The organism is Arthrobacter sp. B6 (assembly GCF_001663775.1).
Classification (GTDB): Bacteria; Actinomycetota; Actinomycetes; order Actinomycetales; family Micrococcaceae; genus Arthrobacter.
The window spans coordinates 475,013-532,683 of sequence record NZ_KV467169.1 but is presented as its reverse complement, the minus strand read 5'-3'; the positions used below and the strand labels follow the sequence as shown (position 1 = coordinate 532,683).

The following is a 57,671-nucleotide window of genomic DNA, read 5'->3' as shown; positions in this document are numbered from 1 at the left end:
TGACGGCCCAGGCTTTTGCCACGTCCGGAGATGCCCTCGTTTTCGGGGAGGAAGCGTATGAAAATGACCGGGTCCTGTCCCGGGTGTGCTTCATCCGGGAATCGCAGAAGTATCCCGACGACTTCACGGCGTTCCACGCCTTCAAGGCGGCAAGGCTGCTGTTCAGGAACTGGGACCAGGCCTTCGCGGAGCGCCTCATTGGCGACTTCGGACTACCGGTCAAGCGGCGGATCAAGAAACTCTCGCGCGGTCAGCTCTCCGCCGTCGGTGTGATCATCGGTCTGGCCTCGCGGGCAGAACTGACGTTTTTCGACGAGCCCTACCTGGGGCTCGATGCAGTTGCCCGCCAGCTGTTCTACGACCGGCTTTTGGAGGACTTCACTGACAGCCCGCGCACGGTTGTGCTGTCCTCGCACCTCATCGACGAAGTCGCCAACCTGCTTGACCACGTCATTGTGATCGACCAGGGGCGGATCCTGATCGACGCCGAGTCTGATGCCCTGCGCGGCTCGGCGGCGACGGTGGTTGGGCCTGCACCCAAAGTGAACGAGTTCGTGACCGGCATGAAGGTCCTGCACCGTGAGGCACTGGGACCGCTGGCGTCAGTCACGGTGGACGAAACCCTCAGCGCAGCACAACGGACCGGAGCCGCCCGGCTTGGACTGGAAGTGGCCCCGGTGTCCCTTCAACAGCTCGTCATCCGGAAGACCCTTATCAATCATCCCTCCCGGCGGGTGCCGGGCGGCGATGCCGAACTGGATTCAATGGAGGCAACACGATGAGCCGGACACTGGCGGTGGCGCGGATGCAGCTCGTCACCAAATGGACGTACCTGGGGAACCCCCTGGTCATCCTCGCGGCTGCCTTCCTGCTGTCGGTCGCCATTTTCGCGCTGATCCCCGCAGATGAGCCCAAGTACGGCGGTGGCAGCCAGGCCCCGCTCTGGTATTTCATGGTGCTGGGCATCCAAAGCATGACGCTGGCGTTCCCGTTTTCGCAGGGGCTGAGCGTCAGCCGCCGCGCCTTTTACCTGGGGACCCTTGGCCTGTTTTCTGTGCTGGCTGTGGCCATGACCGCCATCTATCTCTTGGGCGGCATCGCTGAACGGGCAACCAATGGCTGGGGTGTGAACGGTTTCTTCTTCGCCATCCCCTGGGTCTCGGACGGTCCCTGGTACGGCACGGCCGTGTTTTACTTCACGGTGATGATGTTGATGTTCATTATCGGTTTCTGGTTTGCCACGATTTACAAGCGGTGGGGGACAACCGGGATGCTTATTTCACTGATCGGCTCGGCGGTGCTCCTGCTCGGCTTCGCTGCGCTGGCCACGCTGAGTCTGTGGTGGGGGAGCATTGGCGCCTGGTTGGTCCAGCAGACGCCGCTCACCATGGGTGCCTGGGCCGCGGTGCTCTGCGTGGCGCTCGCCGTCGGATCCTACTTGACGCTCCGTCGGGCAACGCCGTAGCCAGCCGGCCGCCGTCGGACAGGTGATATCCGCGACAGGGCCGCCGCGGTGACGCAGGAAGCGCCGTGTCCGGCGGTAAAGTGTGGGCCGTGGGTTTGGACTTTACGGCGATCGACTTCGAAACTGCCAACGGCTTCCGCGGATCACCGTGCGCGGTGGGCCTGACGAAGGTCCGGGGCGGCAAAGTCGTCGCTGAGGCGTCCTGGCTCATGCGGCCACCGGCGAACCATGACCACTTCGACTACCACAACGTCCGGATCCACGGCATCCGGGCCGAAGACGTTGCAGGACTGCCCCGGTTCGGTGAGCTGTTCCCGGAAATCGGCGCCTTTATCGGCGACGATATCCTGGCGGCGCACAACGCGGCCTTCGACCTTGGCGTTATCAGGTCCGGCCTGGAGGTGTCAGGCCTTGCAGGGCCCGCCTACGACTACGTGTGCACCGTCATGCTGTCCCGCCGCTGCTATTCGCTGGTTTCCAACTCCCTGCCCTTCGCCGCGGAGGAGGCCGGCGTTCCGTTGGTCAACCACCACGACGCAGGAGAGGACGCCCGGGCCTGCGCCGGCATCCTGATCGACATCGCGGCGCGCAACGGTGCCAACAGCATCGCCGAACTGTATCTGTCGTTGGGCCTTGCCCTGCCGCACCAGCAGGCCTTTGATCCGGCACGGGACGCCCTGTCAAAGCAAAGCCTCGCCGCCCTCGCCATCGCCTGCTCCGCTGCCGGCGGCGTCCCCCCTGCCCGTCCGTTCCGGTCGGGCTGGCCCGAGGAAGGTGCCAACCCGCTGCCCAATGCCGACGCCGAACCGGGCCATCCGTTGTACGGCCAGACTGTTGTTTTCACTGGCGAGCTTTCCATGCCGCGGCCCGAAGCCAAGGTCCGCTCCGCGGAACTGGGTGCGCGCCCGGAAAGCAGGGTGACGGCGCGGACCACCGTTCTGGTGGTGGGAGACGGATTTGTAGCCTCGGACCTCCGTTCGGGGAGGCTGACAGGCAAAGCCCGGCGCGTCCTGGAACTGCATGAACGCGGCCGGCCGATCGAAGTGCTCTCCGAAGGGGAATTTCTGCAGATGGTGGGCGGATACGCCGCGGCCGGCGTTCCTGCGGCGCGCCCCGCCTGATTCATCTGGCGCAACAAACCTTCCGCCCCGCCCGGCCTGCTCCTAGCCTTGCACCATGGCCAAATCCACAAGCGTTGAATCCACCGGCGTCGATACCGGCGCCCAGGCCACCCGGACGGGGATCGACTGGCGTGCTGTTTTTGCCTTTCCCAACCCGGTCAACGACTACGCTGCCCGGATCACGGCCGGGCTGGTGGTCCTGCTGGCGGGCGCCACGCTTTTGACCGGTTCAGGGTGGGGACTCGTGCTCATTGCCGCCGGGTTTTGGCTCCGGGTGCTGTTCGGCCCCCGGTTTTCGCCGCTGGCCCTGCTCTCGGTGAAGGTTCTGGCTCCGCGGCTGGGTCGGGTGAAGCTGGTCCCGGGGCCTCCCAAGCGGTTCGCCCAAGGCATGGGCACAGTAGTGTCCACCACGGCCCTGATCCTTTTCGCGTCGGGCGCCGCCCCCGCAGCCTGGATCGTGCTGGCGGTGCTCATCCTGGCTGCATCACTGGAAGCCTTCGCGGGCTTCTGCCTGGGCTGTGTCATTTTCGGGATCCTGCAGCGCCGCGGCCTCATCCCGGAGGACGTCTGCGAGGCCTGCAACAACATTTCCCTTAAGCGGTTGTGACCTCCACCAGCATGTCCGCCATGCCGCGGATGACGTGCGGTGCCTCCAGCTGCTCCAGCCAGTCCGCCGGAAGGCACGCCTCGCCGTAGTACGCGCCGAGGATGTTGCCGGCGATGGAACCTGTGGAGTCGCTGTCCCCGCTGTGATTGACGGCCAGCCCGACGGCGGCACGGAAGTGATCCTCCGGAGCGCCTGGCGCGGCGGCGTCAGGGGCGGTGGCCAGGACTGCGTAAAGCCCGACGGCGAACGCCTCCTCTGCCACCCAGCCGTCACCCAGCTGCTGCACCAGTTCCTCCGGGTCCAGGCGGCCGGTTTCGGCAAGGCTGACGGCAGCCTCCAGCCGGAGCGGCAGTTCAGGAGCAACGCCGTCGAGGGCACGCACTGCCGCCAGCACCGCGGCAGCTGCTGCCGGCAGGCTGTCGCCTGCCACCAGGCGGTGGATCAGCAGGCTGAAGCCTCCGGCACTTTGGCGGGCTGACGGATGGCCGTGCGTCAGGGCGGCGGCGTCGGCACTGAGTTTGTAGACGGCGTCGGGCGTGATGTGCGGTATCAGTCCGAACGGCGCGGACCGCATCACCGTCCCGCAACCCTTGGAGTCCGGGTTCACCGGGCGAAAGGACGTTCCCATCTCGCCGGTGGCCAGTCCACTGATGCAGGCAGAGCCCGGGGCGCGGCGGTGCCGGAGCACCTCGTGGGAATCAATCCAGCGTGGCTGCGGGACCGGCGCGGAGGACGGTGCCGCCTCACCCTGGCTGGCCAGCCAGCGAAGGTACGCGAGCCAAATACACGCGTTGACGTCGGCCCCTATGCCGGAGTTCGCCCATTCCAGCGCCTCGACGAGTCCGTCCACGGTGTACAGGGTCATCTGGGTGTCGTCCGAAAAGTGGCTGCCGCCGTCGACCGCCGTTAGGTCCGTCAGCCCGTCCGGACCAAACCGGCGGCGGATTTCCGTGATGGAGTCGAACTCCACGGTGTATCCCAGCGAGTCGCCCAGCGCCCCACCCAGCAGGCAGCCATGGATGCGGGACTCCAGCGGGGGCACGGCAGAGGCGCCCTGATCATTGCTCATGACAGCAAATTTACCGTGGCGGCCGCCATCGGCTGTACCGGCAGCTCAGGCCGTCCAGCCAACGTCCAGACTCCGCTGGCAGAATGCAGGGGCAGCCTGGTGCCTAACAGCCGGCGCACTTGCCGGCCACTGCGCCACCCCAACGAAAAGGACCGTCCGAACATGACCACGCCTGTGCCCGTTCACCACGCACACAACGCCGAGCCGTCCGGCAGCGGTGCCGTCCCCGTCCGTTACGGGCTGGCGGCCAGACTGTCCGCCGAGGCATTCGGCAGCCTGTTCGTGGTGGTCGCCGGCCTGGGCGTGCCGCTGTTTACCATCCCGCAGTCCAGCCCGCTGCCGGCCGCGCTTGCCGCAGGGCTCGCGGTCACCGCGGCGATGCTGGCGTTCGGCTACGTCTCAGGCGGACACTTCAACCCTGCCGTCACGGTCGGCCATGCTGTGGCCGGACGGATCCGCCTGGGCGATGCCGCCGCCTATATTGGAGCGCAGCTGGCGGGGGCACTGCTCGGCGCGCTGGCCCTCTTTGCGATCCTGCGCACCCTTCCCAGCATCCAGGACAGCCGGACGGCGTTCGACACGGTCACGGCGGGCTTTGGTGAGCATTCCATCATCCAGGCACCGATGGCCGCGGTCTTGCTGCTGGAAGTGCTGGGCGCCGCCATCCTGGTTGCCGTATTCCTGGGCACCACCGCGCGGAACGGCATGAACAAGGCCGCCACTCCTGTCGCCGTGGGTCTCGCCTTCGCGGTTCTGCTGCAGCTGGGCCAGTCCGTAGGCAACACTCCGTTCAACCCTGCCCGCGCCACAGGCTCTGCCATCTTCAGCTCCACCTGGTCCCTGGAGCAGTTGTGGGTCTTCTGGGTGGCGCCGCTGGCGGGCGCAGCAATCGCCGGGCTGGTTTTCCGCAGCTTCGCCGACCCGGGATCCGCAGGTGCGGCGAGCGCCGCCGTGTCCGCAGACGCCGCAGAGGGCGACACGGAGGAATCCGACGAGCTGGACGAAGCCGACGTCCTTGACGGGTCCCAGGACCTGGATAAAGCCGACCTGGGTAAATCCGACCTGGATGCGTCCGCCGGGACGGCGGCCGACCGCGCGGCGGTGCCGGCGTCGAAAAGCGATGAGGCACAGGAGTTCTTCGACGGAAAACGCGGCTAGGGCCTCCCGGACGGTCCCCTCAATGCACTGCGCAGGGGCCCCTGGCAGCGGGGCTGGCTCAAACTGTCAGTGGCAGCCGATAGCGTAGGAATATGCGGTTACTGCACACATCGGACTGGCATTTGGGCCGGTCGTTCCACGGCGTCGGGATGCTGGATGCCCAGCGGTCCTTCGTCGACCAGCTCGTTAACGCTGTCACGGAGAACGCTGTTGACGTTGTCCTGATCGCCGGCGATGTGTACGATCGCGCCCTCCCGGGCGTGGACGTGGTGGGCCTGCTGGACGACGCTTTGGTCCGGCTGACCGCAGCCGGCGCCAAAGTGGTCCTGACAAGCGGCAACCATGACTCCGCCATCCGCCTGGGCTTTGCCTCCCGGCTTCTGGAGCGGGGCGGCGTGCATCTTCGCACCAGGCTGGCCGAACTGGATCAGCCCCTGCTTCTGCCCCTGGAGGGAACCGACGCAGAGGACGGCGCCCTGCTGGCAATTTACGGCATCCCGTGGCTCGAGCCGCGTCTGGTGGCGGAACAGCTGGGCGTGGAGACGGCCAGCCATTTCGAGGTCACCCGGGCCGCAACGGACCTCATCCGGGCGGACCTCCGGCGCCGCACCTGCCACGGCACTGTCCATTCCGTGGTTTTGGCGCACACGTTCGCAAGTGGTGGCGTCAGCTCGGACAGCGAACGGGACCTCAGCATCGGGGGAGTGGGGGCGGTTCCGCTGGACCTGTTCGACGGCTTCAGCTATACCGCGCTGGGCCACCTTCACGGCCGTCAGTCGCTCTCTTCCAACGTTAGGTACTCCGGGTCCCCGCTGGCCTATTCCTTCTCGGAAGCCAGGCACCAAAAAGGCGGCTGGCTCATCGACGTCGGCCCGGCCGGAATTGCCGGCGTGACCGAACTGGCCTGGGAAGCACCGCGGAAGCTCGCAGTGCTCCGCGGCGGGATCACGGAACTGCTCGAATCCACCGACCACGCCTGGGCAGAGAACGCGTACTGCCAGATCACGTTGACGGATGCACAGCGGCCTGCCCAGGCCATGGAACGGCTGCGGTCGCGTTTTCCTGACACCCTGGTGCTGGGTTTTGATCCCCAGGGCGTGGCCGCGAAGCCTGCATCGAGCTACAGCAGCAGGTTGGCCGAGGCAGAAGACGACCTCTCTGTCTGCTGCGGATTCCTGAACCACGTCCGGGGCCGGGAACCCGACGACGCGGAACGGGCCGCGCTCGCAGCTGCCTTGGACAACGTGCGGCTCCAGGAGGCGTCGCTGTGAGGATCCACCGGCTCAGGATCTCCGCTTTTGGACCGTTCGCCTGCACGGAGGAAATCGACTTCGACAGGCTCAGCGCCCACGGGCTGTTCCTCCTCAACGGACCCACCGGCGCCGGCAAGACCAGTGTCCTGGACGCCATCTGCTTCGCGCTGTATGGCTCCGTGCCCGGCGCTCGGCAGGACGGCAAACGCCTTCGCAGCGACCATGCGGACCCAGCCACGGAACCGGCCGTCAGCTGCGAGTTCTCGGCCCAGGGGCGCCACTTCGAAGTCACCCGTTCGCCCGCCTGGGACAAACCCAGCGCACGCGGAAAAAACGGGTTCACCACCCAGCAGGCCAAAACCCTCCTGCGCGAACGGGTGAACGGGGACTGGCTGGAGAAATCCGGACGCAACGACGAAGCCGGCGCCGAAATCACCGGCTTGCTTGGGATGGACCGGGAACAGTTCACAAGGGTCGTCATGCTCCCGCAGGGCGACTTTGCAGCGTTCCTGCGGTCAAAGGCAGCGGACCGCCTGGAGTTGCTGCAGAAGCTCTTCGGTACACAGCGTTTTGAGGCAGTGGAACAGGAGCTGTCACTCCTGGCCCAGGCGGCACGAAATGACGTTTCCCGGCTCAACGGGCAACTTGAGCTGCTTGCGGCCAGGGCCGAAGCCGAGGTATCCGCCGTTGACATCGACGAAACCGGTGCGCCGCCTGCAGACGACGTCCCTGCCCGGCTTGAGTGGCTCCAAACCGCCCTCGCCATCCGCGCCGCCGACCTGGCCGGGGAGGCGGAGGCGGCCGGTTCGCTGAGCCAAGAGCACAGGCAGCTCTTGGACACCGCGGTTGCCCGGAGCGGGCGCCACCGGCTGCTGGCGGCGGCAACAGCACGCAAAGCGGCGGCCGAAGAGGCAGCACCGGTTCTTGAGGCCCACGCTGCACGGCTTGCCCGCCACCGCCAGGCGGAGGTCCTGACCGGACAGCTGCAGGCAGTGGAGAAATCAGAAGCCCGGCTTCGCAGTGCGGCTGCCGCCCGGGAGTCGGCACTCACGCTCCTGCGGATGGCAGTGGACGAGGACCCGGAGCTGGCGACGCTGGATCCGGACGCACCCGATGCCGCGTCAGAACTGAACCGGCTGCGCTCCCTGCTCGCCGTGGTGGAAGCCCGGCTGGCGGACGAAGACCGGCTCCGGGCCCTCACCGCCAGGCGGGCCATGCTGGCCCGGAAAAAGGAAGAACTCCTGGCCGCTGAGGTTGAACTTGGAGGCAGGTTCGAATCCCTGAGGGCGGAGTACACGGACCTGTCCGCCGGCCTGGAGCCCCTGGCCGAACTCGCAGCAGCGTCCATCCTGCACACCAAGGAAGCAGCCGCGGCTGACGAACTGCTGGACGTCGTCCGCCGCCACCGGTCAGCGGTGGCGGCCCAGCAGCTGGCGTCAGAACTCTACGAAGAATGCCGGGAGGACCAGCTGCAGAAGAAGCGCCGCTGGCTGGATCTTCGCGAAGAGCGCCTGGCCAATGCGGCAGCTGAACTGGCCGCGCAGCTGGCCGATGCCCTGCCCTGTCCCGTCTGCGGCAGCCCCGACCACCCGTCCCCGGCCAAGGCGGCCCAGTCTGCTCTCCTGCTGGGCCAGGCCGAAGAAGAAGCCCGGGACGTATTCGAAGCGGCGGAGGCCCGGCTCTCAGCGCTGGGCACGGAGCTGGCAGGGGCGCGGCAGCTGGTGGCCGTCCTTGCAGGACAGGGCGGGGACACACCCGAGGCTGAGGCGCGGGAGGCAGCCGACCTGGCTCGGCAGGCGGCCGAGCGCTCAGCAGGGGCAGCTGACAGGCTCGCCGGGATGCGGTTGCGGCTGACAGGAATCGAAACCCGCATCGCCGAAGCGGAGTCAGCCAGGGCCGGCGCCGGCTCGGAGCTGGCCCAGGTGCAGTCCGCCCTTGCCGAGGTCCTGGAACAGACAACGGCCCTCAACGAGTCATTGTCAGGCCTCAGGTCCGGCCACCGCGACCTCACGCACCGCCTGCGCGCGCTGCAGGATGCGGCTGGCACCCTTGAAAAGACTGTGCAGGCGCAGACGCAGCTGGACCAGGCAGAGATCCGGGCCGCTGAGGCCATGCACCAGTTGGAACTGGCCCTGCCGGAGGCGGGCTTCGACACGGCTGCGGATGCCAGGGCCGAGCTGCTGGACAGTGCCGAGGCTGCCTCCCTGCAGGCCAAAGTCCGTGCCGGTCAGGATGAACAAGCCAGGGTGGAAGAGCTCTTTGCCTCCGAAGAGGTGATGCTGGCTCTTGAGGAACAGGCCTCGGACATGGTCCCCGACGAAGCACAGCTCGCGCTGCTGCGGTCAGCTGCCGTGCAGGCCGAGGAGGAGGCACGTGCGGCGGGCCTGACAGCGGCACTGGCGGAACGTTGCGTGAAATCCCTCGGTGCCATCGTGGCGGAATACCAGGCCCTTGCCGGCGCGGGAACTGCTCCGCGGGAGCGTGCACGGATGCTGACCGCGCTGGCTGATGCCGCCGGCGGACGCGGCGACAACGCCTACCGCATGAGCCTGAACAGCTACGTCCTGGCGGCGCGCTTGGAACAGGTGGCACTGGCGGCCTCTGAGCGCCTTGTTGCCATGAGTGACGGGCGCTACCTGCTGCAGCACACCGATGCCAAAGCAGCGCGCGGCGCCAAATCCGGCCTGGGGCTGGAAGTGGTGGACCAGTGGACGGGCCACCACCGGGACACGTCAACGCTCTCCGGCGGTGAATCGTTCATGGCATCCCTGTCGTTGGCCCTGGGTTTGGCCGATGTGGTCCAGCACGAGTCCGGCGGAATCCAGATTGAGACCCTGTTCGTGGACGAGGGCTTCGGCAGCCTGGATGAGCAGTCGCTGGAGCAGGTGATGGATGCGCTGGAAGGGCTGCGGGACGGGGGCCGGGTGGTGGGCCTGGTGAGCCATGTGGGCGAAATGAAGCAGCGCATCGGAGTCCAGCTCCAGGTAGTCAAAGGCCGCAACGGCTCTGCGCTGCACATTTCCGACACCGTTTCGCCGCTCAGCTGACAGGGGGGGCGGTGTCCGGAGGGCTCCGCAACGTTATACTCGGACAGTTACCGGGTTGCGCGCATCGGGAGGAGGGACGATGCGCATGACTGAACGAGCCCGGAACCGTGAATCCTTCAACCCTCCCATCGACGCCCTCCCTGCAGCACGGACCCCGGCGTGACCGCCCGGAACCTGAGGCTTCCGCAGCCTCCGCCAAAGGCCGCTTTGCGCGGCTTCCGCAGCTCGCCGGACGCAGCTTTGTTCCCTTGGGACTCTTCGCCCGTTTGCCCTTGGCCATGCTCACCGTAGGGACGCTGACCCTGGTGACCTCGGTCAGCGGCTCGTACGCCGTTGGTGGCACTGCAGCCGGCGCCGTCGGAATCGGTTCGGCCCTTGGTGCGCCGGTACTGGGAGCGCTGGCCGACCGCAGGGGCCAGCGCACGGTCCTGCTGGCAGCAGCCGCATTCAACGCCCTCGCGGTGCTGGCGCTGATCGCGGCCGCCTACGCCATGACCCCTGCCGGGGTCTTTCCGGCAGCGCTGCTAGCAGCTGCCTTTGCCGCAGGGGCAAGCTGCCCGCAGGTCGGTCCGCTGGCACGGGTCCGGTGGATGGCGCTGACGTCCCAAAGCTCGCGAAACGGCAGGTCCGCCACCAGCAAGGAGGCGGACAAGCAGGACCTGGATACTGCCCTGTCCTATGAAAGCACCGCGGACGAACTGACCTTTGTGCTGGGTCCGGCCCTCGTGGGAATCCTGGCCAGCCTGCTGGCACCTTGGCTTCCCCTTGCCCTCGCTGCCGCCCTGACAATCACCCTGGTCCCGGCCTTTGCCGTTCACCGGACCCATCGGGCCGTGCCCGTCCGCCGCGGCCTTTCCGCGGTAAACGCCAACACCGATACTGCTAAGACTGCAGCGCGGAAACACAGCATCCCCCTTGCCGCGGCTCTCCCGGTTCTGGCCATGGTCTGCATGGGCACCTTCTTCGGCTCTACGCAGACAGCCCTGAGCTCGTTCTCAGCCGGCTTTGCCACTTCCGAAATTGCAGGACTCCTCTACGCCGTGATGGGTTTGAGCTCGGCCGCCGCGGCATTGTCCGTGGCCTACTGGCCGCAACGCCTCACAGTCTCCGCACGGTGGCTGCTGGGCGCCGGCCTGATGGCCGCCCTGGCGTTCCTGCTTTTTGTTCCGAGGTCGGCGGCGGGCATGGTGCTGGTACTGCTGATCCTGGGAATCCCGGTTGGCCCGGTGATGGTAACGGTCTTCGCGATCGGCGGTCTCCTGGCCCCCGCCGGACGGCTGGGAACTGTGATGACGGCACTGGCCAGCGGCATTGTGGCAGGTACGGCCGTCGGGTCGGCGGTGGCCGGCCAGCTTGCGCAGGTCCATGGTTACTCGGCGGCGTTCATCGTGCCGGTGGCCGCGGCGGTGTCCCTTGTCCTGCTCGGTGCGGCGTCCGCCGTCGTGCTCCGAAGGAAGCGGACCTAAGCGCCGTGCCGCATCAGCGGCCGTCAGGCCAGTTGGCGTTCAATGCGTGCCGCGCTTTCAGCGAGGGCGGCACCCACGGTGGCAGGGTCATGCGATGACCGGATGTAGACGACGGCGAGTGCGGCCGGCCGGCCGCCCGGAACCCGGACCGGTGCAGCCAGGGATGACACGCCCGCAATAACTTCGTCATGGCTGGCCGAGTAACCAGCGCGGCGGGCGTCACCAGCTTCCGGCCGGTAGGGGATCCCCGGTGCCAGCTGTGCCCACTCCGCTTCGCTCAGGGCCGACTGGATGGCGATGCCGGGTGCTCCGGCGCTGATGGGGTGCCGCGTGCCAGGGTGCTGGGCCACCGTCGCGCCCGAATGCCGTGGCTCCACAGTCACGAGGGTGATGCAGTCGAGGTGGTCCCAGACGGCCACAAAGGCCGTCATATCCAGGGTATTGGCCAAGTGGGTGAGTTCGGGAAGGGCGGCAGCCTGGAGGCTCCGCGAGACGCCCCGCGCGAGAACGGCCAGGCCGGGACCTGGCTGTACGCGTCCGGCGTCGTCCCGCACCAGCAGGGAGTGGTCCTCCAAGGTACGCAGAATGCGGTACGCGACTGACCGGTGAACGCCCATGGCGTCGGCAAGCTCGGCGATCGTCAGCGGGTTCTGGGCGGCGGCCAGGATTTCAAGCGCCCGAATGCCCCGTGAGAGGGTCTGCGACGGCGACGCCTGCGCTGCTCCGGCGGGGGCGGCTGTGGGGTTCATGGTGTCCATCCTAGGCCGCCGTGACCGGGCAGCCGGTTCACTCCGGGCCGGCCGTCATCATCGGCACCGTCCTATATACGAATAATTGGTTCAAATATAGAACTCATGCGGGCGGAGTTCCAACACCGGGCTACTCCCGGGAGCGTCCCGGCGGGGCGAGGGCGTTCCTGGCGGCGGAAGGACGGAGCGCCAAATTGGGACGCTCAGCCGAAAAAAACCTGCGGGATGTGTGCTCGCTCACATAATCGTAGTACCCTACTAACTAACTGACCGTTCTGTCGGTAATCATGAAGGCGTTCCACCCGGCAGCAGCCCTGCCTTAAACAATGGAGTTTCAATGACCACACCTTCACTGGTGGATTCACTTGCCGGCCCCAGCTCCCGGAAGGAAGAACGCAAGGTCCTTGCCGGGACCCTCGTGGGCACCACCATCGAGTGGTACGACTTTTTCATCTTCGCCCAGCTGACGGGGACCCTGCTGTCCCCGCTGTTCCTGGCTCCCTTGAACGAATCGAACCCTGGCCTGGCGCAGATCCTGTCCTTCGCCCTGATCGGCATCAGCTTCCTGTTCCGGCCGCTGGGCGCCGTTGTCGCCGGCCACCTCGGTGACCGCCTGGGCCGCAAGGCAATGCTCGTATTCACCCTGGTCATGATGGGCGCTGCAACTGCGCTGATCGGCATGCTCCCCACCTACGGCCAAATCGGTGTCCTTGCCCCGATCCTGCTCATCACGCTGCGCATTATCCAGGGCTTCTCCGCCGGCGGGGAATGGGGCGGTGCAGCACTGATGGCGGTTGAACACGCACCCCTCAACAAGCGTGGACTCTTCGGCGCCTACCCGCAGATCGGTGTTCCGGTGGGCATGATCCTGGCCACCGGGCTCCTGTTCTTCCTCAACAGCAGCATGTCCAGGGAGGACTTCGCCGCGTGGGGCTGGCGGGTTCCGTTCCTGCTGTCCATCGTCCTGATCGTGGTCGGTTACCTGATCCGCCGGGCCGTTGCCGAAAGCCCGGTTTTCAAGGAAATGGCCGCCCGCAAGGAAGAAAGCAAGGCGCCCCTGGGCGAGCTCATCCGGAAGCACAAGAAGGCCGTCCTCTACTCCACGATGATCTTTATCGGCAACAACGCCGCCGGTTACCTGCTGATTGCCTTCTTCATCTCCTACGCCACCAGGACCCTTCAGATGCCCACCCCGCAGGTCCTGCTGGCAACCACTCTGGCCTCCTTTGGGTGGCTGATTTTCACGCTTGTCGGCGGCTGGCTGTCGGACCGGATCGGCCGGGTCAAGACGTTCCTGATCGGCTACGGCATCGTCTTTGCGTGGATGATTCCGATGTTCGCGCTGATCGACACGAAGGACATCATGCTTTACGGCGTTGCCCTGTTTGTCCTGACCATCGGGCTCGGCCTGTCCTACGGGCCGATGTCCGCCATGTACGCCGAAATGTTCCCGGCCAACGTGCGGTACTCCGGTATTTCCATCGGATACGCCTTCGGTGCGATTCTTGGCGGCGCGTTCGCGGCCACCATCGCGGAGGCACTGCTGCAGAGCACTAAGTGGACCGGCTCGATTGGTATCTACATCATGATCCTGTGCGTGATCTCGGCCGTCGGTGTGCTGCTGGCCAAGGAAACCAAGGGCCGGCCGTTGGGGGTCAGCCACCACTAGGGGTACGGGCCCGCAACAGCGGAACCTTTCGACGGCAGGCACGGACCACACAGTCCGTGCCTGCCACTGCCTGGGGCAGGTGTTTCCCCGACGCCTACTGCTCCAGCAGGCTGATGGCGTCCTCGTCCGTCAGTTGCTCGAAATGGCGGTAAAAGCTTCCCACGGCCCGGAACTTGCCGGGCAGGTGCAAACAGAGGACAGCATCGCAGACCGCGGACACGGCAGCCTCCGCTTCCACTGAGCCAACGGGCGCTGCGGCCACCACGTGGGCTGCGCCGCCGGAACGGACCGCTTCGACGGCCGCCCTCATGGTGGCTCCGGTCGCAAGGCCGTCGTCGACGAGCAGCACCGTTTTCCCAGTTAGGTCATGCTTGATGGCAGGATAGCTGTCAACCCGCCGGACGAGCTCAGCGCGTTCCCGCTGCTCCACTTCATCCAGCCACTCCTGGCGGACGCCATGTTCCAGGACGCGCGACATCAGGGGCCTGTTGAGCAGCCGGACCACGCGCCCGTCCGACCATGCCAGGGCGCCGTAGGCTGTCTCGTCGTGGCCGGGGATGCCCAGCTTCCGGACCAGCAGGGCACCAAGGGGCAGGTACAGGGCCTTGGCCGCGGCCGATGCAACCGGGATCCCGCCGCGGGCCAGCCCCAGGACAATGGTGTCGGGACGTTCCCGAAACTGCGTCAGCACCGCCGCCAGACGCTCACCGGCGTCCGTGCGGTCTTCAAAACGCGTGCTCATTGTTCCCTCTCCGGCTGCTTTCCGCCCCGCTTTAAGCCTACCGTCTGCGGCTGCCCTGCCGGGAGGTGGGACTTGTTCTCCGGGGGCCGCGGAGATGGCGCCTTCGAGAGCGGGGACCGGCCTACAGCGCCTCCCATACCCCAATCGGCGCGGCTGAAAGGAGCGTGCATCTGCGGATCCAAGCAGCGCAACACGTGCTGGAGTCATCAAACCCCTGTCAGGGATCAGACCGCCAGGAAGTCGATGGCCCCCTGCTTGAAGGCCCTGCTGGTGATGGCATTGGTGTGGTTGCGGCCGGGAAGCAGCAGCTGCTCGGACATGGAACCGGCCTTCCTGCCCAGCTCGGCCAGCTGCGGCATGGTGGCGGCCCGCTCGTCGTTGTCGCCGGCCACCAGGAGCATGGGCATGTGCGGGACCGCTTCGGCAGGATCGTATGGCTCGTCCTTGATCGCTTCAACGAGCGAGAGCAGCGCGAAGATGTTATTGCTGGGCAGCAGCATGGCCATCTTCAGCAGCCCGGCTGTGGACTCATCCGCGATGGGAGTACCGTCGGCGAGGTATCGCTGGGCTGCCACCAGGTCGAAGGCTGCCAGCGGGTCAGCGACGTTCGGGCCGCCCAGAACCAGTCGGTGCACCATCTCAGGCTGGGTCGCGCCGAATTCCCAGGCGAGCCGGGAACCCAGCGAATAGCCCACTATGTCCAGCCCGCTGGAAGGGTCCCCGTCGTGCAGTGGCCGGACGCCGGCGTCGAACGCGATCTGCAGCAGGTCCGCGCGGATGCGGCTGGGGGAGTAGGAGTCCCGGTCCTCCGGGGCGCCGCTGCGTCCGTGGCCGGGCAGATCAACGGTGATGACGCGCCGGCCCGCCTCCAGCAGTGCCGGCACCCACCCGGTGTCCTCCCAGTTGAGTTTGCTGGAGGACGAGAAACCGTGGAGCAGCAGCACCGGGCGCAGTCCGGCGTCCTCCTTGGGATCGTGCACCTGCACGTACAGCTGTGGGTCGGTGCCCTCAACAGTGTGGGAATGCATCTCGCCGGTGTGCCTGCCGCTCATGGTGTCAGTCCTCATCAAGTACGGCGCTCAGGCGGACCCGGCGCTTCGGTGCCTCGTCCTTCGGGACAGTGCCCACGATTCCGGCGGTGTTTTCCGGCACCTGGAACACGATCAGGGGGCCGCCGCCGTTGATTATGTCGCCTGCCCCACCGAAGGTACGCACCACTTTACCTGCCTGCGGACTGGGCAGTTCAACAGCGGATGCGGTGGTTTAGACCTCCACCAGCGGCTTGTTGCGCTCCGCTCCAATGCGCTTCGGGCAACCAAGTAGCACTAAGTGTCGATATGAGGGCTCATAACGACACTTGGTGCTACCTACTTGGGATGGTTCTCGCGGGAGGTGACCCGGGCGCCGATCCGGCAGGCCGCAGCGAGGCAGGCAACCAGGGCGAAGGTGCTGAGCAGCTGTGTTCGGCTGCTTTCGGCGCTGAAGCCGACAGCGAAGATCAAAGCCAGGAGCACCAGTCCCAGGATGGTCAATCCCGGATAGCCCCTCATCCGCAATGGCAGGGCGATCCCGTCACGGTCTGCCCGGCGGCGCAGGATGAGCTGCGAGACGAGGGCAGTTCCCCACACCACCAGGCAGGTGGAGCCCACCAGCTGGAAAAGGGCAGGGAGGATCCGTTCCGGAAACAGCAGCTCCAGGACGGTCGCGGCAAAGCCGAAGGCCACGGAGATGCCAACAGCCAGCGCGGGCACGCCCGCCCCGCTTAGCCGGGACAGGAAACGGGGCGCTTCGGTGCGTTCGGACAGCGAATAGACCATCCGGGAGGCTCCGTAGAGGTTTGCGTTCAGCGCGGAGAGAAGCGCGACGGCGGCCACCAGGGTGATCGCAGTGCCCGCGCCCGGGATCCGGGCCACGTCGAGCACGCCGGCAAAGGGTGAGGCGAGGCCCTCTGAAGTGGCAGGCAGCACCGCCGCAATGACGAAGACGGAGCCGATGTAGAAGACCAGGATCCGCCACACCACGGTCCTGATGGCCTTGCCCACACTGTGCCCAGGGTCCTCGGTCTCAGCGGCGGCGACGGAAACGATCTCGGTGCCGCCGAAAGCGAAGATCACCACAAACAGTGCGGTTGCTACCCCGCCGAGGCCTGCCGGCGCGAAGTCGCCTGTGATATTGGCAAGTCCCGGCGAGGCAACGTCGGGCAGGAGGCCCAGCAGGAGGGCGGCGCCGACAGCCAGGAAGAGGACGATGGCGGCGACTTTCAGGATGGCGAACCAGAACTCGAACTCGCCAAAGTTTCTTACCCCGGCGAGGTTGATGGCGGTAAACACGACCATGAAGACCAGGGCGAGGGCCCAGACCGGGATCAGGGGCCAGACCGAAAACAGCAGTCCTGCGGCGCCGAGGGCCTCGGCGGCAATGACCACCACCAGTTGCAGCCACCACAGCCACCCTACGGTGGCGCCCGCGGTCTTTCCCAGCGCACGTTCGGCGTACACCGAGAATGCGCCGCTCGTAGGGTTGGCGGCAGCCATTTCCCCCAGTGCCCACATGACGAGGATGATGAGCGTCCCCGCCACCAGGTAGGAAACCAGGACGGCCGGCCCGGCGGCCTGGACTCCGGCGCCGGAGCCCAGGAAGAGGCCGGCGCCAATCGCGCTTCCCAGCCCCATCATGGTGAGCTGCCGGGGTTTCATGCTGTGACCGAGGTGGGTTTCCGGCCGCACCTGCGTGGACTTCATTGTCATGCCTTTGAACCTTCTTGGGGTGTAGGGGTGGTCCTCGTGGGACCACTCGAATTTACCGCCTCGGCCCTCAGTCCCCCCATTCGGCAGCTGTGCAAGCACGGATTCAGCTTGATCCGTCATTCTTGCCGGCAGAAACATTTTGATTAGTGCCGGGCTGGCCGTAGAATTAGTTTTGGTCAAGATGACTTTAACTAATCCGGGAAAGCGGGGTGGGAACGTGTACACCAGTGCAGCCAACGTGGCGGAGCGCCGGACTGCGCCGCCCACGCTCGCCATCTCGACGGTCATTTTCGCCCTGCGCCCCAGTGAAAAGTCCGGCCGCCCCACCCTGTGGATCCCGTTGGTCCGCCGCATCCGTGAACCGTTCAAAGGGCTGTGGGCGCTCCCCGGCGGACCCCTGACCCACTCGGAATCCCTGCAGGACGCGGCGTCACGCAACCTGCAGGAAACCACCGGCCTGGCGCCGAGCTACCTGGAGCAGCTCTACGCTTTTGGCGGCCTGCACCGCTCGCCCAGCCAGCGCGTTGTCTCCATCGTCTACTGGGCCCTGGTTCAACCGACCGAGGCCGCCCTCGCCGATGAATCGGAGAACGTCAGGTGGTTCCGGGCCGACCGGCTCGGCGAGCTGGCCTTCGACCACAACGCGATCGTTGACTACGCCCTTTGGCGCCTGCGGAACAAGCTGGCATACGGCTCCATCGCCTACCACTTCCTGGGCGAATACTTCACCCTGGCGCAGGTCCGGGAGGTCTACGAAGCTGTGCTGGACCGCCAGTTGGACCCTGCCAACTTCCGCCGCCAGATCACCTCCACCCCGGAGATTGAAGAAACCGGCGAGTACCTCCAGGGTGGCAAGCACCGCCCGCCCCGCCTCTACCGCTTCACCGGCCGCCCCGGCCTTGACCCAGATAACAGGAGCACACCATGAGCAGCGTCAACACAGCCATCCAGCTGATCACGCGCGAACAGGCCGAAAGCGCGGCCGGCAACACGGCTGCCGGTAAATCAACGTGCAGCCCGGCGCTCGCCAAGGGCCCTTGGGATTACGACCTCGCCGAAGCCCTCGCCGGTGTGCCCGCCTACGGTCCGGGAGCATCCAGCGCCGATGTTGCCCCCGCCGCCACGCCCCGCCAGGGCCAGCTGCCCGAGGAATACAAACTGGCCAGCGACGCCGAGCTCGACCAACGGATCCGCGCCGCGAAGGCCACGCTGGGGGACCGTGCCGTGATCCTGGGGCACTTCTACCAGCGCGACGAAGTCATCCAGTACGCCGACTTCGTGGGTGACTCCTTCCAGCTGGCCAACGCTGCGCTGACCAAGCCCGACGCCGAGGCCATCATCTTCTGCGGCGTGCACTTCATGGCCGAAACCGCGGACATCCTGTCCCGGCCGGAGCAGGCCGTCATCCTGCCGAACCTGGCCGCAGGCTGCTCCATGGCGGATATGGCGGACACTGACTCCGTTGAAGAGTGCTGGGAACAGCTGGAAGAGGTCTTCGGCACCGAGCCCGACGCCGAGGGCCGGGTTCCGGTCATCCCTGTCACCTACATGAACTCCTCGGCATCCCTGAAGGCGTTCTGTGGGGAGCACGGCGGCATCGTCTGCACATCGTCCAACGCCCGGACGGTCCTGGAATGGGCCTTCGAGCGCGGCCAGCGCGTCCTGTTCTTTCCGGACCAGCACCTCGGACGCAACACCGCCAAGGCCATGGGCGTACCGCTGGAACAGATGCCCATGTGGAATCCGCGCAAGGAACTCGGCGGCAATGACGAACAGGCATTGCTGGATTCCCGCGTCATCCTCTGGCACGGGTTCTGCTCGGTCCACAAGCGCTTCAACGTGGCCCAGATCGAGAAGGCCCGCGCCGACTTCCCCGGCGTCAACGTGATCGTCCACCCCGAGTGCCCCATGGAGGTCGTGGACGCGGCAGACTCCGCCGGGTCCACCGACTTCATCAAAAAGGCCATCGCCGCCGCCACCGAACCCACCACGTTCGCCATCGGTACGGAAATCAACATGGTCAACCGGCTCGCCGCCGAATACCCCCAGCACACCATCTTCTGCCTGGACCCGGTGATTTGCCCCTGCTCCACGATGTACCGGATCCACCCCGGCTACCTCGCCTGGGTGCTGGAAGAGCTCGTGGCAGGCCGGGTGGTCAACCGCATCACGGTCGCGGACGCCGTCCAGGCGAACGCCAGGACAGCGCTCGAGCGCATGCTCGCCGCCAGGCCGTCATGACGGGTATCCCAGCCACGTCCGGACAAGCCTGTGCCGCTGCTGACCGCAGCGCACCCCGGAAGCGGCTGATCGTCGTCGGAAGCGGCATAGCCGGGCTGTATGCCGCGCTCCTGGCTGCTGAGGCGGGCGCCGATGTGGTGGTGCTGACCAAAGGTGCGCTCGCGGACAGCAATACTTTCTACGCCCAGGGCGGGATCTCCGCTGTCCTGGACGAACCTGCGCCGGGTGACACCGTGGCTGCCCACATATCAGACACCCTTACCGCTGGGGCCGGCCACTGCAACGTTGAGGCTGTCCGGGTGCTTTGCACCGAGGCGCGCCACGATATCGCCGGCCTGGTCCGTTTCGGTGTGCGTTTCGACCAGGATCACGACGGCGGTCCCTCCCTTGGCCTGGAAGCCGCCCATTCCGCACCACGCATCCTTCATGCCGGCGGCGATGCCACCGGAGCGGGAGTGGTTCACGCTTTGATCAATGCTGTTCTGTCGCGCCAGGCAGCAGGAAAGATCAGGCTTATCGGGCATGCTTTGGCCACCGGGCTGGTGAAAAGCGGTGACAGGGTATCCGGTGTCAGGTACACCCACGGTGGCCGAAGCCTGAGCGTTTCGGGTGATGCCGTGCTCCTGGCCACGGGCGGCGCAGGCCAGCTGTTCGCCCAGACGACGAATCCGGCCGTGGCCACCGCTGATGGACTGGCCCTTGCTTGGCGGGCCGGCGCCGCCGTGGCCGACCTCGAATTCTTCCAGTTCCATCCCACCTGCCTGGTTTCAGCGCCGCGGGCGGGTTCCGAGGGTGAGCAGCACCCGCTGCTCATCTCGGAGGCTGTCCGCGGAGAGGGCGCCATCCTTGTGGATGCCCGTGGCAGGCGCTTTATGCCCGGATACCATCCGGACGCGGAACTGGCGCCCCGCGACGTGGTGTCCCGCAGCATCGCCCTCCACCTGGCCAAGCTCGGTGACCCCAACGGCCACGTCTACCTCGACGCAACCGTCATCGAGCAGGCAAAAGGCAGCGGCTTCCTTGCACGGAGGTTCCCGACGCTCAGCGCCCGGACCCGCGCGGCCGGCATCGACTGGACCCGAGAGCTTGTCCCCGTGGCCCCTGCAGCCCACTACTGGATGGGCGGCGTCACCACCGACCTCCACGCCCGCACCAGCGTTCCCGGCCTCTACGCCGCCGGAGAAGTGGCATGCACCGGCGTCCAGGGTGCGAACAGGCTCGCCAGCAACTCACTCCTGGAGGGTCTTGTCTTTGGCCGGCGGGCTGTTGAGTCGTTCCTCGCAGCTGACGCGGGTTGGGTGTCGCCTGACGGCACTCCTCCGCGTGCTGTCTCGGCCGCTGGCGGCCTCCCCTTGACGCACGCTTCCGGAGCACCCTCAGGCGACGACGGAAAGTCCCCTCTGGGTGCCGGTCGGGGAAACTCGGCGGCTGCCGCGCCCGAATGGGCCACAGCTGCGTCAGTGCCAATTCCGTTCTCGCGTGGCGCGCTGCGGCGGTTGATGACTGCCAAGGCCGGGGTGCTTCGGAATGGGGTGCTGCTGGCGGAGGCGGGGGACGCGCTTGAGGCGTGGGCCGGCGTCGTCCGTCCTGAGATGGTTCCCGTCGACGGCGATCCGCGGGGGCAAGAGGACGCCAACCTGCTCCTGGCCGCGCAGTTGCTGGTCAATGCGGCCCGGGAACGCATCGACTCCCTGGGCGCCCATTACCGGAGCGACGGCCCCGCCGAAACCGCCGGCATCCAGGAAGAACTTGAAGAGACCTGTCGAACCCGCCCGAAAGCGAGCCTTGTCCATGACTGAATCCTCCGTGTTTGACCTGGCCCTCCCCACGGCAGCCGTGCGGGAGATCCTGGAGCGGGCATTCGCCGAAGACGCTCCCGCCGGCGATATCACCTCGCAGCTGCTGATCCCGGCTGAGGCCAGGGCGACGGCGGTCCTGAACGCCCGCGTCCCCGGCGTCTTCAGTGGCGCCACGGTGTTTCGGGACGCCATGGTGCTCATCGACCCGGACACCGACGTGGAGCTGCTGGTCGCCGACGGGGAGGCGTTCGACGCCGGCACGCACCTCGCACGGGTCAGCGGCCGGGCACGTTCGGTTCTGCTCGCGGAACGCGTCGCCCTTAACCTGGTGCAGCGCATGTCCGCCATTGCAACCAAAACGGCAGAATTCGTCAAGCTCACGGAGGGCACCGCTGCCCGGATCACCGATACGCGGAAGACCACCCCCGGGCTGCGGGTCCTGGAACGCTTTGCTGTCCGTTGCGGAGGAGGTGCGAACCACCGGTACAGCCTGTCGGACGCTGTGCTGGCCAAGGACAACCACCTGGCAGTGATGACCGGCGGTGACCCGGCCAAACTCACCGGCCTCCTGGCGGCCGCCAAAGCACAGCTGGGCCATACCACGCATTTTGAAGTGGAAGTGGACAGCATCGAGCAGATCGAACCCGTCCTGGCAGCCGGGGTGGACACCATCATGCTGGACAACTTCAGCGTGGAGGAACTGCGCGCCGGCGTGGCACTGGTGGGCGGCCGCGCCCGCGTTGAGGCAAGCGGCAACGTCAACTTGCAGACCGCGGCAGGAATTGCCGCCACGGGTGTGGACGTCATTTCCATCGGCGGGCTGACCCACAGCGTGGCAGCGCTGGACCTGGGACTGGATGTTGAGCTAAGCGTCGGATGAGTGCGCCGTGATATTCCTTGATGCCGCTGCCACCACGCCCGTCCGCCGGGAGGTGCTGGACGCGATGTGGCCGTACCTGACCGGCGAATTCGGCAACCCGTCAAGCCATCATTCCTTGGGGGAAGCGGCCGCCGCGGCGCTCGCGGACGCGCGTGCCGCCGTCGCCCGCGTCCTGGGCTGCAGGGCGGGGGAGGTGACCTTCACCTCGGGCGGCACTGAAGCCGACAACCTTGCCGTGAAGGGCATTGCCCTGGCACGCCAGGCTGCAGACCCGAGGCTCAACCGCGTGGTGATGAGCGCCGTCGAGCACCCCGCAGTGGAGGAATCGGCACGCTACCTCGAGCGGTTCCACGGGTTCGCCGTGGATGTGGTTCCGGTTGACGGTACAGGGCTGGTCATGCCGGAGGCGCTCGCCGCCGTGCTCGGCCCGGAAACCGCCCTGGTCAGCGTGATGTACGCGAATAATGAGGTGGGCACGGTCCAGCCCGTTGCGGGGCTGGCGGCCCTGGCACGGGCACAGGGCATCCCGTTCCACACGGACGCTGTCCAGGCGGCCGGCTGGCTGCCTCTGGACGTCAAGGCTCTGGGGGTGGACGCACTCAGCATTTCAGGCCATAAACTTGGCGCCCCGAAGGGCTGCGGCGTGCTTTACGTCCGCGGCCGGACCCGGATCGAGCCGCTGGTCCACGGCGGCGGACAGGAACGCGGACGCCGTTCGGGCACCGAGAATGTTGCCGGAGCCGTAGGGGTTGCCACTGCCCTCACCCTGGCCCAACGGGACCAGCCCGGCGTGGGCGCGCGCATGACCGGGCTGCGGGACCGCTTCGTGGCGGCGGTGCTCGGGGGCGTTCCCGGGGCGGTCCTGACCGGTCATCCGACCGAGCGGCTGCCTTCCGTTGCGTCCTTCTGTTTCCCGGGCACCAGCGGGGAGTCTGTGCTTCTGGAACTGGAACGCCAGGGTGTGGTCTGCTCCAGCGGATCGGCATGCGCAGCGGGTTCCGACGCGCCATCATCGGTCCTGACCGCACTGGGCATCGAGGCCGAAGTGGCGCAGACGGCCGTGCGGTTCAGTTTTGATTCATCCGTCAGTCCCGCGGACCTGGAGGCTGCTGCCCAGGCTGTGCTGGCCGCCGTCGCCAGCGTCCGCACCCTCGGCCGGGCATAACTGCCCCAAGTAGGTAGCAGCAGATGTCGTTTTGACCGCTCAGAACGACATCTGCTGCTACCCACTTGGCGAGGGTGGCACGCAGTTACGGGAGGGGTCAGATGTGGCGGCGTCAAGCCTGACACATCAGGCGGCGGATCCCTCCCAGGACGCTGCCTTCACAGGGTTGGTAAGTTCTCCGATGCCCTCCACCCGGCAGGTGACTGTATCGCCGGGGCCGATGCGCGCACACTCCGCCGGGAATCCGGTGAGGACCAGGTCTCCCGGGTGCAGGGTCATGAACGACGTCAGGTAGACCAGTATTTCGTCCACCTTCCAACCCAGGTCAGCGCTGCTGGCGGCCTCCAGTGCCTTGCCGTTGTGGACGACGCTGATGGCAACGTCGGCGTCATCCAGCGTGGTAACGATCCAGGGTCCCGCAGGGGTGAAGGTGTCCTGGCTCTTCGCGCTGATCCAGAGCTCGTCGGACTTCTGCAAGTCCCGGGAAGTGACATCGTTTCCGATGGTGAATCCCAGCACGGCGCCGCGCGCATTGTCCGGAGTCAGGCCACGCGCCTTGCGGCCTATGACAATGGCGAGTTCCGCTTCGGGGTCAACGTGGCCGGCATCTGTGGCCAGCTCGATGGCGTCGCCCGGTCCGATCACGCTGGTGGCGGCCTTGTGGAATGCCTGCGGAGGGAGGTCGCGGCCGGCCCTCCCCGTGTTGTGGGCCATCCCCAGCACATTGGCGGGAACACTGGGGGCAAGGAACTCGAAGATCTCCTGGTGCACCCGGTCACCGGCCTCCCAGCCGGCGCGCGGAGTGCTGGCCGCGTTTGCCGGGGAGCCGGGGAAGGGAGTGTCCACCACAGTCCACGTTGTCCCGGCGTCACTGGCGAAGTCGACGGCCGTGTTGGCTACAAAGAACTGTTCGCCTGGAGTTGCGGGGGAGGCCGGACGTACACGGGCCAGGCGGTGCGGCGTGGTCATGGGCATTTCCTTTGCAATCCTGCCGGGCGGCAGGGACGTGCTGCTGGACGGTACGGTCAGTACAGTTCGCCGGCAGGGATTTCGACGGCGAGGCGGTTCGAGGGGCCGGGCAGGGGGCATTCCCATGCCTCGTTGTAGGCGCAGGACGGGTTGTACGCAAAGTTGAAGTCAAGGACGAATTCAGCGCCGGGTCCGGTGCCGTGGACCCCGTGGAAGGCGCCCTTGATGGTGTCGATGAGGTAGCGTCCCGCACCGTAGCTGCCGCCGGGCTGACCGGCTGTTGCGTCCCGGAACGGAACGAAGATACCGCCGCCGTACCCCACGAGCTTCCAGACGCCGAGCTGCCCCATCTCCGGAAGGTCGAAGGTCCCCAGGCGGACGAAATTGACCACGCCGTCGGTTGATGTTTCCACCGACATTTCCCGTCCGGCGCCTTCCTTGGTCAGCGGCACATGGAAGCGGTAGATGGGATCGTAGTCAGCCGTCCTGAGTCCGGAGAAGCGCGCTTTGTCCTGGGCGGTCAGCGCGGACGCGGGATGCGTGGCGAACATCCGGTCACGTTCGTGCCGCCAATAGGAATGGGCCTCCGCGGGGCTCTCCACCGAAATTTTTCGGACAGTCTCATACAACGCGAACGTCCGCAGGCGCCAATCTGCAATGTCGATGGCGGAGATGTCCGCCAGGCTGTCTTCCGCCACGCCATGCTCCTCTTCCGCCATAGCCACCAGCCTAGCCCCTCGGAGCGTGCTTACACCGCGACGGCGGCCCCCGGCGCTACGCTGGCTGCATGACACGAAAGACGACAGTGTTTGGGCTACGGACCATGGCGGTGCTGGTGTGCGGTGGGCTGGCCGCCGGGTGCAGCGCACCGGGACAGGCTGAGCCGTCCTGGACCACACAGCCGGAGGCGTCCCCATCAACTGCTGCCCCGACGGCGATGGGTACGCCCTCGACTGCGCCGACGGCTTCCGAAACCCCCGGTTCCCGGGCGCCGGAGGCGGCGGCCACAGCCGCGGCCTGGAAGACCTTCACGGATGCAGGCAAGACGGTGAGCTTCGACCTGCCGGAGGAGTGGATCGCACAGTCCGTGCCGCCTGAGGAGGGGACCTTGGCCGGTGCGCTGAAGGTCGAGGTGAAGAAACCGGACGGTACCGTCATTGCCGTGCTGCGGACGGGACTGCCGCCGTCGGCTTCGGAGTGTGCGGAAGCGGCCCGCCGGCCCTACACCGTGATCAGCAGCGTCCCCGTGGACCTCCCCTCGCTGACAGGGGAAGGAACCATCGCCCCGCACGTTGTGTTCAGGGTAATCCAGGGCTACCGCTACTTCGGCTCTTTCGGCATTACGAACGTCGTGGGCGGCACCGACAGCCAGGCGTGCGAACTGCGCAACGTGGTCCGCGGGCCGGCCGGCAAGGGCGACTACTCCTTCGGGGACATGCCGGTCCTCAAGGCGTTCGCGCCGGACGAAAAGGTCGCTCCGGCCAAAGCGTTTGACACGCTGGACCAGGCGGCGAAGTACGTGGACGAAGGCACCGAATTCGCCAACGTCCAACGGATGCTAATGTCTCTGGAGATCAAAAACTAGTCCTGCTGCCGGACCACCCTGCCGGGCCGGAGCGGAGACTGCCAAGCCGCTTCCTCACACCCCGGAGATCCATGGACCGCTCTGTTTCCGCACGCCTGGTTTTCAGGACTGCAGCCGACACCAAGGTCGCGCTGGCAATTTCAGTTGCCAGGAATTCCGGCTATGCCTCGTTCGAGGAATCCCTGTCCGTCTCAGTTGACGGCGCGCCGGTTCCGCTGACCGAGCTTTCCGACCACCACGGCGGCAGGATCCACTACATGGAGTTCCCGGACCCTTCCGAGGTGACAGTTGAGTATTCGGCCTCGGTGGGCGGGCAGGCCGCCCCCGAGGAAGCACCGCTGGCGGACCTCATCCGGTATGTCCGCCCCAGCCGGTACGCCGAGTCGGACCGGCTCCTGCCCACCGCCTACGCCGAATTCGGTGGACTCCACGGCGAGGAACTGCTGTACGCCGTGCGGAACTGGGTCTACGGCGAACTGAGGTACATCAGCGGATCGTCGCGGGGAACCGACGGAGCGGTGGAGACGCTCCTGCACCGGCGCGGCGTCTGCAGGGACTTCGCCCACCTCGCCATCGCGCTGTTGCGGTCCAAGGACATTCCCGCCCGGCTGACGGCTGTCTACGCGCCGGGATTGAGCCCGATGGACTTCCACGCTGTCCCGGAGGCCCACATTAACGGGGCATGGCATGTCATCGACCCCACGGGGCTTGCCCCGCGGGAGTCGATGCTTCGGATCACGGCCGGCCGCGACTCTGCCGATACGGCTTTCCTCTCCACCGTCGGCGGAAGCCTCACCCTCAACCAGATGCGGGTCACCGCCGTCGTGAACGGCAACCTGCCCGTTGAGGACCCCGCAAAGCTCGTGGTGCTGCGCTAGCGGACCGTCAGGGCAGGTGGCTGGCCGCCCCAAGCCTGGAGTTTTTGTCCAGATACGGTGACTTGAGGGGGCTTAAACCCTCCGTAACTGGACAAAAACTCTGAGGTCAGTGGCGTGCGCCCACAGCATGCCGCAGCTTCTCGGTGAGCCGCCTCAGTTCCTTCTGCTCGGCCGCCGTCAGGGCCGGACCCAGGAGCCCGGAGATATCCCGGACATGCTCCCGGCCGATGTCCTTCTGCAGCTCGGCGCCGGCTTCGGTCAGTTTCAGCAGCACGCCCCGGCCGTCGTCAGGGGCCGGCATCCGCGCCACCAGCCCCCGCTTTTCCAGCCGCTCCACGAGCCTGCTGAGGCTGGACTGGCTGAGCAGGACATTGTCGTTAAGCTCGTTGAGCCGCAGCCAGCCGGACGGGCAGCGGGAAAGCGTGAACAGGACGTCGTACTCGTTCAGCGCCACCTTCCGGAAGGCTGGCCCCGCCTGCAGCTTCCGCATCACCGCCACCTGGGCCCGAAACAGGGATTCCCACGTTTCCGCGGCAAGCCGGACCGGTGATTCTCCGTCGGTTGCCATCATGCCTCCGACGGGCTTGTTTCGGCGCTTTGCGCAGCCAACAGCGTGGCAACCCGGCCGGCATGCGTGGGCGGATCCGGGACGTGCGCGGGCTTCAGGGCCGCGTACTCCTTGCGCAGAACCGGCAGGACGTCCTCGCCGAACAGGTCCAGCTGTTCGAGCACCGTCTTCAGCGGCAGTCCAGCATGGTCGATCAGGAACAGCTGACGCTGGTAGTCGCCGAAGTACTCGCGGAACGTCAGGGTCTTCTCGATGACTTCCTGCGGGCTGCCCACCGTGAGCGGGGTCTGAGAGGTAAAGTCCTCCAACGACGGGCCGTGGCCGTAAACGGGCGCGTTGTCGAAGTACGGCCGGAACTCCTTGACGGCATCCTGGGAGTTCTTCCGCAGGAAGAACTGGCCGCCGAGCCCCACGATCGCCTGGTCCGCCTTGCCGTGGCCGTAGTGCTCGTAGCGTTCGCGGTAGAGCCCGATCAGCTGCTGGTAGTGCTCCTTGGGCCAGAAGATGTTGTTGGCGAAGAATCCGTCACCGTAGTATGCGGCCACCTCGGCGATCTGTGGCGTGCGGATGGAGCCGTGCCACACGAAGGGGGCGACGCCGTCGAGCGGGCGCGGTGTGGACGTGAAGTTCTGCAGCGGGGTCCTGAACTTGCCGGACCAGTTCACCGTGTCCTCGTCCCACAGCTTGCGCAGCAGGCTGTAGTTCTCGATGGCCAGTTCCACGCCGTCCTGGATGTTCTTTCCGAACCAGGGGTACACAGGTGCGGTGTTGCCACGGCCCAGTACCAGGTCCACGCGGCCATCGGACAGGTGCTGGAGCATCGCGAAGTCCTCGGCGATCTTGACCGGATCATTCGTGGTGATCAGCGTCGTGGCGGTGGACAGCGTGATCCGCTCAGTCTGCGCAGCGATGTACGCCAGTGTGGTGGTGGGGGAGGACGAGAAGAAAGGGCGGTTGTGGTGCTCGCCGATGGCGTAGACATCCATGCCGATTTCCTCGACCTTTTTGGCGATCGCCACGGAGGCCTTGATGCGCTCGTTCTCCGTGGGGGTCTGTCCCGTGGTGGGGTCAGTGGTGATGTCGCTGACGCTGAATACGCCGATTTGCATGATGTGCCTTCCGTTCTGGATGTCCGTGGCTTGACACCACTATACCCGATTTAGATGCATATGCATCTATCGACGGGTATAACGCCGCCCGGGCAGGAATATTCCCTGTTGTTTGAGGCGGTTCTAGGCGGGCTCTCCCGGTGCGGCGCGCCGGCCGCTGACCTTGGGAACCATTCCGGTGGTCCAGTCCTGGAATTCGTCGTCGAGATCGCTCGCCGGGCCCAGCTCCGGACGCTCATGCAGTGCCCGGAGCAGCGACTTCTTTTCGCGCCGCCCTTCCACCAGCCGATAGAGGACCGGGACCAGGACCAGCGTCAGGGCGGTTGAGGAGACCAGGCCGCCGATCACCACGACGGCGAGCGGCTGGGAAATGAATCCGCCGCCACCCGTCAGGCCCAGGGCCATCGGCGTCAGCGCGAACACGGTGGCGAGCGCCGTCATAAGGATGGGCCGCAGGCGCTGTCGGGCGCCGTGGGTGATGGCGTTGGCCACCGACATTCCCGGGCTGCCGTCGCTGGGCTTCCGGTACTGATTAATCAGGTCGATCAGCACAATGGCGTTGGTCACCACGATTCCCACCAGCATCAGCATGCCGATCAGCGACGGCAGGCCCAGCGGCACACCGGTCACCAGCAGCAGCCCCACGGCCCCGGTGGCCGCGAACGGGACGGATACCAGGAGGATCAGCGGCTGGATAAGGGACTTGAAGGTGGCCACCATGATCACGTACACGATGGCGATGGCGGCCAGCAGTGCCAGCCCCAGCTGCCGGAAGGACTCTGCCTGCTGGGTGGTGGCGCCGCCCAAGGTGGCCGTGACTCCGGCCGGAAGCTGGACGTCGTCCAGGCGGGCCTGGACTTCGGCGCTCACCGCGCCAAGGTTGGAGCCCGACGGCGTGAGGGACACTTTCGCCGTGCGTTGCCCGTTGCTGGCGGTGATGGAGATCGGAACCTCCACCTGCTCGACGGTGGCGATGCTGCCCAGGGTTGCCCGTCCCCCCGGAAGCGGGATGTTGCGGACGGCTTCGACGCTGGTGAAGCGGGTTCCCTCGCCGATCTGCACGGGGAAATCATCCGTTTCGATCCGGACCGTCCCGCCCGGGACGGGACTGATCGTGGAGGCGAGCACGCCGGCCACCTGTTGCTCATTCAGTCCGGACGCCACAGCCTTGGCACGGTCAACCTTGACCTGGACAACATTTTGGCTGGCCGCCAGGTTGGTGGCTACCTCGCTGGTGCCCGGAACGCCGCTCATCGCGTCCACCATCGCATCGCTTGCGGTCCGCAGATCAGCGGACGTGGCGGCCCGCAGGGTGATGTCCACGGTGGACGAGGTGCCGAAGCCACCCTGCTGGGTGCCTACGGAGATCTTGCCTGCGTCAGGGACGCCGGCCAGCTGGGTGCGGACGGTCTCCTGGAGCTCTGCCTGGTCCGCTTTCTCGTCGGTGACCACGGTGAAGGTCGAATTGGAGGCACCGGAGGACGTCAGGGCCGCGAAGCCGGCCTGGGCATTGCCGGAGGTGACCTGCACGGTCCTGATGCCGTCGATTCCGCGCAGCACCTCTTCAACCCGTACGGCGGCGGCGCTGGTCTCCGTCAGGCTGGTGCCGCCGGGCAGGACCTGGCGTACGGTGAGGCTGTTCTGTCCCGACCGGCCCAGCAGGTCCGTGGCCAGCAGCGGGGTCATGGCGCCGGTGGCCACGAGCACCAGCCCGGCGGCGATCAGGGTCAGGACGGGATGCTTCTGCGTCTTGGCAAGGATGGGCAGGTAGCCTCGCTGCAGGCGGCTCTTCTGTTCGGCTTCCTGTGCCCTGGCCCGCACGGCGGCGGCGGCCTCGCGGGCGGCGGCGGATCCGGGGGCTGTGACCGACGGCGACTTAAGGAACCAATAGGCCAGCACAGGAACAATGGTCAGTGATACAAGCAGGGACGCCAGCAGTGCCATGGTGACGGTGAGCGCGAACGGGCGGAAGAGCTCGCCGGCGAGTTCTCCCACGAATGCGATGGGCAGGAAGACGGCCACGGTGGTAAGGGTTGAGGCGGTGATGGCCCCGGCAACTTCCCGGATGGCCGTGAGGATGGCGGTGACCTTGTCCTCACCGTAGGCGAGGTGCCTTTTGATGTTCTCGATCACCACAATGGAGTCGTCCACCACGCGACCGATGGCGATGGTCAGGGCACCCAGCGTCAGGATGTTCAGTGAGTAGCCCGTGGCGGACAGTCCGATGAAGGTGATGAGGAGTGAAAGGGGGATGGACACAGCTGTCACCAGCGTGGAGCGGGCGGACATCAGGAACACCAGGATCACCGCGACCGCGAAGCCAAGGCCCAGCAGTCCCTCGGTGGTCAGGTCCTTGATAGATTTCTCAATGAAGGGTGCCTGGTCGAAGACCGGCGTGAATGTAGCGTTGGAGCCCAACTCCGCCTCAAGGTCGCCGATGATGCCGGCCACGGCATGGGAAATGGCGACAGTATCGCCCTCGGGCTTCTTGGTGACGGAAACCGCCAACGTTTCCTTGCCGTCCGTGCGGGTAACGGACGTGCGTTCATCATCCTTCAGCGTCACGTCCGCCACGGAGCCGATGGTGGCAGGCTCCTTCGTCCCGGCGAGCGGCAGGGCCTCGACTGCGTCGAGGGAGTCCACCGGGCTGCCGATCTGGAGGGAGAGGGTCTTGCCGTCCTCCTCAACGGTTCCGGCCGGAATCAGGGCCCCGTTGTTCGACAGAGCGTCGCGGATCGCTGTGACGGTAGCCCCGCTGGCGGCCATGGCCTCCGGACGCGGCAGGATCTGGATGTGCTGGGAGGCGCCACCGGTCACATCGGCGCTGCGGACGCCGTCGATCTTCTGCAGCCGGGGGACGCTGAGCCGCTGCAGGTCTGCATTAAGCTCGCTTAGGGATTTGTCCGAGGAAACCGCCAGGAACACGATGGGGAAATCGCTGATGCTGCCGGCGATCGCCTGCGGCTGGACGTCTTCCGGCAGCTGGCGTTTAGAGTTGGAGATGGCCCGGTCTATCTGGTTCCGCGCTCGGTCCAGGTTGGAGCCGTACGTGAAGGTCATCGAGATCTGGGAGACACCCGTACGGGATGTAGACGACGTCGATTCCAGCCCTTCGACGCCGTTCAGCGCCTTCTCCAGCGGCTCGCTGACCTGCTTGTCCACCACCTCCGGCGACGCGCCGGGCATCGCCGACAGCACCGTGATCTGCGGGAACTCGATGGAGGGGATCAGTTCCTGCTTCAGCGAGGACATGGTGATCACGCCAAACACCGACGCGAAAACAGTGATGAGGGCAATCAGTGCCCGGTTTCCCAGGGAAAGTTGTGCCAGCCGGAACATCGCGTGGTCTCCTGACGGGGGTTGGCGGACTGGTGCGGACGTTGAACTGCTGCCCGCCGACCCCGGCAGGGTCAGCGGTCCGCTGAAACGCTCTCCAGCTGGAGCGCCCTGGCAGTTGCCTTCTCAAGTTCCGCAGCAAGTTCCGGGTTGCTGTCCAGCTTTGTGCCGTAGCCGGGCATCATGTCCTTGAGCTTCCCCTGCCAGCCCTTGAAGTTCTTGGGGAAGGCCTTCTGCAGCAGTTCGATCATGATGGGCACCGCGGTGGAGGCGCCGGGGGAGGCGCCCAGGAGCGCGCCGATGGAGCCGTCGCGTCCGGCGATGACTTCCGTGCCGAACTGCAGCACGCCGCCCTTCTTCGGGTCCTTCTTGATGATCTGTACACGCTGGCCGGCGGTGATCAGTTCCCAGTCGCCGTCCTTGGCTTCTGGGTAGTACTCGCGGAGCGCCTCCACCTTGTCGGCGTGGCCCTTGGCCACTTCCTTCACCAGGTAGGCGGTCAGGTCCATGTTGTCCTTGGCCACGGCAAGCATCGGAATGATGTTGCTGGGCCGGATGGACAGCGGCAGGTCCAGGTATGAGCCGTTTTTCAGGAAGTTCGTGGAGAAACCGGCGTACGGGCCGAACAGCAGGGAGCGCTTGCCGTTGACATAGCGGGTGTCCAGGTGCGGCACGGACATGGGCGGCGCGCCCACGGAGGCCTGGCCGTAGACCTTGGCGCTGTGCTGGGCTGCCAGGGTCTCGTCGGTGCAGCGGAAAAACTGCCCGGAGACCGGAAAGCCGCCGAAGCCCTTGCTTTCCGGGATTCCCGAGGCCTGCAGCAGGTGCAGGGCGCCGCCGCCCGCTCCGACAAACACAAACTTGGCGTGGATCCTGCTGTGTTCCCCGGAGGCCGGGTATTTGAGCGAAAGGTTCCAGCCGCCGTCGGACGCTTTGGAGATGCCCGTTACGTCGTGGCCGTAGTTGACTTCGACGCCGTTGTTCCCGAGATAGGTGGTCAGCTCGCGGGTCAATGCCCCGAAGTCGACGTCGGTGCCTTCCGCCGCCCTCGTGGCGGCAATGCGCTGCTTCGGGTCGCGGCCCTTGACGATCAGCGGGGCCCACTTGGCGATCTGGCCGTGGTCCTCGGAATACTCCATGCTGCGGAACAGGGGGTGCGGCTTCAGTGCCTCGTACCGGGTCCGCAGGAACTTCGTGTTGTCCTCGCCAATGACGAAACTCATGTGGGGGACGGTGTTGATGAAACCCTTGGGCGAACCGATCAGGGACTGCTCCACGAGGTGGGACCAGAACTGCCGGGACAGCTGGAACTGTTCATTGATGAGCAGCGCCTTGGTAGGGTCCACCGAACCGTCTTTGGCTGCGGGGGAGTAGTTGAGCTCACAGAGTGCGGCGTGCCCGGTACCGGCGTTGTTCCACGGACCGGAGCTTTCCAGTCCCGGCTCCTCCAGCCGCTCGAAGAGGGAGATGGTCCAGTTGGGTTCGAGCTGCTTGATGAACGCCCCCAGCGTGGCGCTCATGATGCCGCCGCCAATCAGGACGACGTCGGCATGTTTGGTCTTGGAAATAAAAGTCACAGTGAGTCTCCGATAGCAGCGGCTCTGGCTGTCACAGAATATCCCCGCGTGACCCTCATACTGAAATTGAACGGGCCCGTCAAGGCCTTAGCTGGACCTTGGTGAAAACTTCGTTTAAGACCGGCGAGGCCGGGTAGCTTGCCACCCGGTCCGAGAGCGCCAATGCGGAGATGGGGAACGCAATGGGGACGGCCGGAACGGAGGCCGCGATCTGGGCATTGATCGTGTGATATTGCTCATCACGTTCCTGTCCCTGCGGCATGCTGCGTGCCCGGTTGATCTTCGAGAAGACCTGGGGGTCCTGGTACCCGAACTCACCGTTCTTCTCGCCGAACAGGGGACCCACAAAGTTGTCGGCGTCAGAGTAGGCGCCGTTCCAGCCGAGAAGGTGGAGGGCGTGGTCCCCGGGGGACTGGACCTTCTGCAGGTAGCCGTCGGACCAGTCCACCGGGACTGGCTTGATGTTCAGCCCGACGGCGGTCAGTTGCCTGCTGATTTCGGCATAGACCTTTTCGGGCGTGGGGAGGTAGGGCCGGGTGGCGTTCAACGGGTAGTAGAACCTCAGCTCCTCCCCGCCGTAGCCGGACTCTTCGAGGTAGGTCTTGGCCTTGGCCGGGTCATGGCCCAACGACGGGGCCTCGTTGTTGAAGCCGCTGATCTTCGGCGGAACGAACTGGGAGGCCTGGGCGGTGTTGTCTATGAAGAACTTCCGGATCAGGGTGTCTTTGTCGATCGCCATTTCGATCGCCTGCCGCACCTTCAGGTCCCGGAGTGCAGGGATTTCCTGGTTGATGCCGACGTACATTACGGAGAAAGGGTCCCGCTGCACAATCTGCATGCCGCGTTTAACAAGTTGGTCAAAGTTGCCCACTGTAACGGCGTCGTAGCCGTCGATCTTGCCGTCGAGGAGCGCCTGCAGCCGGGCCTGGGGATGGTCGTAGGTCAGGAAGTTGATGGTGGCGATCTGCCCGCGGTCACCCCAGTAGTCCTTGTTGCTGACCAACGTGACGCTGGTTTCGTCCCACGTGCCGAGGCTGAAGGGCCCGGTCCCCACCGGGTTGGTGGCAAAGGCGGACAGGGCCTGACCGCCCCGTTCCCTGTCCAGGACATCGGCAGTCCCGGCAGCCAGTGCTGACGGTGACGCCATGGCGAAGGCGGGCAGGGTCAGCGCCTGGAGGAAGGCGGTGAAGCGCTGCGTGAGGTCGATCCGGACTGTGTCAGCCGAAAGGGCAGTGCAGCTCTTGAAGATGGAAAGCGATGCCTCATCGGCGTGGGCCTTGAACACGGCCTTAAACGAACTTCCCGGGGCCCGTTGCCGGAGCGGCTCCGGGAACGCGAACCAGCGGTTGAAGTTGGCGCAGACAGCATCGGCGTTGAACGGGGTCCCGTCCTGGAAGCTGACTCCGCCGCGGAGTTTAAACGTATAGGAGCGGCCTTCGTCGGATTCGGTCCATTCGGTGGCCAGCAACGGCGTGGGTTTGCCCGTTGTCTGGTCCACTCCGACCAGGCCTTCGAGGATCTGCCGCGTGATCCGGTACGACTCCACATCGTTGGACAGGGCGGGGTCGAGTCCGAGCGGCTGGGATGCTGTGCCAAACCTGAAGGTGGCCGTGGGCTCAGCGCCTGTTGACGGCGTTGAAGTGGTGGGGGACGAAGGAGAAGGTGCTGGAACTGCGGTGCAGGAGGTCACTCCCAGTGCCAGGAGCACGGCGCCTGTCTTGATCACCGTTCGTCGCGATGTACTGCTGGGCACTCGTTGATCACCTCTGGGCTGCTGGCCGGCTCCGCGGACAGCGGGGCCCAGCCCAGTCTAGTTGACGGACCAGGATGGTCCAGGGGACGCAGCTGGGCCCGGCCTGTACAGGCCGGACCCAGGTTGGCGGAACCGCAGGGGGAGTCGGGCCGGGCGGCTCCTGGAGCGCCCGGTGCTGATGCCCGGAATTACTTGGGCATCAGCACGGAGTCGATCAGGTAGACCGTGGCATTGGCTGTCTGGACGCCGCCGCAGATCACGCTGGCGCCATCGACCATAAGGGCGTCCTTGCTGCCGGTGACCGTCACGGAGCCGCCCTGGACCGTGGCGTGGGTGCCGGCGATCTTGTCAGGGGTGATCTGGCCGGGAACCACGTGGTAGGTCAGGATCTTGCTCAGCAGGGCGTCGTCCGTCTTGAGGGTCTCGATGGTGGCGGCGTCGACTTTGGCGAAGGCGTCGTCGACCGGCGCGAAGACGGTAAATTCGCTGCCGTTCAACGTGTCCACCAGGTCAACCTTGGGGTTGAGCTTGCCGGAGACGGCTGCCGTCAGGGTGGTCAGGATGGGGTTGTTCGAGGCCGCAACAGCTACGGGATCGAGTGCCATGCCGGCAACCGAGCCGGCGCCGGTGGGAACCTTCTCGGCGTAGCCCGCGCAGCCGGCGCCGACCAGGTTGGCGGCCGGGTCCATGGGGGCAGCGGAGGTTGTGGATGGTGACGGCGCCATGCTGGAGGAAGAGGGCGCGGAAGCCGGTGCCGACGATGAGGTCGCTGTGGTGGCGGAGCCGCCGCAGGCGGTGAGGGTGAGCAGGGCTGCAGCTGCAACGCCTGCGACGCTGAAGGTTGTGCGCTTGATTGACTGCATTTCGATTCTCCTTGTTAGTGCCGAGCATTGACTGGTGCGGGCAGTTTGCATGCCGCTTGCGGCCCTTCCCGACGTGGTGGGCACCTGCCGTTGGCTGGTGTCTCACTGTGTATTCGGGTGTCGTCTCGACGTGGATGGGTGGATCTCAAGGAGTTTTTTGGCAGTGGTGCAGATCCGCGGAAGTTCACGGAATCCAGGGTCACGGAAACTTAAAATACGGAATCCCGGACCGAAGGGCCCGGGATTCCGTGTTTGGTACGTCCGGCTGTGCGCAAGGGGGGACTTGAACCCCCACGCCCGAAGGCACAGGAACCTAAATCCTGCGTGTCTGCCAATTTCACCACTCGCGCTTGGCTGCCGCAGCAGAAACCTGCGACGGCGGATGCCAGGTTCCATTGTAGCGCCGGTCGGCTGCGGGTCCTGTCAGCCGCAGGAACCTTCAGGAATCAAGCTTGAGGTCACGGCGGAGCTTGGCAACGTGGCCGGTCGCGCGGACGTTGTATTGCGCCACTGCCACTTTTCCTTCGGGGTCCACCACAACGGTTGAGCGAATGAGCCCCTGATAGGTCTTTCCATAGTTCTTCTTTTCCCCCCACGCACCGTACGCCTCTGCCACGGTGTGGTCCTCATCAGAGAGAAGCGGGAAACCCAGGGCTTCTGCGGCGGCGAATTTTGCCAACTTCTCCACCGGGTCGGGGGAGATGCCCAGGACTTCATAACCGGCTGCCTGCAGGGAAGCAAGGCTGTCACGGAAATCGCACGCCTGCTTGGTGCAGCCAGGGGTGGACGCGGCGGGATAGAAGTACACAATGGTGTTTCGCCCCCGCGTGGACGACAGGCTGACGTCCATTCCGTTCGAGTCCTTCAGAGTGAAGCCAGGTGCTTCTGTACCGGTCATGAGTCTGTCAGCCACAGTTAATCTCCTAGTTGCAGGCGGGACACACCAGCTTAGTAAGCGTGCTGGACCGGGGCGAATCGGCACTTGGCTATACTGCTTGTATGCCTGATATGGATCACTGGCCCACTGGGCGCCTACTGTCCACTGCGGCCCGTCTCGTAGAACACTCGTGGAATGAAAAACTCGGCGCCATTGGATTGACGCACGCCGGTGTTATTGCCATCGAAGTCCTCGCTGCCCAGGGCCCGATGACGCAGGCGCAGCTGGCGCAGTATGTCCGCGTCCAGGCGCAGACCATGGGCAAGACGCTCAGCAGGCTGGAAACCCACGGACATATCGCCCGCGTCCGCAGCACCTCGGACCGCCGGAGCCACGTTGTCTCCCTGACGGACCGTGGACGCGAGGCTGTGACCGCGGCAGTGGAAATGGAACGTTCGGTGCTTGCAGCCGCGTCCATTGATCCTGACGTCCTGCGACAGGAACTCCAGGCTGTGGTGCGGGAACTGGCCAGCCAGTTCTCTTCCCCTGAAGTAAAGGCCCTCGCGGACGGTTCCCCGGTAGGGTAACCGGATCGCTGGCCCCGCAGGCGCAATCACTGGTTCCACAGTGGTTGCGCGTCTTTCTTTAAGCAAGTAGCGGCGTCTTCTTCTGCAGCCTTTCAAGGAAGCGCTGGCGTATGTGACCGGCACCACGGCTGTTCCTGCCCTTGGAGCGCGGTGGCTGCCGCTAGCGTGGGCGGAATCGCCTACTCCTGAAGGAACATGTTGAACAGCCGCTCTGCATCCATCCGTACCTTGGTCCTCCTGCTCGTTGCGGGCTCCCTTGCGGGCTGCGACGTTGCAGCCCGTGCCGAAACCAAGATCGCCGAAGCTGTCCGGACCGCCCCGTCGGAGGCAGGCGACCCCGACGGGCAGTTGTTGACCCCGGCAAACGCTGACTTGGCCCTGGCCCAGCTGGAAAACATCCCGGTGAAGGGCCGTGCCCCGAAGACCGGCTACAGCCGCGACGAGTTCGGTCCCGCCTGGGCGGATGTGGACCGCAACGGTTGCGATACCCGCAACGACATCCTTGCCAGGGACCTTGAAGGCGAGACCTTCAAGCCCGGAACGCAGAACTGTGTCGTCGTGACTGGCACGCTTGCCGACAGCTACACCGGCACGACCATCAGGTTCGTGCGCGGCAACACCACCAGCGCGGCGGTCCAGATCGATCACATCGTCCCCCTGTCCGATGCCTGGCAGAAGGGCGCCCAGCAGCTCAGCGCCGACCAGCGCCGGCAGCTGGCCAATGACCCGCTGAACCTTATGGCCGCGAACGGCCCCACGAACAGTGCCAAGGGCGACAAGGATGCAGCCACGTGGCTCCCGCCCAACAAGGCATTCCGCTGCGAATACGTTGCCCGGCAGGTGGCCGTGAAGGCAAAGTACCAGCTCTGGGTTACCGAGGCCGAGCATGATTCGATCGCCGGAATCCTGGACACCTGCACCTAACAGGCATGTGCTGGTCAACAGGCCGGGACATCCTCCGGAAGAATTAAGGCAAAGCAAAACCCCGTCTTCATCGCTTGTGGCGATGAGGACGGGGTTTCCTTGGTGCACCCCCCGGGACTTGAACCCGGAACCCATTGATTAAGAGTCAATTGCTCTGCCAATTGAGCTAGAGGTGCATCTCTTGTTTTGATCTCCCGGGCTTTTTTATTTCCCCGTTGATCTCCGCAACGACATGAAACTCTACACGAACTTTCGGCCCATGTGAAATCGTGCTGGTGCCCGGAAGGTTGCATCAAACTGAAGGGGCCAAAACCAGCACAAAGTCGGGGTTTTCATTGTTCGTGAGCAGCCACAAACGTCCGTCGGGAGCCTGGACGACATCGCGGATCCGGCCATATTCCCGTGTGAAATAGGCCACAGGATTACCGGCTTCTTCGCCATCCAGCGGAACCGTCCACAACCTCTGGCCGCGGAGTGCGCCCAGGTACGCCGTGGAACCAACAATTTCCAGTCCGCTGGGCGAGGATTCAGCGGTGGACGGCCACACCACCTTCGCGTCGCTGAATTCTTCCCGATGCGGTGCGCCAGTGACCTGCGGCCAGCCATAATTGCCGCCCGGGAGGATCAGATTGAGCTCGTCATTGACGTCAGGACCGAATTCGCTGGCCCAAAACCGCCCCTCACTGTCCCACGCCAGTCCCTGGACGTTGCGGTGGCCAATGCTGTAGACGGCATTGCCGAAAGGGTTGCCGGGCGCCGGGCGGCCTTCCGGCGTCAGCCTCAGGATCTTGCCGCCCAACGCATTCGGATCCTGTGGCTGCTCGCGGCGCTGAGAGTCGCCGGTCCCCACATAGAGCAGGCCGTCGGGTCCAAAGCGGATCCGGCCGCCATTATGCGTGGACGCCTTCGGGATGCCGGCGAAGATGACCTCCGGGGGGCCGATGGTGAGGCGGCCGTCAGCGTCTTCTGTCAGGGCGGCCCGGGCGATCCGGTTGTCCTGCTCGGCAGTGAAGTAGAAGTAGAGGAGATTGTCCGAGTCGAAGTCAGGGGAGAGTGCGAGTCCGAGCAACCCGCCCTCGCCGCCGGGAACAACCCCGGGCACGTCGCCGATGGTGGATGGCCGGCCGCCACTGACTGCCTTGAGGAGCCCGGAATCACGCTCCGAGATGACTGCCGTTCCGTCCGGCAGGAACACTGCGGCCCACGGGATCCGGAGCCCGAGGTCCAGCTGCTCCACTACGGCCGGCGTTCCGGTGCGGTGGGTTCCTACGCTTGTGCTGCTGCCGGTCGGCGGCCCATCGGGGCCGCCTGTGCAACCCGCAAGGAACAGCGCTAGGCACGCCGTCCAGGCTGCGGCGGAGTGCCGCAGCCTGGACCTACTGAAGGCGGGTCCGCCGTGGGGCGCGGAAGCCGGCAGCTTCGGCGTGCGCGGCTGATTCAAACCACACTCCTGCGCGGGTCTGCTCATACTCAGGATGCCCCTCTTCGTAATAGACCATGGAGCCGGCATCGCCCTTAACCGTGTAGTCGGCCGGACCGCTGCCGTCCGGGGCCGGCGATGCCGACCCTTCGCCATACGGGCGGTCTGCCGCCAGGTGGCCTGCAGGTTCGGGGACGGTTTCGGCGTCGGGCAGGCTGGACGTGACCGGGCTGGAGCCGGCCGGCTCAGCACCGGCTGGCTCGTCAATGCCAGCCTCGGCCGCCGCTGACTCGGCCCCCGGAAGGGTCGGGGCGTGCGGTGCCGTGTACTCGGGATGATGGACCGGGGCGGCCTGGCTGGCTGCTTTGGTCTCCGCCGCATCGGCGTCCACGGTGGCTTCAGGGTCGGCAGTGCCTGCCTCACCGGTTGGAGCCACGGTTGCGGCCGTGGCATGCGGAGCGGGCGATCCGCCTGCTTCAGACCACTGGGTCTCCCACTCAAGGTGGTCGTTGGTGCCCTGGGCTGGGCCCGTACGCTGGGGCGTTTCCGTACCCCGGAGTCCGCCCGTACGCTCAGGTGCTTCCCCGCCGTGAACCGAAGTGGCGTCGTCAGCAAACCGGTGAGCCGGTACCGCTGTCACGTCCTCAGCGTTCCCGCCAGCCGGCGGCGACGGAGCGCCCAAAGTCTCCGCGGGAGCCGTGGCCGCTTCGGCTTCCGTCCGTTCCGGCGCAGAGGAATCCCGTTCAGCGGCCCGGCCCGCACCCGATGGTTCGGACAGTTCGGAAGTTTCGTCCGCCGTCGTTGGGGGAACTGGTTCGGATGGCCGTCCGAAACCTGCGGCCGTGGCCATTCCGGCGGTACCTGCCCCTTCCGCGGAAGCGGCGGCGCTCCCGCCTGCCAGGGCGCCATCCGCCCGGATTCCCTGAGCCGGAGCGGCCGGCCCTGACCCTGCCCTGCCGTCGTCGCCGGTGGCCTTTGTGGAACTGCTGCGGTTCAGCAGCCACCAGACAATACCGACTATCAGCACGATCAGTACGATCCAGAAGACAAAATCCATATCAGGGCCCTTCAGTCCGGATGGCGGGGTTGCCGTTCCCTGACCGTACGTCGGGGCAATCGGGACTGTCTAGGTCCTGGTCAGGGCAGTGAAGGGTCAGGCCGGACAGTGAAGGCGGCCCGAACAACGCCCCGGCCGTCCAGTAGCCTCTCTACATGGACTTCAAACGGCTGCGGATTCTGCGCGAACTCGCGGACCGGGGCACCGTGGGCGCCACGGCCGAAGCCATGCACGTCACGCCGTCGGCGGTGTCCCAGCAACTCAAGACGCTGCAGGACGAGCTTGGAGTTGTCCTCATCGAGAAGGCCGGCAGGGGAGTCCGCCTGACCGAAGCAGGCCTGGCCATGGCCGCCGCCGCTGCGGATGTGTCAACGGCCATGGCCAGGGCAGAGGCGACCATCGACACGTACCGCCAAGGCTGGCAGGCCAATGTTCGGGCTGCCTTCTTCCCCAGTGCTGCGGAGATGTTCCTGCCGGGACTCCTGCACCGGGTCAAGGCCGTTGACGGCCTGCACTTTGAGGCCCATTTCGAGGACCCTGGAGTGGACGGTTTCGCTGGCCTCGCCGCCGACTATGACGTGGTCCTGGCGCACAGCGTTGATGGCCCGGACGTCTTTTCCTCCGACGGGCTGATCGTCGTCCCCCTGCTCAATGAGCCGTTGGATGTTGCCATGCCGTCCGGACACGCCTTGGCGTCGAAACCCCGGCTGACCGCTCGGGACGTGGTGGGCTACCCCTGGATGGGGGTCCCCGAAGGATTCCCATTCGATGCCGTGTTGCGACAGATCGAGAAACAGGCCGGGTCCACCGCTGTCCGGGCGCAGCTGTTTCCGGACCTGAGGGTGCTAGAGGCGCTGGTCAGCGCTGGACACGGCCTCGCCCTCCTGCCCAGGTACACCGCGGCAGCCAACCAGGACCGGGGCTTTGTCCTCCGGCCGCTGGTGGGGGTCACAGCCCGCCGCAGCATCGTGGCCCTCGCCCGCCCCGACATCGCCGCCCGCACCACCATCCGGACAGTGCTGGACATGCTCAAAGAGGAAGCCGCGTCAGTTGCGTCTGGCCTTGTGCCAGGTGATTTCTGACACGTTCATCCCGTCGCCCCAGGTCAGCGTCTCAATAAATGAGACGCTAGTCCACTATTTGAGCGAAATATTGCCGGAATCGGGCTTCACGGCCTCGTCCGTGTCGTTGACCTCCTGATCTGAGTCATAGACTTTGACGCATGAGTGAGGACACCCAGATCGCAACCGACAACAAGCCTGACATCAAGCCCCGCAGCCGGGTCGTTACTGACGGAATCCACGCCGCCCCCGCGCGCGGCATGTTCCGGGCGGTCGGCATGGGGGACGACGACTTCGCCAAGCCGCAGATCGGCGTCGCGAGTTCCTGGAATGAAATCACTCCCTGCAACCTTTCCCTGAACCGGCTGGCCCAGGGCGCCAAGGAAGGCGTCCACGCGGGCGGCGGGTTCCCCATGCAGTTCGGCACCATCTCCGTCTCCGACGGCATCTCCATGGGCCACGAGGGCATGCACTTCTCGCTGGTCTCCCGCGAAGTCATCGCTGACTCCGTGGAAACGGTCATGCAGGCGGAGCGGATCGACGGCTCGGTCCTGCTCGCCGGCTGCGACAAGTCCCTCCCCGGAATGCTGATGGCAGCGGCGCGCCTGGACCTGTCCAGCGTGTTCCTTTATGCAGGCTCCATCATGCCCGGCTGGGTCAAGCTCGAGGACGGCTCCGAAAAGGAAGTCACCCTCATTGACGCCTTCGAAGCCGTGGGCGCCTGCGCCGCCGGCAAGATGAGCATGGAAGACCTCACCCGGATCGAGAAAGCCATTTGTCCCGGCGAAGGCGCCTGCGGCGGCATGTACACGGCCAACACCATGGCCTGCATCGGCGAAGCGCTCGGCATGTCCCTCCCGGGCTCCGCCGCCCCGCCCTCGGCAGACCGCCGTCGTGACGACTTTGCCCGCAAGTCCGGCGAGGCCGTGGTGAACCTGCTGCGCCAGGGCATCACCGCCCGGGACATCATGACCAAGAAGGCGTTCGAGAACGCCATTGCCGTGACGATGGCTTTTGGTGGCTCCACCAACGCTGTGCTGCACCTGCTGGCCATCGCCCGTGAAGCTGAAGTTGAGCTCACCCTGGACGATTTCAACCGCATCGGCGACAAGATTCCGCACCTGGGTGACCTGAAGCCCTTCGGCCGCTACGTCATGACCGACGTGGACAAGATCGGCGGAGTGCCTGTCATCATGAAGGCGCTGCTCGATGCCGGACTGCTGCACGGCGACTGCCTCACCGTCACCGGCAAGACCCTTGCCGAGAACCTCGCGTCCATCAACCCGCCGGACCTCGACGGCAAAATCCTGCGCGCCCTGGACAACCCGATCCACAAGACCGGCGGCATCACCATCCTGCACGGCTCCATGGCACCCGAGGGCGCCGTGGTCAAGAGCGCAGGCTTCGACGCCGACGTCTTCGAGGGCACCGCGCGCGTCTTTGAACGCGAACAGGGTGCACTCGACGCGCTGGACAACGGCCAGATCCACGCCGGCGACGTCGTGGTCATCCGCTACGAAGGCCCCAAGGGCGGCCCGGGCATGCGTGAGATGCTGGCCATTACCGGCGCCATCAAGGGTGCCGGACTGGGCAAGGATGTCCTGCTCCTCACGGACGGGCGTTTCTCCGGCGGCACCACCGGCCTGTGCATCGGGCACGTCGCTCCGGAAGCTGTCGACGGCGGCCCCATCGCGTTCGTCAGGGACGGTGACCGGATCCGGGTTGATATCGCAGCCCGCAGCTTCGACCTGCTGGTGGACGGCGCTGAGCTGGAAGCCCGCAAGGAAGGCTGGGAGCCGCTCCCCGCCAAGTTCACCAAGGGCGTCCTGGCCAAGTACGCCAAGCTGGTGCACAGCGCCAGCACCGGCGCATACTGCGGGTAGTACCCCGCAGCCGGCTGCCTGAATCCAACTGGGTAGCAGCTGATGTCGTTATGAGAGCTCAAAACGACATCTACTGCTACCCAGTTGGGAGGCTGCCAATTAGTGGACAATGACGTCCACATGGTGAGATGCACATCGTCGTCGTTGACATGCATCTCACGCAGAGGGAAAACTGAACGCATGATCTCATTCGTTACTGTCGGCATCGCTGCAGACGCAGTCGTCGTCCTTACCAAGCGCGTGGCTCAATAGCCTTCCACTGGTAACGAACCGTCACGCGCAACCCCTCGAAGAGCCACCAGGCTGAGGGGTTTTTTTATTTCCCGCAGTTTCCAAAAATACAGATGATCCACAAGGAAGAGTCCGATGAGCAAAGGATCGCCGATCAGCCCCTCGCTGATGGCTACAAAGTCCGCTGGAGCCCCCAAAGCTCCGGAACGCGCCGACCGAACGGCTGACCACGCCGGTGTCGTCGCTGATCTTGCTGCTGTCTCTCCTGTCCTTGGGCCGAACAACGTTGTACCCCCAACGGTGATGACCGGCTCGCAAGCTATTGTCCGCTCGCTCGAAGAACTCGGCGTCGACGATATTTTTGGTTTGCCCGGTGGAGCGATCCTGCCTACCTATGACCCCTTGATGGCCTCCAGCATGAATCACGTACTGGTCCGTCACGAACAGGGAGCCGGCCACGCCGCGCAAGGCTACGCCATGGTCACTGGCCGGGTGGGCGTATGTATCGCCACCTCCGGCCCCGGTGCCACCAACCTCGTTACCGCCATCATGGATGCCCACATGGACTCCGTGCCGCTCGTGGCCATCACCGGCCAGGTGTCCAGCGGTGTGATCGGCACCGATGCATTCCAGGAAGCCGACATTGTTGGCATCACCATGCCCATCACCAAGCATTCGTTCCTGGTGACTGACGCCAACGACATCCCGCACGTGATGGCGGAGGCATTCCACCTGGCCGCCACCGGACGCCCCGGCCCCGTCCTCGTGGACGTTGCCAAGGACGCCCAGCAGGGTCAGATGACCTTCTCCTGGCCGCCGAAGATCGACCTGCCCGGCTACCGCCCCGTGACGCGCGGACACAACAAGCAGGTCCGCGAAGCCGCGAAGCTCATTGCGGCCGCCAGTAAACCCGTGTTGTACGTGGGAGGCGGTGTGGTGAAGGCGCACGCCTCGGCCGAACTCCGCGAGCTGGCCGAACTGACGGGCGCACCCGTCGTCACCACGCTCATGGCGCGCGGCGTATTCCCGGATTCCCACCCGCAGCACGTGGGCATGCCGGGCATGCACGGCACGGTGTCGGCCGTGACTGCCCTGCAGCAGTCGGACCTGCTGATCACCCTGGGAGCGCGGTTCGATGACCGCGTCACGGGCGTGCTCAAGACCTTCGCCCCGTACGCCAAGGTGATCCACGCCGACATCGATCCCGCCGAGATCTCCAAGAACCGTACGGCCGACGTACCCATTGTGGGATCGGTCAAGGAGATTATTCCGGAGCTCACAGAAGCGGTCCGCTCCCAGTTTGACGCTGCCGGTACGCCGGACCTCACCACCTGGTGGGCGTTCCTGAACAACCTCAAGGACACCTACCCCCTGGGCTGGACCGAGCCGGAAGACGGGCTTTCCGCCCCACAGCGCGTCATTGAACGCATCGGCGCGCTGACGGGCCCCGAAGGCATCTACGTTGCCGGCGTGGGCCAGCACCAGATGTGGGCGGCTCAGTTCATCAAGTACGAGCGTCCGCACGCCTGGCTCAACTCCGGCGGCGCCGGCACCATGGGCTACGCGGTTCCCGCGGCCATGGGCGCCAAGGTGGGTGAGCCGGACCGCGTGGTCTGGGCCATCGACGGCGACGGCTGCTTCCAGATGACCAACCAGGAACTGGCCACCTGCGCCATCAACAAGATCCCCATCAAGGTTGCCGTCATCAACAACTCCTCGCTGGGCATGGTGCGTCAGTGGCAGACCCTCTTCTACGAGGGCCGCTACTCCAACACCGACTTGAACACCGGCCACGAGACCGTCCGGATCCCGGACTTCGTCAAGCTGGGGGAGGCGTACGGCTGCGCGTCCTTCCGCTGCGAACGCGATGAGGATATCGACGCCACGATCCAAAAAGCGCTCGAGATCAACGACCGCCCCGTGGTCATCGATTTTGTGGTGAGCCCCGACTCCATGGTGTGGCCAATGGTGCCCGCAGGCGTCAGCAACGACCAGATCCAGGTTGCCCGCAATATGACCCCGGAATGGGAAGAGGAGGACTGATCATGAGCCGCCACACACTGTCCGTTCTGGTCGAAGACAAGCCCGGTGTACTGACACGCGTCGCGAGCCTGTTCGCACGCCGTGCCTTTAACATCAACTCCCTGGCCGTCGGCCCGACCGAAGTTCCGGGCATGTCCCGGATGACCGTCGTCGTCGATGCCGACGGTGACCTCATCGAGCAGGTCACCAAGCAGCTCAACAAACTGGTTAACGTCATCAAGATCGTTGAGCTGACCTCCGAATCTTCCGTACAGCGAGACCACATCCTGGTTAAGGTACGTGCGGATGCCGCGACTCGTTTGCAGGTGACCCAGGCTGCAGACCTGTTCCGCGCTTCAGTGGTTGACGTCTCCACAGACTCAGTGGTCATTGAAGCAACCGGCCACCCCGAAAAACTCACCGCACTGCTGTCAGTGCTCGAGCCCTTCGGCATCCGCGAAATTGTTCAGTCCGGCACCCTGGCCGTTGGACGGGGATCCCGCTCCATGAGTGACAGGGCTTTGCGCAGCGCTTAGGACACCGGGGCGTGGCCCCACGTGCAGCGCAATGCCCGTGCAGTACCGCAACACCCAGACTAATTACCCGAGAATCCACTCAAGAGGAGTTACAAAAGTGACTGAAATGTTCTATGACGATGACGCCGACCTGTCGATCATCCAGGGTCGCAAGGTTGCGATTGTCGGCTATGGCTCCCAGGGCCACGCCCACGCGCTGAACCTGCGCGACTCCGGCGTTGAAGTGACGATCGCACTCAAGGAAGGCTCTTCCTCGATCGCCAAGGCTGAGGACGCCGGCTTCACGGTCAGGAACGTGGCGGACGCCGCTGAATGGGCCGACGTCATCATGATCCTGGCACCGGACCAGCACCAGCGCTCGATCTTCAACGACTCCATCAAGGACAAGCTGACCCCGGGCAAGGCACTGGCCTTCGCGCACGGCTTCAACATCCGCTTCGGCTACATCAAGGCCCCGGAGGGCGTTGACGTAATCCTGATCGCCCCGAAGGCTCCCGGCCACACCGTGCGCCGCGAATTCGAAGCCGGCCGTGGCATCCCGGACATCATCGCCGTCGAGCAGGACGCTTCGGGCGCTGCCTGGGACCTGGCGAAGTCCTACGCCAAGGCCATCGGTGGAACCCGTGCCGGCGTCATCAAGACCACCTTCACGGAAGAAACCGAAACCGACCTCTTCGGTGAGCAGTCTGTCCTGTGCGGCGGCGTCTCCCAGCTGGTGCAGTACGGTTTCGAAACCCTGACGGAGGCCGGCTACCAGCCGCAGATCGCCTACTTCGAGGTCCTGCACGAGCTCAAGCTCATCGTTGACCTCATGTGGGAAGGCGGCATCGCCAAGCAGCGCTGGAGCGTTTCCGACACCGCCGAGTACGGCGACTATGTTTCGGGCCCGCGGGTCATCACCCCCGAGGTCAAGGAAAACATGAAGGCTGTCCTCGCCGACATCCAGTCCGGTGCCTTCGCCCAGCGCTTCATCGAGGACCAGGACAACGGCGGTGTCGAGTTCAAGGAGCTGCGCGCCAAGGCCGAGCAGCACCCGATCGAGGAAGTCGGCCGTGAGCTGCGCTCCCTCTTTTCCTGGCAGCAGCAGGACGCTGACTACGTAGAGGGCTCCGCAGCCCGCTAGGCTGCGCCCCACGCGCCATTCAGGGCGCACAGTGAGGCCGGGTTCACACTTAACAATGTGAGCCCGGCCTTTCCGTCAGCCTAGACTTGATTTATCCCCAGGACTGCAACGCAGAGGATCAGCCGTGTCAAAACCCGTAGTACTGCTCGCCGAAGAACTTTCGCCCGCCACGATCGAGGCCCTGGGCCCTGATTTCGAGATCCGCCAGACGGATGGCGCAGACCGGTCCCAGCTGCTCTCTGCCATCGCAGACGTGGACGCCATCCTGGTCCGCTCCGCCACGCAGGTGGACGCCGAAGCCATCGCCGCCGCGAAGAACCTCAAGGTGATCGCCCGTGCAGGCGTAGGCCTGGACAACGTGGACATCAAGGCCGCAACCCAGGCAGGCGTGATGGTGGTCAACGCGCCCACCTCCAACATCGTCTCCGCGGCGGAACTGACGGTGGGTCACATCCTGAGCCTGGCACGCCACATCCCGCAGGCCAGCTCCGCCCTGAAGGGCGGTGAGTGGAAGCGCTCGAAGTACACGGGCATCGAACTGTTCGAAAAGAAGGTCGGCATCATCGGCCTTGGCCGCATCGGCGCCCTGGTCGCTGCCCGCCTGCAGGGCTTTGACACCGAAATCCTCGCCTACGACCCGTACATCACCTCGGCCCGCGCCGCGCAACTCGGCGTAAGGCTGGTCAGCCTCGACGAACTGCTGAGCCAGTCCGACTTCGTGACCATCCACATGCCCAAGACACCTGAAACAGTCGGCATGCTCGGCGCTGACGCCTTCACCAAGATGAAGTCCACCGCCTACGTCGTGAACGTCGCCCGCGGCGGTCTCGTGGACGAGGAGGCCCTCTACGCAGCGCTCCAGGACCGCCAGATCGCCGGCGCGGCCGTGGATGTCTTCGTCAAGGAACCCAGCACCGACCTGCCCTTCTTCGCCCTGGACAACGTGGTGGTCACCCCGCACCTTGGCGCCTCAACCGACGAAGCGCAGGAGAAGGCCGGCGTCTCGGTTGCCAAGTCCGTGCGCCTGGCGCTTGCCGGTGAACTCGTTCCGGACGCCGTCAACGTCGCCGGCGGCATCATCGCACCCGACGTCCGCCCGGGCATTCCGCTAATCGAGAAGCTGGGCCGGATCTTCACGGCGCTGACCCACGCTTCGCTGACCCAGATCGACGTAGAGGTTGCCGGCGAGATTGCGGCCCTGGACGTGAAGGTACTCGAGCTCGCAGCCTTGAAGGGCATCTTCGCCGATGTCGTGACCGAGCAGGTCTCCTACGTCAACGCCCCCGTCATCGCGGAACAGCGCGGCATCAACACCCGCCTGATCACCACGCCGGAAGCGGAAGACTACCGTAACGTCCTGACTATCAGGGGCGCGCTGAGCGACGGCTCCCAGATCTCCGTGGCGGGTACCCTCACCGGTCCCAAGCAGGTGGAAAAGCTCGTTGGCCTCAACGGCTACGATGTTGAGATTCCCATCAGCGAGCACCTCGTTGTGGTTGCCTACTCGGACCGTCCCGGTGTGATCGGCACCATCGGCCACATCCTGGGCATGAACAACATCAACATCGCCGGCATGCAGGTTGCCCGCCAGGCAGAAGGCGGCCAGGTGCTGGCCCTGCTGACGATCGACAGCTCCGTGCCGCAGCAGGTCCTGGATGCCATCAAGGCAGGCATTGGCGCCGAAATGGTCCGAGAAGTGGACCTTGAGGACTAACATCCCCAGCGTCGTGAACTACGCGTGACCGCGCCCGAGCGCCGGCCACGTATGATTGGCCGGTCTGCTTACAATGGCTAGGTCCTGTTTCAGGACCGGGCCGGCAGGCCGGCCAGTACTTTTTGCACACCAGGCAGGAAACCAACCTCACATCCGCCAACCGCGGATGATGGTGTGCGCACGCAATCCAGGTTTCAGGGAGCCCAATGAACGCCGTCCAGAGGTTCATCAGAAGCAAAGTGCTGCTGCTGACCGCGGCCATCTTGATCGCAGCCATGTGCTTGTCGGTCCTCGTCCAAGGCCAGTCGCAGGCAGCACTCAACCGGACGGTGGATGAAAATTCACGCGGACTCTACGATGTCCTGGTCCAGTCCAAGGCAGGGTCCGGCGCGCTGATGCAGCCGGAAATAGCCAACGGCGGCGGCGGCATAAGTTTCGAGCAGCTGGAGTCCATCCGGGACCTTTCCGGTACCTCGGTTGCGGCGCCCATCAGCTTGGTCTCGCGCGTCACGCAGAACCTGGAAGCGCCGCGCCTGGACGCCATGGACTACCTGGGCTACAACGCCGGCCTGGCTGGCACCGCCACGGCCGACCAGGCAGCCGGGGCAACCGCCCCGAACCAATGGCCGGCGGCCGAATCGGTCCTGAGCGACACGGCCAAGAAGTACCGCCTCACGGCCAGTGCAGTAAGCTCCGACGGCGTCTCCGAGCGGACCCTCTTCAAATCCACAGCAGAAGGCACCCTGGGCAAGGCCAAGCTTGTGGAGGAACGGGCAGCCGGTGGAAGCAGCATCCGCATCGCCGCTCCCGAGGGCGAAACCGGGATCAAGTTCCCGGACCCTGCCGGCGGCTCCGAACACAACCTCTTTAACCTTTCCGTATCGCTGCCCCTGTCGCCCGAGGTAACGGAATCCGTCGTCGCCGTCGACCCTGTGGCGGAACGCGCGCTGCTGGGTTCGGCCGGCGACTTCCTGGCCCCGCTGGAAAAGGCGCCGCCCGCCGATGCCCGGAACGCCGGCGCCATCGGCCGTCACTTTGAGAGCCTCTTCACCAACGGCATCAGCATGGACGAGCTGGCGGAAGGCCCCGACTTCCTGGGGGTCAAGCTCAAGTACTGGGCACCGCTGATGACCCAGTACCAGCAGGCAAAGCGCAACGGCCAGCTCACCGCGGACTCGCAGGCCATCCCGCTGATCGTGCGTTCGGGCACGTCCCTTGACCTGAAGTACAACGTCAAAATCGAAGAGATCGACGGCTCGGGCAAAGTAGTCAACGAGGTTGGCACGGCGTCCCGTTCCCTGGACAAGGACTACCTGCCCTTCGTTTCCAAGGATCCGTTCGCACTTTCCTGGCCTGGGTCTACGGACCACTCGTCGCTTCTTGGCAGCCAGGGCAACTTCAACCAGGGCCTCTACACGCCGGCCACATGGAGCACGGACTTTGCCGCCGCGCCGAAATACACCGACGGCGGAACCGCCGCCAACGGTGCCGTCGAAAAGACGGCCGTTCCCGGGGAATGGGTGACCGTCAACCGGCTGCCCGAGAAGACACCTTCCGGTGGTCCGGTGGACCAGACCCAGCGCGAACCCGTGGATGAGCGCTCGTACCGCGAAAACCTGGACACGGGGGAGAAGCTGGCCGCTCCACTCGCCATGGTCTACGGGACCTTTGACCCGTCCGCCGTGGCAGAGGCCGCCGGTGACGTCAACCGCCTCCCGCTGGGAGGTTACGATCCCACGCCGTTCACGCTGAGCAAGGACGCCGAAGGCAAGGATGTCACCGCCACCGAGCTGAAGCCGTCCTTGAGTGCCACCGGACTGGCCAGCCAGTCGGCCGGTGCCATCACTGACTACTACGGCCTGGCTGCCGCCCGCGGCTATAAGGACAACGCCCCTGTCATCGACGCCGTCCGGGTCCGGGCCAAGGCGCCCGGCAGCTGGAAGCAGGCACAGCCCGACGTCGAACAGTTGGCCAGCGAAATCCGTGAGATGGGCCTGGAGGCCACGGTCGTGGCGGGTTCAGCCCGCGAGGACGCCAGCATCTTTGTTCCCGGATACTCCAAGGACGGCGCCGGGAAGGAATCAGCGCTGGGAACCGTCCAGCAGTCCTGGGTCCGGCAGAACGCCGCAGACGCCGTGACCGGCTCCCTCACCGGAACCAACGTCACACTCCTGTTCCTCACCCTCTGCGGAGCAGCGCTGCTGACCGGTGCCTCGACCGTCAGCTACATCCGCAAGCGCAGGACCGAAGCCGGGACGCTGCGCGCCATGGGCTGGACCCAGCGGCGGATCCGCAGCTGGGTGCTGGAGGAATTCGGGGTAGGCGCTGCGCTGCTCGCCGTGGCGGGAATCGTCCTGAGCGTTGCGAGCTGGAGCCTGACCACCGTCATCGTGTCAGCATCAGTCCTGGCCCTGTACGCGGCGGCGGCCTTCTTCGCGGCGCAGCAGCTGCGCCACCGCGACGAGGTGGACCAGGAACCGCAGCATGACGAGCGCCTGATTCCGGTGGATTCCCCGCTGACGTTCGCCAACCGCCAGCTCAGCACAAACAAGTTCAACACGTTGTCGCTGGCCGTGGCCGTGGGTGTCTTCGGGGCGGCAGTTGGCGGGCTGATCGCACTGCTCATCGACATCCCGCGGGCCGCCGGAGCCAGCGCACTCAGCGGGCTCGCTGCTGCAAGCGTCGCTCTACCCAGCATCCTTCTGGCGCTCTCGGGCGTGATCGTGGGACTCGTGCTCACCCTGGTGACCGGACGGTTTGAGCTGAATGCGAAACGCCAGTACCTTGGCATCCTTGAGGCCATGGGCTGGAACCCGGACATGCTCCGCCAGGTTCGGCTGTTCGAAAACGCGCTGGTGGGGACGGTGGCCCTGCCGCTTGGCGTCCTGGGCGCGCTGGGCATCGGGCTCCTCCTTGCCCCGTATGCCGCCCTGTGGGCCGGAGTCGCCGGCCTCGTGGCTGTACTTTGCTGGATACCGATTGCAACGAAAGTGGTCCAATGACAAACGAGACGAATGTTCACCGGAGCCGGAGGTCCGGCTCGGTTGAGGCGCCCCTGCAGACCCGCGCCAACACCATCGTCAAGGCCGAGGACCACGGGACCCCGCTGGAACTGAGCGACATCACCATCCGCTACGGCGGGGGCAAGAGCGGGGCCGAGGCCGTCAGCGTCGTCGAGGGCTTTGACCTGACGCTGCACGCCGGGGAGATGCATTGCGTGGCCGGCCGAAGCGGCTCCGGTAAAACAAGCATCCTGACGGTGGGCGCAGGCCTGACACTGCCGACGTCGGGCCGTGTCTTCTGGGAAGGCGATTCCCTTGAAAGCATGGGCGACGACGAAATCGCCGACCGCCGTCGAGCCCTCATTGGCTACGTGGACCAGGGCGGCGCGCTGATCGACGGCATGAGCGCGCTGGAAAACGTATTGCTTCCCGCCGTGCCCGACGGCGAGGTGGAGCAGCGCCGCGACATGGCCAAGGACCTGTTGGACCTCGTCGGGCTGGGCCGCCGGATGCGTCACCGCCCCGCGCAGCTCTCCGGCGGTGAGCGCCAGCGGGTGGCCATTGCCCGTGCGCTGATCCTGGGTACCCGTGTCCTGGTGGTGGACGAACCGACCGCCAGCCTCGACAGGGCGTCCGCCAACCGCATCATCAGCATCCTCAAAGACACCACGAATGACGGAATCGCAGTGCTGGTCGCTTCACACGACCACGAGCTGGTCCGCCTGAGCGATACGCTGACTGAACTCATCTAGCCCGTCCCTCCGCACCAAAGGTACCGTCCGAACGTGACTGCTCCAGAGAAATCCCCGTTCTACATCACCACGGCCATCACCTACCCCAACGGGGTGCCGCACATCGGTCACGCCTACGAGTACATCGCAACCGATGCAATGGCGCGCTTTAAGCGGCTGGACGGCTATGACGTGATGTTCCTGACCGGCACGGACGAGCACGGCATGAAGATTGCCCAGACGGCCGAAAAGGAAGGCATCACGCCCAAGGAGCTGGTGGACCGCAACGCCGAGGTCTACAAGGCCGCGCACTCGGCCCTGGGCATCACGTACGACCGGTTCATCCGCACCACGGATGAGGACCACTACGCCGCTTCACAGGCGATCTGGAAGAAGATGGAAGCCAACGGCGACATCTACCTGTCCAAATATGAGGGCTGGTACTCGGTCCGCGACGAGGCTTTCTACGTCGAGGACGACACCGTGGTCAAGGACGACGGCGTGCGCTACTCGAAAGAGACGGACACCGAGGTGACCTGGACTGCGGAGGAGAGCTACTTCTTCCGGCTGTCGGCCTACCGGGACCGGCTCCTGGCGCTGTACGAGGCGCAGCCCGAATTCGGCGCGCCGCAGTCCCGGTTCAACGAAGTCATCAGCTTCGTCAGGCGCGGCCTTGAAGACCTGTCCATCAGCCGCACCACCTTTGACTGGGGCGTCCCCGTCCCCGGTAACGACAAGCACGTGATGTACGTCTGGGTGGACGCGCTCACGAACTACCTCACCGGCGTGGGCTACCCGGACGTCGACTCGGAATCGTTCAGGAAGTTCTGGCCGGCCGACGTCCACATCATCGGCAAGGACATCTCGCGCTTCCACGCCATCTACTGGCCGGCCTTCCTGATGAGCGCCGGGCTCGAGCTGCCCAAGCGTGTCATGATCCACGGCTTCCTGCACAACAACGGCGTGAAGATGTCCAAGTCCCTCGGCAACGTAGTGGCGCCGGCGGACTTCGTGGCGCAGTACGGTCTGGACCAGGTACGGTTCTTCTTCCTCCGGGAGGTCCCGTTCGGCGCGGACGGCAGTTACAACCACGAGGCCATCGTGGGCCGCATGAACTCGGACCTGGCCAACAACTTCGGAAACCTGGCGCAGCGGTCACTGTCCATGGTTGCCAAGAACTGCGAGGGCCGCGTGCCGGTGCCCGGCGCCTTCACCGCCGCGGACACCGCGATCCTGGTACAGGCCAACGGGCTGCTTGAGACGGCCAGGGCTGCCTTCGAAAAACAGGAGTTCAGCCGCGCCCTCGAGGCCATCTGGGGCGTGCTGGGCGACACCAACGCCTACTTCGCGGACCAGGCGCCCTGGGTCCTGCGGAAGACCGACGTCGAACGCATGAACACGGTGCTGTACGTGACCCTGGAAGTGCTGCGGATTGTGGCCATCCTCGCTCAGCCGGTGATGCCCACCGCCACGGCGGCCCTTCTGGAGACTCTGGGCCAGCCCGACGGCGCGTCCCGGCAGTTCGCCGCACTCACCACGCCGATCGTCGCAGGTACGTCGCTGCCGGCTCCGGCCCCCGTCTTCCCCAAGTATGAGGAACCGGCCGAAGGCTAGCCGCCGGTTCCGGGTGCGAGAAGGATCTGCACGGCCTCCATCCGTTTGCCCATACCCGACGTTCCCGCGGTTCCGCCGTTGGCGACCCATGACTGCCAGCCCACATCTTGTACGTGGGCGCGGTAGTGGATGCTGTAATGGTTCGCCATCTCACCGGTCAGCCTGACTTCAAACGCTTCCAAACGTAGCCATTGCCCGGTCGAGCCGATGGGATTGGCCGAGGATGTCCACGGCTGCCAGCCGATCGCCTGCACATGCCCCCGCCACTCGATGTCCCCGGTATAAGCCATGCTTGATACGTTGAGGCGCAAGGCCTCGAGCCGAAGGGCCAGGCCCGTGGTCCCGGCGACGGTCCCATCCGAGACGTTCGCCATCCAGCCGAGGTTCTGAACGTGGGCGCCGTACACGGCAGTGAATGCTGGTGCGACCTTCGGAACCAACTCGATCGTAACGGCCTCCATCCGGAGACCTTGCCCGACGGTGCCGGCCGTGGCTCCGTCGATCCTGTACGGCTGCCAGCCGACGTTCTGCACGTGGGCGCGGTACCTGATGCTGTACTGCGAGGCCAGATTCCCCGTCAACCGCAGCTCTAAGGCCTCCAGGCGCAGACTGCGCCCGGTCGTTCCGATCGGGGACGCGGACGTCGTCCATGGCTGCCACCCGATGTTCTGCACGTGCCCCCTCCACAGAATGTCGCCCGACAGGCGGTCTCCTGCCACCGACAGGCGCAACGCCTCCATCGGCAGTGACCGGCCGGTCGTTCCTGCGGTGGCGCCGTCCGAGACACTCGGCTGCCAGCCGATCGTCGCGACGTGGGCCTGGTAGACCCCGATGCACGTCATGTCGTAGTCGTAGGTGCCGTCGGTCCATTGCGAGATGTGGACGGTGCCACCTGAGAAGCTGCGATTCACACAGAGGTCGGATGCTTCACTGGCGAAGTCGAGACGCCCTGCCGGTGACCAGACGGGCACGTCGGGAAGCTGCCACGATCCGGTGATGGCCTCCCAGCCGCTCAAATAGGAGTAGATCCCGTGCGGGTACCCGGCGTCCGCCAGTGCTGCAAGTAGCCCGGAGATGACGTACCGGTTCTCCTGCCGCTGGTCTGCTGTCGAGCTGGGCCAGGGCTGTTGCGGGCGGGGCTCGACGTCGACCCAGATTCTCTCCGGTCGCCATCCCACCTCATCGAGAGACGCGAGAGCCGCGCGACCCTCGGCGTACCCGACGTTGCGCAGCCGGTCCGGCCTGGTGCTTGCGGGCCAGGGGCCGTCGTCGCCGTAGGTGTCGTATTGCGCAGCGGAGGGGAACGTAGCCATGGCGTAGGCCTGGGCCCGGACGCCTCGGTCGAGCACCCACTGGAACTGCCAGGCCAGGCAGGGGTTCTCGGTGAACGCGAGTCCATTCGTCAGCCCTACGACCACGAACTCCGTGTTTTCCGGTGGCATCGGAAGACCGCCCGGACACTGTGGCCACGAAACGTCATGTCCGTAGTCGACTGCTCGGGCGGGTGCAGCGAACAGCACGCCGAGTGCGAGCACAAGTAAAACCGCCAGGAGCCGGGGGATGGATGCCCGGGAGCGGCGGCCAGGTCGAAGAGCACCAAGGCCGGCCATGATGGCCCCCCTATTCGAAAGGATGACCAAATTGTCCCACTCGGCCACCTTCGCGGCTAGTACTACGGTCGCGTTTATGGTAAAGGAGCGGGCCGAAGGTCTGGAGGAAATCGGCGATCTCCTTGGGCCGCGGCTTGTCCGGTCCGAACCACGGAGGAATGCTGTGCGGCGCGGGCTGCTCGACCGCGCCCTGGCTGCCGTGATCCCTCTCGCCCGGCTTTGGCATGACAAAACCCGCGGACACCCCATATACGCGACTGCAGTACTGGGTATTTCCGGGTGCACTACTTGTTTGTACCCGGACTGAGTACGGTTCAGCTGAGGCCAGTACCGACCGCCCCGGAATATGGGTATTGAGTACTGGAGACACGCCCGTAGCCGCTGCATAGCCTTATCGGGTTAGCAAACTGATGATTCGCATCTGGGAGAACCGTCGCTCCGATGCTGTCTGTTTGCCCATTTCGCCCTTGCGTCGGGGCGCCGTTTTTCCACACGTCTGATCAGTTTGGACCAGACAATGGATGGAGACGGAAATGAAACGGATCCTTGCCGCCTTGGGTATCACCGGACTCGCATTACTCGGTGCCACGGCTCCGGCTGCAGCAAATGACAACGCAAAAGCCGACCACAAGATCACCATTTGCCACGCCACCGGCTCGGCAACCAACCCCTACGTGGCGGTGACAGTTGACGTTCATGCGCTCAGCGCCCACATGGGCCATCAGCACGAAGAAGACATCATTCCGGCCAACGACGGGAAGGTCATACCGCAGGGCAGGAACCTGGACAAGGTGGACTGGTGGAACGCGGGATGTCAGAAACCGGGAGGAGTGGTCACCCCACCGACCGGCCACGGTGACCACAAAATCACCATCTGCCATGCCACCGGCTCAGCCACTAACCCGTTTGTGGTAATCACCATCGCCTTGAACGGGCTCCACGGACACGCCAGTGCCAACCACCAGCACAGCGAGGACATCATCCCGCCGAACAGTGGCACCATCGTGCCGAACGGCCAGAACTGGACGGCTGACGGGCAGGCGACGTTCAACAACGGCTGTGTGCCCAAGAAGGCGCCGGTTGTTCCACCTGTGGTGCCGCCGGTAGTTCCACCAGTGGTGCCGCCAGTGGTCCCGGGAGCAGTGCCGGGAGTAGTGCCTGGTGCTGTCAATCCCGGCGGAGCGGTTGTCGGAAAGCCTGCGGGCGCGGGTGCCGTGGTTGCCACCAACCCCGGCTTCAATGTCCAGACTGCAGTAGCAGGATCGTCTGACATTGGACTCGCCCCCTGGGCCGGAGGCCTGGCAATGATGCTGCTCGCAGCAGCGGGAGTAGCCGCCCGCAAGACGCTGCCGGCAAGCGGCCTGGTATCCCGGCGCCGGAAGGATTGATGACGGGAACTGGCGCCCGCAAGGGCGTTGCGTGAACGCCGGCAGGCGCCGTGGCCGCAAGGACACGGCGCCTGC

Annotated in this window: 45 protein-coding genes, 2 tRNA genes and 1 pseudogene (1 of these 48 cut by a window edge); 28 read left to right on the top strand and 20 right to left on the bottom strand. The window is 65.5% G+C overall.

Annotated features, from left to right (window positions below):
- From AU175_RS17105 to AU175_RS17090, 4 genes are all read left to right on the top strand, one after another.
- Positions 1-782 carry the 3' portion of an ABC transporter ATP-binding protein gene (locus AU175_RS17105; RefSeq protein ID WP_066292386.1) on the top strand. Its footprint begins 151 nt before the window's first position, so 782 of the gene's 933 nt are visible here — the last part of the coding sequence; its start codon lies beyond the left edge, outside the window; the stop codon is at positions 780-782.
- Positions 779-1,465 carry a hypothetical protein gene (locus tag AU175_RS17100; RefSeq protein ID WP_066292373.1) on the top strand — a complete coding sequence of 229 codons (687 nt, stop codon included), beginning with the start codon at positions 779-781 and terminating at the stop codon, positions 1,463-1,465. Before AU175_RS17105 ends, AU175_RS17100 begins: the two co-directional genes overlap by 4 nt.
- 89 nt (positions 1,466-1,554) lie before the next feature.
- A complete protein-coding gene (locus AU175_RS17095) occupies positions 1,555-2,586 on the top strand; it encodes an exonuclease domain-containing protein (protein ID WP_066294378.1) in 1,032 nt (343 codons plus the stop codon).
- Between the two features lie 55 nt (positions 2,587-2,641).
- The gene (locus AU175_RS17090; protein WP_082979269.1) at positions 2,642-3,193 is read left to right on the top strand and encodes a DUF4395 domain-containing protein; all 552 of its coding nucleotides are present in this window, start codon (positions 2,642-2,644) and stop codon (positions 3,191-3,193) included.
- On the opposite strand, the gene AU175_RS17085 is transcribed toward AU175_RS17090, so the two are convergent.
- Positions 3,180-4,262: an ADP-ribosylglycohydrolase family protein gene (locus AU175_RS17085; protein ID WP_066292371.1), complete on the bottom strand. Its 1,083-nt coding sequence runs from the start codon at positions 4,260-4,262 to the stop codon at positions 3,180-3,182. The two genes, AU175_RS17090 and AU175_RS17085, sit on opposite strands and share 14 nt — an antisense overlap.
- Before the next feature lie 162 nt (positions 4,263-4,424).
- Here AU175_RS17085 and AU175_RS17080 point away from each other — a divergent pair, with 162 nt between their 5' ends.
- From AU175_RS17080 to AU175_RS17065, 4 genes are all read left to right on the top strand, one after another.
- On the top strand, positions 4,425-5,420 hold the full coding sequence (locus AU175_RS17080; protein WP_082979268.1) for an aquaporin: 996 nt from the start codon (positions 4,425-4,427) through the stop codon (positions 5,418-5,420).
- Between the two features lie 92 nt (positions 5,421-5,512).
- Positions 5,513-6,691 (top strand): exonuclease SbcCD subunit D, encoded by a 1,179-nt coding sequence (locus AU175_RS17075; protein WP_066292367.1) that lies wholly within the window; start codon positions 5,513-5,515, stop codon positions 6,689-6,691.
- On the top strand, positions 6,688-9,720 hold the full coding sequence (locus tag AU175_RS17070; protein WP_066292363.1) for an AAA family ATPase: 3,033 nt from the start codon (positions 6,688-6,690) through the stop codon (positions 9,718-9,720). The genes AU175_RS17075 and AU175_RS17070 overlap by 4 nt, the downstream gene beginning before the upstream one ends.
- Before the next feature lie 140 nt (positions 9,721-9,860).
- Complete coding sequence (locus AU175_RS17065; protein WP_066294372.1) at positions 9,861-11,186, top strand: MFS transporter; 1,326 nt, start codon at positions 9,861-9,863, stop codon at positions 11,184-11,186.
- Between the two features lie 23 nt (positions 11,187-11,209).
- Here the strand turns inward: AU175_RS17065 and AU175_RS17060 are convergent, their stop codons facing one another.
- Complete coding sequence (locus AU175_RS17060; protein WP_156642459.1) at positions 11,210-11,935, bottom strand: IclR family transcriptional regulator; 726 nt, start codon at positions 11,933-11,935, stop codon at positions 11,210-11,212.
- Positions 11,936-12,272: 337 nt separating this feature from the next.
- On the opposite strand from AU175_RS17060, the gene AU175_RS17055 reads away from it, so the two are divergent.
- The gene (locus tag AU175_RS17055; protein WP_066292358.1) at positions 12,273-13,604 is read left to right on the top strand and encodes an MFS transporter; all 1,332 of its coding nucleotides are present in this window, start codon (positions 12,273-12,275) and stop codon (positions 13,602-13,604) included.
- Between the two features lie 94 nt (positions 13,605-13,698).
- On the opposite strand, the gene AU175_RS17050 is transcribed toward AU175_RS17055, so the two are convergent.
- From AU175_RS17050 to AU175_RS17035, 4 genes and pseudogenes are all read right to left on the bottom strand, one after another.
- Positions 13,699-14,346, bottom strand: coding sequence for a phosphoribosyltransferase (locus AU175_RS17050; RefSeq protein ID WP_066292351.1), 648 nt, complete (start codon positions 14,344-14,346; stop codon positions 13,699-13,701).
- Positions 14,347-14,570: 224 nt separating this feature from the next.
- A complete protein-coding gene (locus tag AU175_RS17045) occupies positions 14,571-15,398 on the bottom strand; it encodes an alpha/beta fold hydrolase (protein ID WP_066292349.1) in 828 nt (275 codons plus the stop codon).
- Positions 15,399-15,402: 4 nt separating this feature from the next.
- A pseudogene (locus AU175_RS17040) lies at positions 15,403-15,639 on the bottom strand (biotin/lipoyl-containing protein); the annotation flags it as partial.
- A gap of 74 nt (positions 15,640-15,713) precedes the next feature.
- On the bottom strand, positions 15,714-17,093 hold the full coding sequence (locus tag AU175_RS17035) for an amino acid permease (RefSeq protein ID WP_066292346.1): 1,380 nt from the start codon (positions 17,091-17,093) through the stop codon (positions 15,714-15,716).
- Between the two features lie 181 nt (positions 17,094-17,274).
- Here AU175_RS17035 and AU175_RS17030 point away from each other — a divergent pair, with 181 nt between their 5' ends.
- From AU175_RS17030 to AU175_RS17010, 5 genes are read left to right on the top strand one after another with little or no spacing between them, the layout of a single operon-like run.
- Positions 17,275-18,021 (top strand): NUDIX hydrolase, encoded by a 747-nt coding sequence (locus tag AU175_RS17030; RefSeq protein WP_066294369.1) that lies wholly within the window; start codon positions 17,275-17,277, stop codon positions 18,019-18,021.
- Positions 18,018-19,334 (top strand): quinolinate synthase NadA, encoded by a 1,317-nt coding sequence (gene nadA / locus AU175_RS17025; protein ID WP_066292344.1) that lies wholly within the window; start codon positions 18,018-18,020, stop codon positions 19,332-19,334. The genes AU175_RS17030 and nadA overlap by 4 nt, the downstream gene beginning before the upstream one ends.
- Positions 19,331-21,133, top strand: coding sequence for an L-aspartate oxidase (gene nadB, locus AU175_RS17020; protein WP_082979267.1), 1,803 nt, complete (start codon positions 19,331-19,333; stop codon positions 21,131-21,133). Before nadA ends, nadB begins: the two co-directional genes overlap by 4 nt.
- Positions 21,126-22,013, top strand: a complete 888-nt coding sequence (nadC, locus tag AU175_RS17015; protein WP_197497167.1) for a carboxylating nicotinate-nucleotide diphosphorylase — start codon at positions 21,126-21,128, stop codon at positions 22,011-22,013. The genes nadB and nadC overlap by 8 nt, the downstream gene beginning before the upstream one ends.
- 7 nt (positions 22,014-22,020) lie before the next feature.
- The gene (locus AU175_RS17010) at positions 22,021-23,178 is read left to right on the top strand and encodes a cysteine desulfurase family protein (protein WP_066292341.1); all 1,158 of its coding nucleotides are present in this window, start codon (positions 22,021-22,023) and stop codon (positions 23,176-23,178) included.
- 126 nt (positions 23,179-23,304) lie between these two features.
- On the opposite strand, the gene AU175_RS17005 is transcribed toward AU175_RS17010, so the two are convergent.
- Both AU175_RS17005 and AU175_RS17000 read right to left on the bottom strand, forming a co-directional pair.
- Complete coding sequence (locus AU175_RS17005; protein ID WP_066292339.1) at positions 23,305-24,153, bottom strand: fumarylacetoacetate hydrolase family protein; 849 nt, start codon at positions 24,151-24,153, stop codon at positions 23,305-23,307.
- A gap of 50 nt (positions 24,154-24,203) precedes the next feature.
- On the bottom strand, positions 24,204-24,866 hold the full coding sequence (locus AU175_RS17000) for a DUF1684 domain-containing protein (RefSeq protein WP_066292336.1): 663 nt from the start codon (positions 24,864-24,866) through the stop codon (positions 24,204-24,206).
- A gap of 68 nt (positions 24,867-24,934) precedes the next feature.
- Between AU175_RS17000 and AU175_RS16995 the strand changes: the two genes are divergently transcribed.
- Entirely contained in the window at positions 24,935-25,732 is a 798-nt protein-coding gene (locus tag AU175_RS16995; RefSeq protein ID WP_066292334.1) for a hypothetical protein, read from the top strand.
- Between the two features lie 71 nt (positions 25,733-25,803).
- Positions 25,804-26,610, top strand: coding sequence for a transglutaminase-like domain-containing protein (locus AU175_RS16990; protein ID WP_066292332.1), 807 nt, complete (start codon positions 25,804-25,806; stop codon positions 26,608-26,610).
- 106 nt (positions 26,611-26,716) lie between these two features.
- On the opposite strand, the gene AU175_RS16985 is transcribed toward AU175_RS16990, so the two are convergent.
- The 8 genes from AU175_RS16985 to bcp form a co-directional block, all read right to left on the bottom strand.
- Positions 26,717-27,181 carry a MarR family winged helix-turn-helix transcriptional regulator gene (locus AU175_RS16985; RefSeq protein ID WP_066292327.1) on the bottom strand — a complete coding sequence of 155 codons (465 nt, stop codon included), beginning with the start codon at positions 27,179-27,181 and terminating at the stop codon, positions 26,717-26,719.
- Entirely contained in the window at positions 27,178-28,287 is a 1,110-nt protein-coding gene (locus AU175_RS16980) for an LLM class flavin-dependent oxidoreductase (protein WP_066292324.1), read from the bottom strand. Before AU175_RS16980 ends, AU175_RS16985 begins: the two co-directional genes overlap by 4 nt.
- Before the next feature lie 123 nt (positions 28,288-28,410).
- Positions 28,411-31,626, bottom strand: coding sequence for an efflux RND transporter permease subunit (locus AU175_RS16975; protein ID WP_066292322.1), 3,216 nt, complete (start codon positions 31,624-31,626; stop codon positions 28,411-28,413).
- A 71-nt stretch (positions 31,627-31,697) separates the two neighbouring features.
- Positions 31,698-33,200, bottom strand: a complete 1,503-nt coding sequence (locus AU175_RS16970) for a malate:quinone oxidoreductase (RefSeq protein WP_066292320.1) — start codon at positions 33,198-33,200, stop codon at positions 31,698-31,700.
- 79 nt (positions 33,201-33,279) lie between these two features.
- On the bottom strand, positions 33,280-34,953 hold the full coding sequence (locus AU175_RS16965) for an ABC transporter substrate-binding protein (RefSeq protein ID WP_197497166.1): 1,674 nt from the start codon (positions 34,951-34,953) through the stop codon (positions 33,280-33,282).
- A 188-nt stretch (positions 34,954-35,141) separates the two neighbouring features.
- Positions 35,142-35,816, bottom strand: coding sequence for a fasciclin domain-containing protein (locus AU175_RS16960; RefSeq protein WP_066292318.1), 675 nt, complete (start codon positions 35,814-35,816; stop codon positions 35,142-35,144).
- A 268-nt stretch (positions 35,817-36,084) separates the two neighbouring features.
- Positions 36,085-36,166: transfer RNA gene (locus AU175_RS16955), tRNA-Leu, on the bottom strand.
- 89 nt (positions 36,167-36,255) lie between these two features.
- Positions 36,256-36,729 (bottom strand): thioredoxin-dependent thiol peroxidase, encoded by a 474-nt coding sequence (gene bcp / locus AU175_RS16950; protein ID WP_066292317.1) that lies wholly within the window; start codon positions 36,727-36,729, stop codon positions 36,256-36,258.
- A gap of 95 nt (positions 36,730-36,824) precedes the next feature.
- Here bcp and AU175_RS16945 point away from each other — a divergent pair, with 95 nt between their 5' ends.
- Positions 36,825-37,280, top strand: a complete 456-nt coding sequence (locus tag AU175_RS16945) for a MarR family winged helix-turn-helix transcriptional regulator (RefSeq protein WP_066294358.1) — start codon at positions 36,825-36,827, stop codon at positions 37,278-37,280.
- Between the two features lie 195 nt (positions 37,281-37,475).
- Entirely contained in the window at positions 37,476-38,204 is a 729-nt protein-coding gene (locus AU175_RS16940) for an HNH endonuclease family protein (protein WP_066292316.1), read from the top strand.
- Positions 38,205-38,304: 100 nt separating this feature from the next.
- Here the strand turns inward: AU175_RS16940 and AU175_RS16935 are convergent.
- From AU175_RS16935 to AU175_RS16925, 3 genes are all read right to left on the bottom strand, one after another.
- Positions 38,305-38,380 (bottom strand) — tRNA-Lys (locus tag AU175_RS16935).
- A 116-nt stretch (positions 38,381-38,496) separates the two neighbouring features.
- Positions 38,497-39,441 carry a PQQ-dependent sugar dehydrogenase gene (locus AU175_RS16930; RefSeq protein WP_442855336.1) on the bottom strand — a complete coding sequence of 315 codons (945 nt, stop codon included), beginning with the start codon at positions 39,439-39,441 and terminating at the stop codon, positions 38,497-38,499.
- 139 nt (positions 39,442-39,580) lie between these two features.
- A complete protein-coding gene (locus AU175_RS16925; protein WP_066292310.1) occupies positions 39,581-40,681 on the bottom strand; it encodes a sunset domain-containing protein in 1,101 nt (366 codons plus the stop codon).
- 155 nt (positions 40,682-40,836) lie between these two features.
- Here AU175_RS16925 and AU175_RS16920 point away from each other — a divergent pair, with 155 nt between their 5' ends.
- From AU175_RS16920 to metG, 9 genes are all read left to right on the top strand, one after another.
- Positions 40,837-41,763 carry a LysR family transcriptional regulator gene (locus AU175_RS16920; protein ID WP_066292308.1) on the top strand — a complete coding sequence of 309 codons (927 nt, stop codon included), beginning with the start codon at positions 40,837-40,839 and terminating at the stop codon, positions 41,761-41,763.
- A gap of 140 nt (positions 41,764-41,903) precedes the next feature.
- A complete protein-coding gene (gene ilvD, locus AU175_RS16915; protein ID WP_066292306.1) occupies positions 41,904-43,625 on the top strand; it encodes a dihydroxy-acid dehydratase in 1,722 nt (573 codons plus the stop codon).
- Between the two features lie 366 nt (positions 43,626-43,991).
- Positions 43,992-45,899, top strand: a complete 1,908-nt coding sequence (locus AU175_RS16910) for an acetolactate synthase large subunit (RefSeq protein ID WP_066292304.1) — start codon at positions 43,992-43,994, stop codon at positions 45,897-45,899.
- Positions 45,900-45,901: 2 nt separating this feature from the next.
- A complete protein-coding gene (gene ilvN, locus AU175_RS16905; RefSeq protein ID WP_055796055.1) occupies positions 45,902-46,414 on the top strand; it encodes an acetolactate synthase small subunit in 513 nt (170 codons plus the stop codon).
- 97 nt (positions 46,415-46,511) lie between these two features.
- A complete protein-coding gene (gene ilvC, locus AU175_RS16900; RefSeq protein WP_066292301.1) occupies positions 46,512-47,537 on the top strand; it encodes a ketol-acid reductoisomerase in 1,026 nt (341 codons plus the stop codon).
- A gap of 124 nt (positions 47,538-47,661) precedes the next feature.
- Positions 47,662-49,251: a phosphoglycerate dehydrogenase gene (serA, locus tag AU175_RS16895; protein ID WP_066292298.1), complete on the top strand. Its 1,590-nt coding sequence runs from the start codon at positions 47,662-47,664 to the stop codon at positions 49,249-49,251.
- A 206-nt stretch (positions 49,252-49,457) separates the two neighbouring features.
- Positions 49,458-52,253: an ABC transporter permease gene (locus AU175_RS16890; protein ID WP_066292295.1), complete on the top strand. Its 2,796-nt coding sequence runs from the start codon at positions 49,458-49,460 to the stop codon at positions 52,251-52,253.
- Entirely contained in the window at positions 52,250-53,005 is a 756-nt protein-coding gene (locus AU175_RS16885) for an ABC transporter ATP-binding protein (RefSeq protein WP_066292291.1), read from the top strand. The genes AU175_RS16890 and AU175_RS16885 overlap by 4 nt, the downstream gene beginning before the upstream one ends.
- Before the next feature lie 33 nt (positions 53,006-53,038).
- Positions 53,039-54,598 carry a methionine--tRNA ligase gene (gene metG, locus AU175_RS16880; RefSeq protein ID WP_066292289.1) on the top strand — a complete coding sequence of 520 codons (1,560 nt, stop codon included), beginning with the start codon at positions 53,039-53,041 and terminating at the stop codon, positions 54,596-54,598.
- On the opposite strand, the gene AU175_RS16875 is transcribed toward metG, so the two are convergent.
- Positions 54,595-56,040, bottom strand: coding sequence for a hypothetical protein (locus AU175_RS16875; protein WP_231938637.1), 1,446 nt, complete (start codon positions 56,038-56,040; stop codon positions 54,595-54,597). The two genes, metG and AU175_RS16875, sit on opposite strands and share 4 nt — an antisense overlap.
- A gap of 701 nt (positions 56,041-56,741) precedes the next feature.
- On the opposite strand from AU175_RS16875, the gene AU175_RS21855 reads away from it, so the two are divergent.
- Positions 56,742-57,596, top strand: a complete 855-nt coding sequence (locus AU175_RS21855) for a hypothetical protein (protein WP_066292283.1) — start codon at positions 56,742-56,744, stop codon at positions 57,594-57,596.
- Positions 57,597-57,671: the final 75 nt, after the last annotated feature.

Coding starts and splice junctions, on each gene's coding strand:
- AU175_RS17100 (WP_066292373.1), top strand. CDS start 779: ATGAGCCGGACACTGGCGGTGGCGCGGATGCAGCTCGTCACCAAATGG.
- AU175_RS17090 (WP_082979269.1), top strand. CDS start 2,642: ATGGCCAAATCCACAAGCGTTGAATCCACCGGCGTCGATACCGGCGCC.
- AU175_RS17085 (WP_066292371.1), bottom strand. CDS start 4,262: ATGAGCAATGATCAGGGCGCCTCTGCCGTGCCCCCGCTGGAGTCCCGC.
- AU175_RS17080 (WP_082979268.1), top strand. CDS start 4,425: ATGACCACGCCTGTGCCCGTTCACCACGCACACAACGCCGAGCCGTCC.
- AU175_RS17075 (WP_066292367.1), top strand. CDS start 5,513: ATGCGGTTACTGCACACATCGGACTGGCATTTGGGCCGGTCGTTCCAC.
- AU175_RS17060 (WP_156642459.1), bottom strand. CDS start 11,935: ATGAACCCCACAGCCGCCCCCGCCGGAGCAGCGCAGGCGTCGCCGTCG.
- AU175_RS17055 (WP_066292358.1), top strand. CDS start 12,273: ATGACCACACCTTCACTGGTGGATTCACTTGCCGGCCCCAGCTCCCGG.
- AU175_RS17050 (WP_066292351.1), bottom strand. CDS start 14,346: ATGAGCACGCGTTTTGAAGACCGCACGGACGCCGGTGAGCGTCTGGCG.
- AU175_RS17045 (WP_066292349.1), bottom strand. CDS start 15,398: ATGAGCGGCAGGCACACCGGCGAGATGCATTCCCACACTGTTGAGGGC.
- AU175_RS17035 (WP_066292346.1), bottom strand. CDS start 17,093: ATGACAATGAAGTCCACGCAGGTGCGGCCGGAAACCCACCTCGGTCAC.
- AU175_RS17030 (WP_066294369.1), top strand. CDS start 17,275: ATGACTTTAACTAATCCGGGAAAGCGGGGTGGGAACGTGTACACCAGT.
- nadA (WP_066292344.1), top strand. CDS start 18,018: ATGAGCAGCGTCAACACAGCCATCCAGCTGATCACGCGCGAACAGGCC.
- nadB (WP_082979267.1), top strand. CDS start 19,331: ATGACGGGTATCCCAGCCACGTCCGGACAAGCCTGTGCCGCTGCTGAC.
- nadC (WP_197497167.1), top strand. CDS start 21,126: ATGACTGAATCCTCCGTGTTTGACCTGGCCCTCCCCACGGCAGCCGTG.
- AU175_RS17005 (WP_066292339.1), bottom strand. CDS start 24,153: ATGCCCATGACCACGCCGCACCGCCTGGCCCGTGTACGTCCGGCCTCC.
- AU175_RS17000 (WP_066292336.1), bottom strand. CDS start 24,866: ATGGCGGAAGAGGAGCATGGCGTGGCGGAAGACAGCCTGGCGGACATC.
- AU175_RS16995 (WP_066292334.1), top strand. CDS start 24,935: ATGACACGAAAGACGACAGTGTTTGGGCTACGGACCATGGCGGTGCTG.
- AU175_RS16990 (WP_066292332.1), top strand. CDS start 25,804: ATGGACCGCTCTGTTTCCGCACGCCTGGTTTTCAGGACTGCAGCCGAC.
- AU175_RS16985 (WP_066292327.1), bottom strand. CDS start 27,181: ATGATGGCAACCGACGGAGAATCACCGGTCCGGCTTGCCGCGGAAACG.
- AU175_RS16980 (WP_066292324.1), bottom strand. CDS start 28,287: ATGCAAATCGGCGTATTCAGCGTCAGCGACATCACCACTGACCCCACC.
- AU175_RS16975 (WP_066292322.1), bottom strand. CDS start 31,626: ATGTTCCGGCTGGCACAACTTTCCCTGGGAAACCGGGCACTGATTGCC.
- AU175_RS16960 (WP_066292318.1), bottom strand. CDS start 35,816: ATGCAGTCAATCAAGCGCACAACCTTCAGCGTCGCAGGCGTTGCAGCT.
- AU175_RS16945 (WP_066294358.1), top strand. CDS start 36,825: ATGGATCACTGGCCCACTGGGCGCCTACTGTCCACTGCGGCCCGTCTC.
- AU175_RS16940 (WP_066292316.1), top strand. CDS start 37,476: ATGTTGAACAGCCGCTCTGCATCCATCCGTACCTTGGTCCTCCTGCTC.
- AU175_RS16925 (WP_066292310.1), bottom strand. CDS start 40,681: ATGGATTTTGTCTTCTGGATCGTACTGATCGTGCTGATAGTCGGTATT.
- AU175_RS16920 (WP_066292308.1), top strand. CDS start 40,837: ATGGACTTCAAACGGCTGCGGATTCTGCGCGAACTCGCGGACCGGGGC.
- ilvD (WP_066292306.1), top strand. CDS start 41,904: ATGAGTGAGGACACCCAGATCGCAACCGACAACAAGCCTGACATCAAG.
- AU175_RS16910 (WP_066292304.1), top strand. CDS start 43,992: ATGAGCAAAGGATCGCCGATCAGCCCCTCGCTGATGGCTACAAAGTCC.
- ilvN (WP_055796055.1), top strand. CDS start 45,902: ATGAGCCGCCACACACTGTCCGTTCTGGTCGAAGACAAGCCCGGTGTA.
- AU175_RS16890 (WP_066292295.1), top strand. CDS start 49,458: ATGAACGCCGTCCAGAGGTTCATCAGAAGCAAAGTGCTGCTGCTGACC.
- AU175_RS16885 (WP_066292291.1), top strand. CDS start 52,250: ATGACAAACGAGACGAATGTTCACCGGAGCCGGAGGTCCGGCTCGGTT.
- AU175_RS16875 (WP_231938637.1), bottom strand. CDS start 56,040: ATGCCACCGGAAAACACGGAGTTCGTGGTCGTAGGGCTGACGAATGGA.
- AU175_RS21855 (WP_066292283.1), top strand. CDS start 56,742: ATGAAACGGATCCTTGCCGCCTTGGGTATCACCGGACTCGCATTACTC.